52 protein-coding genes and 2 tRNA genes (1 of these 54 only partly in view) are annotated in these 51,187 nt (G+C 60.5%); 32 read left to right on the forward strand and 22 right to left on the reverse strand.

All coding sequences use genetic code 11. The features are described 5' to 3' along the window. From HX815_RS23120 to recX, 16 genes are all read left to right on the forward strand, one after another. A protein-coding gene (locus HX815_RS23120) for a phage tail assembly protein (RefSeq protein ID WP_102369827.1) crosses the window boundary here: on the forward strand, positions 1–32 show its end. 265 nt of this gene lie to the left of the window's left edge; the window shows 32 of its 297 coding nt (coding positions 266–297); its start codon lies beyond the left edge, outside the window; its stop codon occupies positions 30–32. A gap of 5 nt (positions 33–37) precedes the next feature. Then, the gene (locus HX815_RS31750) at positions 38–163 is read left to right on the forward strand and encodes a hypothetical protein (RefSeq protein WP_010170085.1); all 126 of its coding nucleotides are present in this window, start codon (positions 38–40) and stop codon (positions 161–163) included. Next, on the forward strand, positions 163–1,779 hold the full coding sequence (locus HX815_RS23125) for a hypothetical protein (protein ID WP_177028947.1): 1,617 nt from the start codon (positions 163–165) through the stop codon (positions 1,777–1,779). Before HX815_RS31750 ends, HX815_RS23125 begins: the two co-directional genes overlap by 1 nt. Beyond that, entirely contained in the window at positions 1,766–3,004 is a 1,239-nt protein-coding gene (locus tag HX815_RS23130; protein WP_177028948.1) for a DNA circularization protein, read from the forward strand. Before HX815_RS23125 ends, HX815_RS23130 begins: the two co-directional genes overlap by 14 nt. A gap of 3 nt (positions 3,005–3,007) precedes the next feature. Beyond that, complete coding sequence (locus HX815_RS23135; RefSeq protein WP_177028949.1) at positions 3,008–4,045, forward strand: phage baseplate assembly protein; 1,038 nt, start codon at positions 3,008–3,010, stop codon at positions 4,043–4,045. 16 nt (positions 4,046–4,061) lie between these two features. After that, positions 4,062–4,571, forward strand: coding sequence for a phage baseplate assembly protein V (locus HX815_RS23140; RefSeq protein WP_177028950.1), 510 nt, complete (start codon positions 4,062–4,064; stop codon positions 4,569–4,571). Further along, positions 4,571–4,969 (forward strand): phage GP46 family protein, encoded by a 399-nt coding sequence (locus HX815_RS23145; protein ID WP_087695304.1) that lies wholly within the window; start codon positions 4,571–4,573, stop codon positions 4,967–4,969. Before HX815_RS23140 ends, HX815_RS23145 begins: the two co-directional genes overlap by 1 nt. Then, the gene (locus HX815_RS23150; RefSeq protein ID WP_177028951.1) at positions 4,959–5,999 is read left to right on the forward strand and encodes a baseplate J/gp47 family protein; all 1,041 of its coding nucleotides are present in this window, start codon (positions 4,959–4,961) and stop codon (positions 5,997–5,999) included. Before HX815_RS23145 ends, HX815_RS23150 begins: the two co-directional genes overlap by 11 nt. After that, complete coding sequence (locus tag HX815_RS23155) at positions 5,987–6,586, forward strand: YmfQ family protein (RefSeq protein ID WP_087695306.1); 600 nt, start codon at positions 5,987–5,989, stop codon at positions 6,584–6,586. The genes HX815_RS23150 and HX815_RS23155 overlap by 13 nt, the downstream gene beginning before the upstream one ends. A gap of 11 nt (positions 6,587–6,597) precedes the next feature. Continuing rightward, on the forward strand, positions 6,598–7,923 hold the full coding sequence (locus HX815_RS23160) for a tail fiber protein (protein ID WP_087695307.1): 1,326 nt from the start codon (positions 6,598–6,600) through the stop codon (positions 7,921–7,923). A gap of 8 nt (positions 7,924–7,931) precedes the next feature. Further along, positions 7,932–8,531: a phage tail assembly chaperone gene (locus HX815_RS23165; protein WP_177019272.1), complete on the forward strand. Its 600-nt coding sequence runs from the start codon at positions 7,932–7,934 to the stop codon at positions 8,529–8,531. A gap of 30 nt (positions 8,532–8,561) precedes the next feature. Beyond that, positions 8,562–9,119: a glycoside hydrolase family 19 protein gene (locus HX815_RS23170; RefSeq protein ID WP_177028952.1), complete on the forward strand. Its 558-nt coding sequence runs from the start codon at positions 8,562–8,564 to the stop codon at positions 9,117–9,119. Next, a complete protein-coding gene (locus HX815_RS23175) occupies positions 9,107–9,598 on the forward strand; it encodes a lysis system i-spanin subunit Rz (RefSeq protein WP_177028953.1) in 492 nt (163 codons plus the stop codon). Before HX815_RS23170 ends, HX815_RS23175 begins: the two co-directional genes overlap by 13 nt. Positions 9,599–9,669: 71 nt before the next feature. Beyond that, positions 9,670–10,170: a CinA family protein gene (locus HX815_RS23180; protein WP_102370300.1), complete on the forward strand. Its 501-nt coding sequence runs from the start codon at positions 9,670–9,672 to the stop codon at positions 10,168–10,170. Between the two features lie 83 nt (positions 10,171–10,253). Next, positions 10,254–11,312 carry a recombinase RecA gene (recA, locus tag HX815_RS23185; protein ID WP_003208645.1) on the forward strand — a complete coding sequence of 353 codons (1,059 nt, stop codon included), beginning with the start codon at positions 10,254–10,256 and terminating at the stop codon, positions 11,310–11,312. Between the two features lie 8 nt (positions 11,313–11,320). Then, positions 11,321–11,788 carry a recombination regulator RecX gene (recX, locus tag HX815_RS23190; RefSeq protein ID WP_003208644.1) on the forward strand — a complete coding sequence of 156 codons (468 nt, stop codon included), beginning with the start codon at positions 11,321–11,323 and terminating at the stop codon, positions 11,786–11,788. 168 nt (positions 11,789–11,956) lie between these two features. On the opposite strand, the gene HX815_RS23195 is transcribed toward recX, so the two are convergent. Together HX815_RS23195 and HX815_RS23200 are read right to left on the reverse strand one after the other, a co-directional pair. Further along, positions 11,957–13,066, reverse strand: a complete 1,110-nt coding sequence (locus tag HX815_RS23195) for a TIGR00730 family Rossman fold protein (protein ID WP_087695311.1) — start codon at positions 13,064–13,066, stop codon at positions 11,957–11,959. Between the two features lie 375 nt (positions 13,067–13,441). After that, positions 13,442–13,882, reverse strand: coding sequence for a PA3611 family quorum-sensing-regulated virulence factor (locus HX815_RS23200; protein WP_003208640.1), 441 nt, complete (start codon positions 13,880–13,882; stop codon positions 13,442–13,444). 205 nt (positions 13,883–14,087) lie between these two features. Here HX815_RS23200 and HX815_RS23205 point away from each other — a divergent pair, with 205 nt between their 5' ends. The 3 genes from HX815_RS23205 to HX815_RS23215 all read left to right on the forward strand — a co-directional run bounded on the left by HX815_RS23205 (position 14,088) and on the right by HX815_RS23215 (position 16,141). After that, positions 14,088–14,798 (forward strand): tRNA-uridine aminocarboxypropyltransferase, encoded by a 711-nt coding sequence (locus tag HX815_RS23205; protein ID WP_003208638.1) that lies wholly within the window; start codon positions 14,088–14,090, stop codon positions 14,796–14,798. Positions 14,799–15,052: 254 nt separating this feature from the next. Continuing rightward, complete coding sequence (gene erdR / locus HX815_RS23210; RefSeq protein ID WP_003208636.1) at positions 15,053–15,703, forward strand: response regulator transcription factor ErdR; 651 nt, start codon at positions 15,053–15,055, stop codon at positions 15,701–15,703. 75 nt (positions 15,704–15,778) lie between these two features. Then, a complete protein-coding gene (locus HX815_RS23215) occupies positions 15,779–16,141 on the forward strand; it encodes a diacylglycerol kinase (RefSeq protein WP_003208635.1) in 363 nt (120 codons plus the stop codon). Here HX815_RS23215 and HX815_RS23220 read toward each other — a convergent pair. After that, on the reverse strand, positions 16,138–17,064 hold the full coding sequence (locus HX815_RS23220; protein WP_003208633.1) for a LysR family transcriptional regulator: 927 nt from the start codon (positions 17,062–17,064) through the stop codon (positions 16,138–16,140). The genes HX815_RS23215 and HX815_RS23220 overlap by 4 nt on opposite strands. Before the next feature lie 124 nt (positions 17,065–17,188). Between HX815_RS23220 and fpr the strand changes: the two genes are divergently transcribed. Further along, positions 17,189–17,968, forward strand: coding sequence for a ferredoxin-NADP reductase (fpr, locus tag HX815_RS23225; RefSeq protein ID WP_003189055.1), 780 nt, complete (start codon positions 17,189–17,191; stop codon positions 17,966–17,968). A gap of 118 nt (positions 17,969–18,086) precedes the next feature. Here fpr and tsaA read toward each other — a convergent pair whose 3' ends face one another. The 5 genes from tsaA to rimO all read right to left on the reverse strand — a co-directional run bounded on the left by tsaA (position 18,087) and on the right by rimO (position 22,025). Continuing rightward, positions 18,087–18,782, reverse strand: a complete 696-nt coding sequence (tsaA, locus tag HX815_RS23230) for a tRNA (N6-threonylcarbamoyladenosine(37)-N6)-methyltransferase TrmO (RefSeq protein ID WP_102604876.1) — start codon at positions 18,780–18,782, stop codon at positions 18,087–18,089. A gap of 4 nt (positions 18,783–18,786) precedes the next feature. After that, a complete protein-coding gene (locus HX815_RS23235) occupies positions 18,787–19,248 on the reverse strand; it encodes a DUF1456 family protein (protein ID WP_003208629.1) in 462 nt (153 codons plus the stop codon). A gap of 77 nt (positions 19,249–19,325) precedes the next feature. Beyond that, the gene (locus HX815_RS23240; protein ID WP_177028954.1) at positions 19,326–20,036 is read right to left on the reverse strand and encodes an rRNA pseudouridine synthase; all 711 of its coding nucleotides are present in this window, start codon (positions 20,034–20,036) and stop codon (positions 19,326–19,328) included. Positions 20,037–20,107: 71 nt separating this feature from the next. Then, positions 20,108–20,581 carry a GNAT family N-acetyltransferase gene (locus HX815_RS23245; protein ID WP_003208626.1) on the reverse strand — a complete coding sequence of 158 codons (474 nt, stop codon included), beginning with the start codon at positions 20,579–20,581 and terminating at the stop codon, positions 20,108–20,110. 103 nt (positions 20,582–20,684) lie between these two features. Further along, positions 20,685–22,025: a 30S ribosomal protein S12 methylthiotransferase RimO gene (gene rimO, locus HX815_RS23250; protein ID WP_003208624.1), complete on the reverse strand. Its 1,341-nt coding sequence runs from the start codon at positions 22,023–22,025 to the stop codon at positions 20,685–20,687. A gap of 301 nt (positions 22,026–22,326) precedes the next feature. On the opposite strand from rimO, the gene HX815_RS23255 reads away from it, so the two are divergent. Beyond that, entirely contained in the window at positions 22,327–24,228 is a 1,902-nt protein-coding gene (locus HX815_RS23255; protein ID WP_003208622.1) for a potassium transporter Kup, read from the forward strand. 54 nt (positions 24,229–24,282) lie between these two features. Here the strand turns inward: HX815_RS23255 and HX815_RS23260 are convergent, their stop codons facing one another. From HX815_RS23260 to HX815_RS23275, 4 genes are all read right to left on the reverse strand, one after another. Beyond that, positions 24,283–25,569: a virulence factor family protein gene (locus HX815_RS23260; RefSeq protein ID WP_177022730.1), complete on the reverse strand. Its 1,287-nt coding sequence runs from the start codon at positions 25,567–25,569 to the stop codon at positions 24,283–24,285. After that, complete coding sequence (gene mprF, locus HX815_RS23265; protein WP_003208619.1) at positions 25,569–28,211, reverse strand: bifunctional lysylphosphatidylglycerol flippase/synthetase MprF; 2,643 nt, start codon at positions 28,209–28,211, stop codon at positions 25,569–25,571. Before mprF ends, HX815_RS23260 begins: the two co-directional genes overlap by 1 nt. Positions 28,212–28,491: 280 nt before the next feature. Beyond that, positions 28,492–28,568, reverse strand: a tRNA-Met gene (locus tag HX815_RS23270). A gap of 206 nt (positions 28,569–28,774) precedes the next feature. Then, positions 28,775–28,851, reverse strand: a tRNA-Met gene (locus HX815_RS23275). Positions 28,852–29,142: 291 nt separating this feature from the next. Between HX815_RS23275 and dinB the strand changes: the two genes are divergently transcribed. Beyond that, positions 29,143–30,201, forward strand: a complete 1,059-nt coding sequence (dinB, locus tag HX815_RS23280; protein ID WP_134327257.1) for a DNA polymerase IV — start codon at positions 29,143–29,145, stop codon at positions 30,199–30,201. Between the two features lie 115 nt (positions 30,202–30,316). On the opposite strand, the gene HX815_RS23285 is transcribed toward dinB, so the two are convergent. The 4 genes from HX815_RS23285 to HX815_RS23300 all read right to left on the reverse strand — a co-directional run bounded on the left by HX815_RS23285 (position 30,317) and on the right by HX815_RS23300 (position 35,085). Continuing rightward, the gene (locus HX815_RS23285) at positions 30,317–31,270 is read right to left on the reverse strand and encodes a hypothetical protein (protein ID WP_003208616.1); all 954 of its coding nucleotides are present in this window, start codon (positions 31,268–31,270) and stop codon (positions 30,317–30,319) included. Between the two features lie 20 nt (positions 31,271–31,290). Continuing rightward, complete coding sequence (locus tag HX815_RS23290; RefSeq protein ID WP_003208614.1) at positions 31,291–33,006, reverse strand: proline--tRNA ligase; 1,716 nt, start codon at positions 33,004–33,006, stop codon at positions 31,291–31,293. Positions 33,007–33,185: 179 nt separating this feature from the next. Then, a complete protein-coding gene (locus HX815_RS23295) occupies positions 33,186–34,727 on the reverse strand; it encodes an AmpG family muropeptide MFS transporter (protein ID WP_003208613.1) in 1,542 nt (513 codons plus the stop codon). 43 nt (positions 34,728–34,770) lie between these two features. After that, positions 34,771–35,085 carry an MGMT family protein gene (locus tag HX815_RS23300; RefSeq protein WP_218166212.1) on the reverse strand — a complete coding sequence of 105 codons (315 nt, stop codon included), beginning with the start codon at positions 35,083–35,085 and terminating at the stop codon, positions 34,771–34,773. 202 nt (positions 35,086–35,287) lie between these two features. Between HX815_RS23300 and HX815_RS23305 the strand changes: the two genes are divergently transcribed. Continuing rightward, positions 35,288–36,295 (forward strand): DUF481 domain-containing protein, encoded by a 1,008-nt coding sequence (locus HX815_RS23305; protein WP_003208606.1) that lies wholly within the window; start codon positions 35,288–35,290, stop codon positions 36,293–36,295. On the opposite strand, the gene HX815_RS23310 is transcribed toward HX815_RS23305, so the two are convergent. Then, a complete protein-coding gene (locus HX815_RS23310; RefSeq protein ID WP_102369815.1) occupies positions 36,296–37,054 on the reverse strand; it encodes an SDR family oxidoreductase in 759 nt (252 codons plus the stop codon). A 75-nt stretch (positions 37,055–37,129) separates the two neighbouring features. Between HX815_RS23310 and HX815_RS23315 the strand changes: the two genes are divergently transcribed. From HX815_RS23315 to groL, 4 genes are all read left to right on the forward strand, one after another. Further along, on the forward strand, positions 37,130–37,861 hold the full coding sequence (locus HX815_RS23315) for a HugZ family protein (RefSeq protein WP_134327253.1): 732 nt from the start codon (positions 37,130–37,132) through the stop codon (positions 37,859–37,861). A gap of 66 nt (positions 37,862–37,927) precedes the next feature. Beyond that, on the forward strand, positions 37,928–38,404 hold the full coding sequence (locus tag HX815_RS23320; protein ID WP_003208601.1) for an FxsA family protein: 477 nt from the start codon (positions 37,928–37,930) through the stop codon (positions 38,402–38,404). Positions 38,405–38,653: 249 nt separating this feature from the next. After that, the gene (groES, locus tag HX815_RS23325; RefSeq protein WP_003208599.1) at positions 38,654–38,950 is read left to right on the forward strand and encodes a co-chaperone GroES; all 297 of its coding nucleotides are present in this window, start codon (positions 38,654–38,656) and stop codon (positions 38,948–38,950) included. Positions 38,951–39,000: 50 nt separating this feature from the next. Beyond that, positions 39,001–40,644 carry a chaperonin GroEL gene (groL, locus tag HX815_RS23330; RefSeq protein ID WP_003208597.1) on the forward strand — a complete coding sequence of 548 codons (1,644 nt, stop codon included), beginning with the start codon at positions 39,001–39,003 and terminating at the stop codon, positions 40,642–40,644. 131 nt (positions 40,645–40,775) lie between these two features. Here groL and HX815_RS23335 read toward each other — a convergent pair whose 3' ends face one another. From HX815_RS23335 to HX815_RS23355, 5 genes are all read right to left on the reverse strand, one after another. Further along, entirely contained in the window at positions 40,776–42,203 is a 1,428-nt protein-coding gene (locus HX815_RS23335; RefSeq protein WP_177028955.1) for a glycosyl hydrolase family 8, read from the reverse strand. Positions 42,204–42,288: 85 nt separating this feature from the next. Next, positions 42,289–43,584, reverse strand: coding sequence for a HAMP domain-containing sensor histidine kinase (locus tag HX815_RS23340; RefSeq protein WP_177028956.1), 1,296 nt, complete (start codon positions 43,582–43,584; stop codon positions 42,289–42,291). Beyond that, positions 43,574–44,272, reverse strand: a complete 699-nt coding sequence (locus HX815_RS23345; RefSeq protein WP_177028957.1) for a response regulator transcription factor — start codon at positions 44,270–44,272, stop codon at positions 43,574–43,576. Before HX815_RS23345 ends, HX815_RS23340 begins: the two co-directional genes overlap by 11 nt. Positions 44,273–44,345: 73 nt before the next feature. Beyond that, the gene (locus tag HX815_RS23350; protein ID WP_177028958.1) at positions 44,346–45,089 is read right to left on the reverse strand and encodes a phosphatase PAP2 family protein; all 744 of its coding nucleotides are present in this window, start codon (positions 45,087–45,089) and stop codon (positions 44,346–44,348) included. Positions 45,090–45,143: 54 nt separating this feature from the next. After that, the gene (locus HX815_RS23355; RefSeq protein WP_177028959.1) at positions 45,144–47,093 is read right to left on the reverse strand and encodes an LTA synthase family protein; all 1,950 of its coding nucleotides are present in this window, start codon (positions 47,091–47,093) and stop codon (positions 45,144–45,146) included. Between the two features lie 201 nt (positions 47,094–47,294). Here HX815_RS23355 and colR point away from each other — a divergent pair, with 201 nt between their 5' ends. From colR to HX815_RS23380, 5 genes are all read left to right on the forward strand, one after another. Next, entirely contained in the window at positions 47,295–47,978 is a 684-nt protein-coding gene (gene colR, locus HX815_RS23360; RefSeq protein ID WP_003208587.1) for a two-component system response regulator ColR, read from the forward strand. Then, a complete protein-coding gene (locus HX815_RS23365; RefSeq protein WP_008433601.1) occupies positions 47,968–49,248 on the forward strand; it encodes a HAMP domain-containing sensor histidine kinase in 1,281 nt (426 codons plus the stop codon). Before colR ends, HX815_RS23365 begins: the two co-directional genes overlap by 11 nt. Before the next feature lie 188 nt (positions 49,249–49,436). Continuing rightward, positions 49,437–50,117, forward strand: coding sequence for a class I SAM-dependent methyltransferase (locus HX815_RS23370; protein WP_177028960.1), 681 nt, complete (start codon positions 49,437–49,439; stop codon positions 50,115–50,117). 4 nt (positions 50,118–50,121) lie between these two features. Further along, a complete protein-coding gene (locus HX815_RS23375; protein WP_023659223.1) occupies positions 50,122–50,838 on the forward strand; it encodes a lipopolysaccharide kinase InaA family protein in 717 nt (238 codons plus the stop codon). Beyond that, on the forward strand, positions 50,838–51,068 hold the full coding sequence (locus HX815_RS23380) for a hypothetical protein (protein ID WP_008433604.1): 231 nt from the start codon (positions 50,838–50,840) through the stop codon (positions 51,066–51,068). Before HX815_RS23375 ends, HX815_RS23380 begins: the two co-directional genes overlap by 1 nt. Positions 51,069–51,187: the final 119 nt, after the last annotated feature.

The raw sequence follows: 51,187 nt of genomic DNA on the forward strand, positions 1-51,187 counted from the left end.
TGAGTGCGGCGCAGGCTCCGTCGCCGAGCTGATTGCGGTGGCCTATGACCTGGCCTGGTTCTGGAAGGTTGATCCCGAACAGATGCTGGCCAGGCCTTTGGATACGCTCCGGGAATCCCTGGAGCATGCGCAACGGATCAATGCGATGCAGCAGGTGCAGTGATGGCAGAAGCTCAGAAAGTAGAAAGTACCGCCGTGCGCCTGACCGGCATCGACCAGCTGTCGCCCAAGCTTGCTGCGCTGCAGGCCATGGTTGGGCGCTTCAGGCAGAACCTGGAACAGACCGGTCTCGGCAAGCTGGATATCGCCGGTTTGGTGAAGGGTGGTGGGCTGGCAGCACCGTTTGTCAGCGGCATTAAATCGGCTTTGGCGTTCAGGGCTGAGGTCGGCGAGGTCAATGCCGTCGTGGGGCAGGGCGTTACCGAAACGGCGGCGCAAGGGCTGAAGGATTTCAACGCGTCGCTGGACAAGGTGTCGGTGGCGTTTGGTACTGCGCTGTTGCCGGCCGTCACGGCGGTGGTGGTCGGGTTGGAGCCGTTGCTGACGACGTTGGCCCAGGTGCTCACCGAAAATCCGCAACTGGTGCAGGGCCTGGCTGCCGGCGCAGTAGCGTTTACCGCTATGCAGGCGGCCGTCACCGGCGTGTCTCAGGCACTGGGCTTGATGCAGCTGGTGCTCAGCGCCAATCCGATAGTTTTGGTGGCTGTAGGCATTGCCGTGGCGGCAGGCTTGATCGTTGCCAACTGGAAGCCGATTTCGGCATTTTTTGTCGGGCTCGGCGAACGGGTGATGGCGGCGATTGGAACCTTGGGCGAGTTTTTCCAGACGGTCTTTGCGTTTCGTCCGCTGGAACAGGTGATGCGCTTGTGGGGGCCGATCACAGGCTTTTTTTCCGGGTTGTGGACGTCGCTGAAGGTAATGGCGCAGCCCTTGGTCGGCTTTTTCACCACACTGTTTTCCTGGTCGCCAATGGGTTTGATCGTCAACAACTGGACGCCGTTGAGCGGCTTTTTTGCGGCCCTCTGGGACTTGCTCAAGGCACTGAGTGTGCCGGTGGTCGAGTTCATGAAAAGCCTGTTCAGTTGGTCACCCCAAGGGCAAATCATTGCCAACTGGGGCGTGATCAGTGAGATGTTTGCGGCGATCTGGAGTGACTTCAAACTCACCGCGCTGGCGGCTTTTACCATCGTCAGCAGTTACTTCGATTGGTCGCCCCTGGACAAGGTTGCTGCCGTCTGGGGTAGCGTCAGCGGTGCATTCGCCTCGATCTGGCGCGATATCAAGTTGCAGGCCCAGGACGCCTTTGTAGTGTTGAGTGGCCTGTTCGACGACTGGCATCCGATGGAGCAACTTGAAGCCATGTGGGCACCGGTGCTGAGTTGGTTCACGGCGCTATCGGAGAAGCTTGCGGTGATCACCGCACCGATTCGCAAGCTGTTCAACGGTGGGCTGGGTGAGGTGATCAACCAGGCGACCGGCAGTGTGCTGGAGTTGACCACCGAGCAACAGGAACGTAATGCCGAAAGCGCGCGTAACCCATCCTGGTTCCGCAAGGGTCCTGGCTTGGTATCACCGCTGGCGTCCAGCTCCAGTTCGCTGCTGCAACAAACCGCTGCCAACAACCGCACGCAGCTCAACGGCGATTTGCGGGTGAGCTTCGACAATGCACCGGCCGGCCTGCGGGTCGACCAGCCCAGAACCAACCAGCCCGGCCTGAGCGTCACCCCACGTGTCGGCTACCGTTCCCTGTCCCTTGGAGGCTCCAATGAGCTGGCGTGATCGTTTGTTGCCGGCGTCGTTTCGTGGCGTCGGGTTTTGGGTTGACCAGGCGAAAGTCCCGGTCGGCAAGAAGGGCCAGTTGCACGAATACCCTCAGCGCGACCTGCCTTTTTTTGAAGGGCTGGGCCAACAGTCCAGGGTGCATGAGCTGACGGCATTTGTAGTGGGCGAGGATTGCCTGGAGCAACGCGACAAGTTGCTCAAGGCCCTGGAGGAGGGGGCCGGCGAGCTGGTGCACCCGTGGCTTGGACGGTTGCAGGTCAAGGTCGGCGAATGCGAGATGACCCAAACCCGCCAGGACGGCGGGCTGGTGACCTTTGCCCTGAAGTTCTATCCCGACGAACCTTTGAAGTTTCCCACTACGGCGGTCAATACCCGCCAGCTGTTGCTGGTGTCGGCCGACAGTTTGCTGGGTTCGGCGGTGCTGCGCTTTGAGCAGGCCGTCGCACTGGTGAAGCAGGCGCGGGTGGGCATCCAGGCGTTGCGCAATGGCCTGGCAGAGGTTTACCAGGTAATTGAGCAGCAATTTGCCCCACTGATTCAGTTGTATGGCGACCTGAATGCCTTGGTCAAAGCCATCAAGGAAGTGCCCAAGGAATTGAGCACCGAGTTCAAGGGCTTGCTCGGCGATTTGAAAGAGTTGAAGGCATTTGCCCGCAACGGCTATCGCGGCATGCTGGCCAACCTCTCGCAGCAGGTGGAAGCGGCTCGCACTATCGACGTGCCGAAGCTGACCACCGGCAAGGACAGCGTGGCGGCGGTGCAAGCCACTGCCAACCTGGTACAGGATGCGTTGTGGGTGAAGATCGCCCATTGGCTGGCGGACGTACCGGTGGCGACAAAAGCGGTGACCCTCAGTACCACGCCATCCGTGGCGCAACAGGCGGCACAGCCGGTGCAGCGCCGCGAAGTGCCGGTGGCCGACGATGTGCTGGTGCTGCGTGACCTTCTGAACGAAGCCATGTGGCAAGCCGCATTGAAGGCCGACGCCGGGCACTATGTTGCGCTGAACGACCTGCGCCAACAGATGTTCGCGCATCTGACGGCAGTGGCTTCGTCCGGTGTCCGGCTGGTCAATCTGACGCCGATGCGCAGCATGCCCGCCTTGCTGTTGGCCTATCAGCGGTTCGGTGACGCGACGCGAGTGGGCGAGGTGGTGCAGCGCAATCGGGTGGCCCACCCGGGCTTCCTGCCACCGGCGGACCTGCAAGTGGTCAGGGAGTAACCCATGAACGAGTTGGACAATGCCGTCACCCTGACCGTGGACGGCCTGGATTATGGCGGCTGGAAAAGCGTGGAAATCAGCGCCGACCTGGAGCGTCAATTTCGCACCTTCACCCTCAACATCACCTGGCAATGGCCCGGGCAAACCCTGGCGGCGCCGATCAAGCCCGGCGCCCGTTGCCAGGTACGCATCGGTTGCGACCTGGTGCTCACCGGCTTTGTGTTCAAGGCGCCCATCAGTTACGACGGCCGACAGATCAGCCTGAGTATTCAGGGCGGCTCAGTGACCCAGGACCTGGTGGACTGCGCAGCGATAAACCAGCCCGGCCAGTGGCGCGGGCAAAGTGTGCTGAGCATCGTCCGGGCGCTGACGGCCACCTATGGCGTGGAGGTGCACAGCGAGATTGCCGAAACCGCGCGCCTGCATACCCACAGCATCGTGCCCGGGGAGACGGTATTTCAATCCATCGACCGCTTGCTGACGTTGTATCGGGTGTTCTCCACCGACGATGCGGATGGGCGCCTGGTATTGGCATCGCCCGGTAGTGCAGGGCGTGCGAATGACAGCCTGGAGCTGGGCCAGAACATCCTTTCGGCTAACGCACCGATGGACTTCAGCTCGGTATTTTCCGAGTACCGCGTCATCGGCCAGCACAAGGGCGATGATCAGAAAAGTGCAGCGGCGGTCAGTGAGGTTTCAGGGATTTCCCGGGATGAAAAAGCCACGCGAAAACGCGTCACGGTGATCAGCGAACCGACGCAGTTGACCCCCGAGCTGGCCCAGCAACGCGCCGACTGGGAACGCGCCACCCGTACCGGAAAAGCCCTGACCACCACCTACACCGTGCAAGGCTGGCGGCAGTCCAACGGCGATTTGTGGCGCCACAACCTGTTGGTGCGGGTGATCGATCCGGTGCTGGGCTTTGACCAGGACATGCTGATCTCCAAGGTCACCTGGTCGCTCTCCGACCAAGGTTCGATCACCACGCTACAGGTGGCGCCGCCGTCCACCTTTGATGCCAATCCGTTGCCATCCGCTTAACCACCAAGGAATTTCCATGAGCTTACTGACTCGCCTGCTGGCGCGCGGCACTGTCGTGCTCGCCCACTCGGCCACCAAGCTGCAATCGCTGCAAATGCGCCTGACGGCAGGCGAAGTGAACGACGACATGGAGCACTTCGAACCCTACGGTTTTACCAGCAACCCTCTGGCGGGTGCTGAAGGCATCGCCACCTTCCTGGGCGGTGACCGCTCCCATGCCATCGTGCTGGTGGTGGCCGACCGTCGCTATCGCTTGCAGTCCCTGGCGCCGGGTGAAGTGGCGATCTATACCGACGAAGGCGACAAAGTTCATTTCAAGCGCGGGCGGGTAATCGACATTGAAACCGGTACCTTGAATATCCGCGCCAGCCAGGCGGTGAACATTGATACGCCGACCCTGACGCAGAGCGGCAAGATCATCTCCCAGGGCGACCAGATTGCCGGCGGCATCAGCCAGATCCAGCACGTGCATGTGGGCGTCCAGCCCGGCAGCGGTCAGTCCGGTGCGCCGGCGGGAGGCCAGTGATGTTTGTCTCCGACAACCTGAAAAAGGCGCTGACCCGCTCGGTGCTGATCAGCCTGTTCACCTGGCGCCGTGCCGCGCCGGATGACCCTGTTGACGATGACGAGCGCTTCGGCTGGTGGGGCGACAGTTTTCCCAGCGTGGCCGACGACCGTATCGGCTCAAGGTTGTGGTTGCTGCGCCGGGTCAAGCTGACCCGCCAGACGCAACTGGACGCCGAATTCTATGCCCGCGAGGCCCTGCAATGGCTGATCGACGACGGGCATTGCAGCGCCATCGAAGTCCTCAGTGAGCGCCTCGACGCCCAGCGGCTCAACCTGCGCACGCAGCTGACCCTGGCCGATGGCGAGCGCCTGGACATCAACCCTGATAACAGTTGGCAGGTGATCTATGCCGTTTGAAACCCCTTCGCTGCCGGTGCTGATCAAACGCACCCAAAGCGACCTGGCCAGCGATTCGCTGCGCCAGTCCGATGCCCAGGTCCTGGCGCGCACACTGAGTGGTGCGGCGTTCGGCCTGTACGGTTATCTCGATTGGATCGCTGAGCAGATCCTGCCGGATACCGCCGATGAATCCACCCTGGAACGCATCGCTGCGCTGCGTTTGAACCAGGCACGCAAGGCGGCGGTAGCCGCCAGTGGCACCGTGAGTTTTACCGCAGCGGCGGGCGCGGTGCTGGATGTGGACACGGTGCTGCAAGCCAGTGATGGTCGCAGCTTCAAAGTCACCGCTGCCGGTACCACCCATGCAGGCCTCAACACCGCCACGGTGCAGGCGATTGATGCCGGCACGCTGGGCAACGCTGATGCCGGGCTGAGCCTGATCGCGGTCCAGCCGCTGCAAGGTATTGGCTCGACCTTTACCGTGCTGGCGCCGGGGCTGACCGGTGGTGTGGCGCGAGAAACCCTGGAGTCGCTGCGGGCGCGGGTGATTCGTTCCTATCGCGTTATCCCCCAGGGCGGTTCGGCACAGGATTACGAGACCTGGTCCCTCGAAATGCCCGGTATTACCCGCGCATGGTGTCGCGGCAATTACCTGGGGCCGGGCACGGTGGGGGTGTTCGTGATGCGTGACGACGACCCGCAGCCGATCCCTAATGCAGCGCAGTTGGCGCAGGTTCAAGCCCATATCGAACCGCTGCGGCCAGTGACCGCTGATGTGTATGTGTTGGCGCCGGTGATGAAACCAGTGGCTTATCAACTGCGCTTGACCCCCGACACCAGCGCCGTGCGCGCGGCCGTCGAGGCCCAACTGCGAGACTTGCACAATCGCGAGGCGGGGCTGGGCGACAGCTTGTTGCTGACCCACATCGCCGAAGCCATCAGCACCGCCACCGGTGAGACCGATCACAAACTGACAAGCCCGCTGGCGGACGTTACGGCGGCGACAAACCAGTTACTGGTGTTTGGAGGTATCACATGGCTGGGATAAGGACGGCTGGCCAGTACGAGGAGCAACTGATCGCCCTGTTGCCCAGCGGGCCGGCCTGGGACCTGGAGACCATGCCGCAGTTGCAGACGGTGCTCAAAGGCATCGCCGAAGAACTTACGCGCATCGACGCCCGCGCCTGCGACCTGCAAAACGAAATGGACCCCGTGACCGTCAGCGAACTGGTGCCGGAGTGGGAAAGGGTGATGCAACTGCCCGACCCTTGCCTGGGCTTGAGCCCGCTGTACGACGACCGTCGCCTGGCGGTGCGTCGACGTCTGTTGGCGGTGGGCAGCCAGCGCGCCGCGTACTACATCGAAATCGCCCGCAGCCAGGGTTATCCCGACGCCAGTGTCACTGAACATCGCGCCCCGCGCATGGGCCGCTCACGGTTTGGCGCGGCGCATTTTGGCACCTGGCAGGCGCACTTCATGTGGACGCTCAACACCGGCGGCCGCCAGCACTTGGGGCGGCGGTTTGGGGCGAGTTATTGGGGAGAGCGGTTTGGCGTCAACCCGGGCAATGCCCTGGAGTGCCTGATTCATCGCAGCGCACCTGCTCATACGCAGGTGCACATCAATTATGACTAGAGGATAGAAGCGTGGATTATCCAAAGAGTGTGCCCAGCGTTGGGCTGGTGAATGGCAAGTTTGTGGATGAAAACCCGGTGACCGGGACGCCGGGGAGTTTGATTCCGGCGGCTTGGGGGAATGGGGTTACGCAGGAGATTTTGAATGTGCTGGCGGCGGCGGGGATTGCGCCGGATGAGACGAAGACCGATCAGCTGGCGCAAGCGTTGAGTGTGTTGAGTGATTGGTTGAAGTTGAGGAATAAGCCGACGACGTTGGCGGGGTATGGGATTACGGATGCTCTGGTGGTAGGCCGTACGTCCCAGCAGCGCCCAAGTCTTTCTTCCAGCATATTGGGTGAGATCGGCAATGGACAGGGGGGCGCACTGGAAATTCGTGAAGCGCAAGAAGTTTCTGATTCCACACGAGATTTCAACTATGCACCACGAATCATGTTCCATTGGGGCAAGATAATTGCTCGAGCACTCGCGATGAACGCGGACGGTGAGTTGCTCTGGAGTTCGAAGAAAATTTGGTCTGAGATCAACTTCAACCCTTCAACCAAAGCGGATAAGGCTACGACCCTTGCGGGCTATGGTGTGACAGATGCGCTGAGCATTGGTCAATACGGACTGGGTGGCAATGTTGCACCTGCTGCCGCGATTGATACCGTTGGGCTACCCGGCGGGTTTTACTATTACAGTGCCGGGAATACCAGTTTCGCCAACTACGTCGGATTGGTGAATATCCCTTACGGCGACGGAAATTACGCGGGGCAGATTGGTTTTCAGCAGGGGAACACAGAACCGGATGTCTACATCCGAGGCTGCTCTCAGGCTAAGGTCTGGAGCCCAACACGAAGGCTCTGGCACTCTGGAAATCTCGACCCAGCGTCGATGGGGGTTCCGGTCGGGACGACGATTCAGTATTGCGGTGCCTCGGCACCGGCTGGGTTTTTGAAAGAGAACGGTGCTGCGGTTTCTCGTACAGCCTATTCAAAGCTGTTTGACGTGATAGGGACGACGTTTGGCGCTGGTGACGGAAGCACTACGTTTAACCTGCCGGACAGCCGTGGTGAGTTCATCCGTGGCTTTGACGATGGACGCGGCGTGGACCCGCAACGCGGGCTGGGGTCGTTGCAACTGGATGCGATGCAAGGCCATTGGCACGGCCCTCGTCCTGGCACCACCCTGAACGGGAGCCCAGGCAACTGGAACGGCGTGGGCGGTGGTTCCAACGCATCGTTCAACATTGGCAGCACCGGTGACCCCGTAACCAACGGCGTCAATGGTGTTCCACGCACCGCCAACGAAACGCGTCCGCGCAACACTTCCCGTCTTATGTGCATCAAGTACTGAGGTCAATCATGACTACTTCTGCCCCTGTTATTTATCAGGCACACCCGGTGACGGGCGAATACATCGGAACGGCTTTTGCTGACCCCGATCCACTTGTCGAGGGGGCCTGGCTTATTCCCTCCATGGCTTTCAGTGAAGCCCCGCCTGTAACTGAGCCCGGCTTTGCTGCGGTTCACGTTAAAGATGCTCAAGCTATCTGGAACCTGGTTCCGGACCTGCGCGGCCTTGTGTATCGAACGGATACCGGCGAGGAGATCCAATGGCAGCAGTTAGGTGAGTTGCCGTTGGAACTTACCTCGCTGAAACGCCCCGGGTCAGATCACGTTTGGGATGGCTCGTCCTGGCATCTCGATGAAAAGCTGAGGAACACGAACGAATGTGAATCCGAACGACTCTGGCGGGATTCGGAAATCGACAGTATCAAGTGGCTTCGCGAGCGCCATCGGGATGAGTCCGATCTGAAGCGAGATACCACGCTGACAGAAGGACAATTTGCGCAACTGCTGGCTTATTTCCAACTGCTGCGTGATTGGCCGCAGAACTCGAAGTTTCCAGCCTCCGAATTTCGGCCGGTTAAACCGGACTGGATGGTTGGCCTTGTACAATAGTGTGGTGCTCGTGAGTTCGGAGGTTTTTTCATGCCGATAACCCAGAATGATCTTGTGCAAATCATGCCCAACGCCCGCGCCCAAGCGGGCGTTTTCGTATCTGCGCTGAACACAGCCATGTCCAACCGCCAAATCAGCACACCCAAACGCATCGCCGCCTTCCTCGCCCAAATCGGCCACGAATCCGGCGAACTGCGCTACGTACGTGAATTGGGCAGCGATCAATACCTGAGCAAATACGACACCGGTACCTTGGCCGCCCGCCTGGGCAACTCCCCAGAAGCCGACGGCGATGGCCAGAAGTATCGCGGCCGCGGCCTGATCCAGATCACCGGCCGGCGCAACTACCTGGCGTGCAGTCAGGCACTGTTCGGCGATGAGCGTTTGTTGCACCAACCGGAGTTGCTGGAGACGCCGCAATGGGCGTGCGAATCTGCCGCGTGGTTCTGGCAGCGCAATGGCTTGAACGAGCTGGCTGACCAGGACCAGTTCACCACGATCACCCGGCGCATCAATGGTGGCCTCAACGGTCTGGAGAACCGTATGCAACTGTGGGCGCGGGCGAAGGCGGTGTCATGGGCTTCCTGACGTCGTATCGCCTGCTTGGGTTTTGCCTGTTGTTCGCAGTTTCGGCGGGTGTTGCCTGGCAGGTACAGGCTTGGCGATATGGCGCACAACTCGAGCACCTGCAGGCTCTGCATGCCGCAGCACTCAGCCAGCAACAACAGGCCGAACAGGACAAACGGCTGGCACTGGAGCAACAACTCAGCGCCAGCGACCAACAACACACCCGGGAGCTTTCCGATGCACAACGCGCTCAGGCTCACCTGCGGGATCGCCTGGCCACTGCTGATGTGCGGTTGTCAGTCCTTCTCGACGCCAGCGATTCAGTCAGCGGCTGTGCAATGCCAGCCACCGCCCCCTCCGGCAGCCTGGTTCATGGCGCCCCGCGAGCCCGACTTGACCCGGCGCATGCTCAACGAATTATCGGCATCACCGACGACGGTGATAACGCCATGATCGCCTTGCGCGCCTGCCAGGCGTATGTCCGGGCCGTCGCGCGTTAGTCTCTTGTAACTTGCATGGCCCATGGGCTCCTGTAGGGTAGGCAAACGCCCGTCCACTCCAGGAGATGACCGTGAAGGAAATTACTCAACTCGCCGCTGAACTTGGTCGACGCTTGCAGGTGCTCAATGCCCACGTCACAACGGCCGAGTCGTGCACCGGCGGCGGTATCGCCGAGGCGATCACGCGGATTCCCGGGAGTTCGGCCTGGTTCGAGGCGGGCTATGTCACGTATTCCAATCGCCAGAAGACCCGGCAGCTGAATGTGCCGGAAGCGCTGTTCCCCAAGGTCGGGGCCGTCAGTCGCGAAGTGGTGGAGGCGATGGTGCGGGGTGCCCAGGAGAAAAGCCTGGCGCGTTTTGCCGTAGCGGTCAGCGGTGTGGCCGGCCCCGATGGCGGTTCGCCGGACAAGCCGGTGGGCACCGTATGGCTGGCCTGGGGCGTGGGCGATGAGGTTACCGCCGAGCTTGAACACTTCCCTGGGAACCGTGACGAGGTTCGCCGACAAACGGTAAAGGCCGCGCTAGAGGGCTTGTTGCGACGAGCTGCAGCAGAAATAGAAAAACAGGGGTAGGCGATCACGGATCTTTGTGGAACAATACTGTCTACTTATACAGGTGTTGGCCGCCAGGCCTTATTGATTACGTGAGGACTTTAATGGACGACAACAAGAAGAAAGCCTTGGCTGCGGCCCTGGGTCAGATCGAACGTCAATTCGGCAAGGGTGCCGTAATGCGTATGGGCGATCACGACCGTCAGGCGATCCCGGCTATCTCCACTGGCTCTCTGGGTCTGGACATCGCGCTCGGCATTGGCGGCCTGCCAAAAGGCCGTATCGTTGAGATCTACGGTCCTGAATCTTCCGGTAAAACCACCCTGACCCTGTCGGTGATTGCCCAGGCACAAAAAATGGGCGCCACCTGCGCGTTCGTCGATGCCGAGCACGCCCTGGATCCTGAATACGCCGGCAAGCTGGGCGTCAACGTTGACGACCTGCTGGTTTCGCAACCGGACACCGGTGAGCAAGCGCTGGAAATCACCGACATGCTGGTGCGCTCCAACGCCATCGACGTGATCGTGGTCGACTCCGTGGCAGCCCTGGTACCCAAGGCTGAAATCGAAGGCGAAATGGGCGACATGCACGTGGGCCTTCAAGCCCGCTTGATGTCCCAGGCCCTGCGTAAAATCACCGGTAACATCAAGAACGCCAACTGCCTGGTGATCTTCATCAACCAGATCCGGATGAAGATCGGCGTGATGTTCGGCAGCCCGGAAACCACCACCGGTGGTAACGCGCTGAAGTTCTACGCTTCGGTCCGTCTGGACATCCGTCGTACTGGCGCGGTGAAGGAAGGTGACGAGGTTGTCGGTAGCGAAACCCGCGTTAAAGTCGTGAAGAACAAGGTGGCCCCGCCGTTCCGTCAGGCCGAGTTCCAGATTCTCTACGGCAAGGGTATCTACCTGAACGGCGAGATGATCGACCTGGGCGTGCTGCACGGTTTCGTCGAGAAATCCGGTGCCTGGTATGCCTACAACGGCAGCAAGATCGGCCAGGGCAAGGCCAACTCGGCCAAGTTCCTTGCGGATAACCCGGATGTTGCCGCTACGCTCGAGAAGCAGATCCGCGACAAGTTGCTGACCCCGGCACCTGACGTCAAGGCTGCCGCCAACCGCGAGCCGGTTGAAGAAGTAGAAGAAGTCGACACTGACATCTGAAGCAAACGATGAGCGTTGTCCTGGATACACCCGTCGCCGTAAGGCGCACTGCAATGGACCTGCTCGCACGTCGCGAGCATGGTCGAGTCGAGCTGACGCGTAAGCTGCGTCAGCGTGGCGCAGATCCCGAGATGATCGACGCAGCCCTTGACCGTTTGACGGAAGAAGGGCTGCTGTCGGAGTCCCGTTACCTCGAAAGTTTCGTCTCCTACCGAGCCCGATCCGGCTATGGCCCTGCACGAATTCGTGAAGAGCTGAGCCAGCGTGGCCTGCAGCGGGCTGATATCGAACTCGCGTTGCGTGAGTGCGGCATCAGTTGGCAGGCACAACTGGAAGAAACCTGGCGGCGCAAGTTTGCCGGTCATCTGCCCATTGATGCGCGTGAGCGGGCTAAGCAAGGTCGCTTCCTGAGTTATCGCGGGTTTTCGATGGAGATGATCAGTCGCCTGTTGAGCGGTCGGGATATGGATGACTGAAGGCTGCGCCTGGTAAATGGTTGCTCTGATCATTGCGGGGCTTGGTGTGGCGAGGGAGCTTGCTCCCGCTGGGCTGCGCAGCGGCCCTAACCTGCGCATCGTTCTACCTGACACAACCCAAAAGGCCCGCTATGAAAATAGCGGGCCTTTTTTCGTTTCAGTGTCACGTCACGCCGTCTCCGTCACCCGCTGCTGCGTTTTCCCCTGAGCCTGGGCCCAGTTTTCCGGCAAGTTGATGTAATCCACCAATTCCCGCAACCGTCCCTGATCACGCCCGTTGAAGTTGAACACCAGCCGCGTCAGATGGCTGAAGCTTGGCTCGTCATGCTCTTCGCCGGTGTACGCGATTTGTTGGAAGTCGTCACTGAGGCGAAGACTGGCAAATGCCTCCTGCAGATGGGCCAGTGCGCGGTCACTCAACGGATGATTCATGCGAATCACAAACTGGCGCTTCAGCCAGCGGGTGGAGTGGAAGTTGGCGTAGAACTGGTTGATTTCGTCCACCGCCTCTTCGGCGCTGTACACCAGGCGGACCAGCTTGAGGTCGGTGGGCAGGATGTAGCGATTGGCCTCAAGCTGGCTGCGGATAAAGTCCAGTGCGCCTTGCCAGAAGCTACCGCCCGGTGCATCCAGCAGCACCACCGGTACCAGCGGGCTTTTGCCGGTCTGGATCAGGGTCAGCACCTCCAGCGCTTCATCCAGGGTACCGAAACCGCCCGGGCACAGGATCAAGGCGTCGGCTTCCTTGACGAAGAACAGCTTGCGGGTAAAGAAGAAGTGGAAGGACAGCAGGTTCTCGGTGCCATCGATGGTCGGGTTGGCGTGCTGTTCAAAGGGCAGGGTGATGTTGAACCCCAGGCTGTGCTCCAGGCCGGCACCCTCGTGGGCCGCCGCCATGATGCCGCCGCCACCGCCGGTGATCACCATCAGGTCCGAACGGGCCAGGACCGCGCCCACTTCCCGGGCCAATGCGTACAGCGGGCTTTCCACCGGCGTGCGCGCCGAGCCGAACACCGTGACTTTGCGCCGCCCCTTGAACTGTTCGAGCACGCGGAAGGCGTGGTCCAGTTCCCGGATCGCCTGCAAGGTTATCTTGGCATTCCAGCGGCTGCGGTCGTCCTGGGCCATGCGCAACACGGTGAAGATCATGTCGCGATAAAGGGGGATATTTGGGCTGTTGGGCGCAATCAAGTGGAGTTGCGCGTCGACCTGCTGCGTGAGGTCGGTGCCGTTTTCTTCAAATTGACGGATCAGGAGTTCATTCGGTTCGTAAGGCATTCAACTTCTCCTTCTTCACAGAACCCTGGGTGCCGGCGAGAGATTCGTCGGGACCACGACACTGCATGTGTCGTTGCCTCTGATTAACGAGGTGGGCGAAACCGGTTCTGTATATTCCTTATGATTAAAAACCTTTGCATTGCACGCTCAGGAGGGCAACCCTCTTTTGCCCTGAAAATGTTACAGGACGGTGTGAAAACCCGATGTTCCAGGCGTTCAGGATGAATTGATCATGAGCCTATAAAGTCTTGGCTGGCAACCGCTTATTGATCACTTCTGAGGGAGTTTAGACGCTGCCGCGGACGGGCAATGGCGGATAGTGCAGAGGGGTATATTGCGCGCCGCTGGTCAGCGGCGCGCGACAGGAGTTATCGCTTACTTTTTCTTCTTCGCGGCAGCCGGTGCCGGGCAATCTGCTTCCTGGAACTTCACCGAGGCTACCGGGCGGTTGGTTTTGTTCTCGGTGATTTCATAGCGCATGATCGCGCCCTTGGCCATCAGCTCGCGGTAACCCTTGTTCAGGCACACACTTTGGCCGAGCTGGAAGTACACAGCCTTGGGGTTGGCGCGCATTTGCTCGGCGCGGTCGGGCAGTACGCTCAAATGGTCAATCAGCTGCAAGCCTTCAACGGTGTAGGCAACTTCCAGGGTCTTTTCGTCAATTTCCCGTGGCAGTTCTTTGTTGGTTTCCTCTGCGACGCTTTGCAGCTTCCTGTTCAGTTGAGCCTCCAGCAACGAGGCCGCTTGGGCACCCAGAGGCAACACCAGCGCGAGGGCGACGGACGGAACTACAAGGCGTGGCATAAGACGCAGCATGAAACTCTCCTGATTCGGTTACTGGTGCATAGACCAGCCACTGCGCTGTGCGTTCAGTGGCGCGGGATTATAGGTGACCGCTTGCCCCTAGGGCCAGCCTATTGCCGGGAAGTGCAGGTGGCCGGGGGCGGCTCTGGTAAACTGCGGTAACTTTTGCCTTCCGAGTTCTATCCGTGTCGATTTCCACTTCCCTGCGGCGCACCCGATGAGCCATGCCGTCTCCCGTTTGCGCACGCAGCGCCTGGCCCGTGCCGTAAAACCGTTTGTAGCGCGAGGCTCGCGGGCCGAACGCTGCCCCGGCTGCCGGGTGATTCCCGAGTACTGCCTGTGCGCCTGGCGGCCCAAGGTCCAGGCCAGATCCGGCATGTGCCTGCTGATGCACGACGTAGAGCCGATGAAACCCAGCAACACCGGCTGGCTGATTGCCGATGTGATCAACGACACGACTGCGTTCCCCTGGTCGCGCACTGAGGTTGAGCCGGAGTTGCTGACCCTGCTGGCCGACCCGCAATGGCAGCCATACATCGTCTTTCCCGGCGAATTCGTGGCCCCGGAGCGGGTGGTCCATCAGGTCAGGCTGGAGGAGGGCAAGCGCCCGCTGTTCATTTTGCTGGACGGCACCTGGAGCGAGGCGCGCAAGATGTTCCGCAAGAGCCCGTACCTGGAGCACTTGCCGGTGCTGAGCCTGGCGCCCGAGCAACTGTCGCGCTACAAGCTGCGTCGCTCCAAGCGTGATGACCACTTCTGCACCGCCGAAGTCGCCGCGCTGTGCCTGGAGCTGGCTGAAGATGCCGCAGCCAGTGAAGTCCTGGATGCCTATCTGGACGTATTCAGCACTCACTACCTGGCCGCCAAGTTTCAACTGGCGCTGGACCCGGCCGATGTCGTCCATACTCGCCTTGCACCTTATCTATAGGTGTCATGGCCAGCCGACCTTTGCATGATGGCCGCGCAAACGCGCAGCCCGCTAAAATAGCCACGGGCGTAGCGCTTGACCACCCAGGCTACGCTGGGCATGCTTGGCGCCGATTGGGGCGCTGTCACAGATTGGATACGTCGCTTTTTGACGTTGAGCGCGCCCTTTGGTGACTGCTGGCCTGGCAGCCACCTTGCGCGTTGGCGAGCACTGAACCCATCAGTGCCGCCCTAAAAAACAGGATCATTTAATAAATGGCCACATACGAAATCCTGATTGCCGATGACCACCCGCTGTTTCGCAGTGCGCTGCACCAGGCGGTCACGTTGGGCCTGGGGCCGGATGTACGCCTCGTCGAAGTCGCCAGCATTGCCGAGCTGGAAACCCGCCTTACCGAAAAGTCCGACTGGGACCTGGTCCTGCTGGACCTGAACATGCCGGGTGCCTACGGTTTTTCCGGGCTGGTGCTGCTGCGTGGGCAATACCCGCAGATACCGGTGGTGATGGTATCGGCCCAGGAAGAGGCGTCGGTGGTGGTGCGCTCCAAGGAGTTCGGTGCCAGTGGTTTCATTCCCAAGTCCAGCTCCATGGAAGACATCCAGAAAGCCGTGCGCACGGTGCTGGATGGCGATGTCTCCTGGCCGCCGCAGGCCTTTGAAGAGATCAACGTCTCCGACGAAGCCAAGGCCGCACGTGATGGCCTGGCCAGCCTCACGCCCCAGCAGTTCCGCGTATTGACCATGGTCTGCGAAGGTCTATTGAACAAACAGATTGCCTACGAGCTGAGCGTGTCGGAAGCGACCATCAAGGCTCACGTCACGGCGATCTTCCGCAAGCTCGGCGTACGTACGCGAACCCAGGCGGCGCTGCTCTTGCAACAACTTGAGTCAATTTCGCAGCATTAAGACGCTGTTCATTCACGTTTTTTTGACTTTGCTTGCTCTAGTTTCCCCACACCTTTTTGCTCAGTTGCCTACTCTATGTCGCCTTTCAAGGGTCAAACCGGTATCAAACGTATTTTCAACGCAGGCGGATATTCCCTGGATGGCCTGCGTGCGGCTTTCACCGGCGAGGCGGCGTTTCGTCAGCTGGTGTTGCTCAATGTCATCCTGATCCCGCTGAGTTTCTTCCTTAACGTCAGCCGGGTAGAGCGGGCGCTGCTGATCGCCGTGTGCCTGCTGGCATTGATCGTCGAGTTGCTCAACTCCGCCGTCGAAGCGGCGATCGACCGGATTTCCCTGGACCTGCACCCCTTGTCGAAAAATGCCAAGGACATGGGCAGCGCCGCGCAGTTCGTAGCGCTGACCATGATTACCCTGGTGTGGGCCGTGATCCTGATCTAGGCAATGGTCGGCAGTACAATCTCGTCGCTGCGCTGCACCCCGGCGGTGAACGACCGGCACAGCTCGAGGAATTCGCGCATGGCCGAGGTCTGGTACTTTTGCTTGTGCCAGATGAAATAGAACTGCCGGGCCAGGTCCAGGTCCGGGGTTTCCACCGGTACCAGGCTGCCACGCCGGAAGGCGTCGCGCAGCGCCAGCCGGGAAATGCAGCCAATCCCCAAGCCTGATTCCACCGCGCGTTTGATTGCCTCGGTGTGTTCCAGCTCCAGGCGGATATTCAGCGCGCTGCGGTGATGCCGCATGGCCTGGTCAAAGGTCAGGCGTGTTCCAGAGCCTTGTTCCCGCAGGATCCAGGCTTCATGGGTCAGCTCTTCCATGGTCGCCTGGCCGCGCTTGGCCAAGTGATGCTGGGGTGCGCAGAACACCACCAGTTCATCTTCCACCCAGGTTTGCACCTCGATGTCCGGGTGGCTGCAGTCGCCTTCGATTAGACCCAGATCAATTTCGTAGTGCGCCACCTGATGCACGATATGCGCAGTGTTCTGCACATGCAGCTTCACCTGGCTCTCGGGATGCTGCTGCATGAAGCTGCCGATCAGCAGCGTGGCCAGGTAGTTGCCGATGGTCAGCGTGGCCCCGACCGCCAGGGAGCCGAAGCCCGACTTGCCGTTGAGCAGGTCCTCAATCTCCTTGGCCTGGTCCAGCAGTGCTACCGCCTGGGGCAATAGCTGGTGACCGAGGGCGTTGAGGCTCAGGCGTTTGCCCGCGCGGTCGAACAATTGGCAGCTGGATTGCCGCTCCAGCTCGGTAATCGACGTGCTGGCGGCGGATTGAGATAAGGCCAGAAGGCCAGCAGCGCGCGAGACGCTTTCCTGCTGGGCGACGGCGACGAAGACTTGCAGTTGACGTAGAGTAAATCGCATATCGATATAACCGATAACCCTTATCTTAATAATCCAGTTAACAGATATTGTCGCCGCCATTAGAATGCTGTGCAATTGCGCATCCATCATTTGGCGCAGACCCATTTCCAGGAGTCCCCCGTACATGAGCAACATGAACCACGAGCGTGTCCTCAGTGTTCATCACTGGAACGACACTCTGTTCAGCTTCAAGTGCACCCGCGATCCGGGCCTGCGCTTCGAGAACGGTCAGTTCGTGATGATCGGCCTGCAACAGCCCAACGGCCGCCCGCTCATGCGCGCTTACTCGATTGCCAGCCCGAACTGGGAAGAGCATCTGGAGTTCTTCAGCATCAAGGTGCCTGATGGCCCGCTGACTTCCCAATTGCAGCACTTGAAGGAAGGCGACGAGATCATCATCAGCAAAAAACCGACGGGCACCCTGGTGCTTGACGATTTGAAGCCGGGCAAGCACCTGTACCTGCTCAGCACCGGCACTGGCCTGGCGCCGTTCATGAGCGTGATCCAGGACCCGGAAACCTACGAGCGTTTCGAAAAAGTGATCCTGTGCCACGGCGTGCGTTACGTCAACGAAGTCGCCTACCGCGAATTCATCACCGAGCACCTACCGCAGAACGAGTTCTTCGGCGAGGCCCTGCGTGACAAGTTGATCTACTACCCGACCGTGACCCGTGAGCCGTTCGAAAACGAGGGCCGCCTGACCGACCTGATGCGCAGCGGCAAGCTGTTCAGTGACATCGGCCTGCCGCCGATCAATCCTGAAGACGACCGCGCCATGCTGTGCGGCAGCCCAAGCATGCTGGATGAAACCAGCGAAGTGCTCAACAGCTTCGGTTTGAAGGTTTCCCCGCGTATGCGTGAGCCGGGCGACTACCTGATCGAGCGTGCGTTCGTCGAGAAATAAGCGCGACGCAAAAAAATGTGGGAGCGGGCTTGCTCGCGAAAGCGGTGTAACAGTCACCAGATGTATTGACTGATCCACCGCTTTCGCGAGCAAGCCCGCTCCCACATTTGTTTCCGGTTTACCCGGCCGACACGACTTCCAGCACACAAATCATCCCGGCTTCGGGATAGTGCCAGCGCACATCAACATCCCAGAACTGCGCCCCGTATTCCCGCTCCGGCCCCGGCGTCTGGTACGCCGGCCGTGGATCCTGCGCCAGGCACTGCTCGATCAACGCCACCAATGGCTCGCCAAGGCGCTGAGCGTGGCCTTCTGCCTGTTGCAGCGCAGTCTTCAGCCACTGCACGGGAATCAGCTGTGGCGCAGCGCTGGCGATGTTGTTGGTCGCAGTGTCAACTATGTCTGCGTACGGCACGTACGGCTTGATGTCGAGAATCGGTGTGCCATCCAGCAGGTCGATCCCGGATATCCACAGGCGTCCATCTTCCACCTTGTCCAGCTTGACCACTGACTGGCCGATGCCGTTGGGCCGGTGCGTCGCGCGGGTGGCGAACACGCCCATGGACGTGTTGCCACCCAGGCGAGGCGGGCGCACTTTCAGGCGGGGCTTGTCTTCCAGCGCCTGGTGGAACAGGAACAGCAGCCACACATGGCTGACCTGTTCCAAACCCTGCACCGCCTCACCCTGGTCGAATGGCGCCACCAACTCCAGCACGCCCCGGGCGGCAGGCGCCAGTTGTGGCTGGCGCGGGATGGCGAACTTCTCCTTGAAGCAGGAGCGGACAAAACCGATGGGCGAGACGCTGTAGTTCACGGGCTTAGGCGCGAACGCGCAGGGTCAGGCCCTTGAGGAAGTTGCGCAACAGCTGGTCACCACAGGTGCGGTAGTTGGTGTGGCCGAACTTGCGGAACAGTGCGCTCAGCTCAGGCTTGGACACCGGGAACTCGGAGGCCTTGAGGATTGCGTGCATGTCGTCTTCCTTCAGTTCGAAGGCCACGCGCAGTTTCTTCAGGACGATGTTGTTGGTCACCGGCAGTTCGATCGGCTGCGGTGGACGGCTCTCGTCCTTGCCGCGCTTGAAGATCACCAGGCCATCGAGGAAATGCGCCATGACTTCGTCCGGGCAGAACACGAAGCCTTCTTCCTCGTCTTTCTTGAGGTAGGTCAGCAGGTCGTCCTTGGTGACTTCCATGCCGCCGAGCTTGATGATCTCGACCATCTTGTTGTCGCTGATGTCGAGCATGTAGCGCACGCTGCGCAGTACGTCGTTGTGAATCATGGTGGGCAATCCTGGTCATTCAACTGTGGACACCGCCCAGGCAGGCGGTATCGAGAGATTCGGCGGCGAAAAAAGTCTTAGAACTTTTCTTTGCCGGACAGATAGCGCCATTGGCCTACCGGCACTTTGCCGATGGAGACTCCGCCAATGCGGATGCGTCGAATGGCGACGACTTTCAGGCCGACGGCTTCGCAGAACAAGGAAATCACACCCGGTTGCGGGTTTTTCAGCGCAAAGCGCAGGCGGTTCTCGTTCTGCCAGCTGGCTTTCACCGCCGGCAATTCCTTACCTTTGTAGGTCAGGCCATGGTTGAGGCGGTTCAGGCCGTGGGCGGCCATGTCGCCGGACACCTCCACCACGTATTCCTGTTCGATCTTGTTCGCGTCAGCGGTCAGCTTGCGCAAAATCTTCCAGTCCTGGGTGAACACCAGCAGGCCGCTGGCCTTGGCTTGCAGGTCACTGCTGGCGGTCAGGCGCAGGAAGTGGCCCTTGAGCGGGCGCTTGCTGAAGCGGTGTTCTTCCGACAGGGTCTCGGCGTTGATCGACGCCATGGCTGTCTCGGCATCCACGCCGGCGGGGGCGTGGAACAGGATGGTCACCGGCTCCGGCGCTGTGGCCTTGGCCTCAGGGTCAAGCTCGACCTTCTGGGTGGTGACCTTGAACTGCGGCTCGTCGATCACTTCGCCGTCCACCGTGACCCAGCCGCCTTCGATGAACAGCTCAGCCTCCCGACGGGAGCAACCGACCAGTTCGATGAGGCGTTTGGAGAGGCGTAGGGGTTCAGTCATGACAAGGGCCGAAACAAAAGGGGGCGGCTATTGTACCTGTGTGGCGCCGGTTAATCCCGGCTCCATTTCATTTAGCCGCGACGCGCCTGTGGCTGGGCCTGGCGCAAACGCATGTGCAGCAACGGATAAGGCTGGCCCATGCCGTCATGGTCCGTGCGTCCGATCACCTCAAAGCCTTGCTTGAAGTAAAAGCCCAGGGCCTGCGGGTTCTGTTCGTTGACGTCCAGTTGATCGGCATTCATCGACTCGATGGCATAGCGCAGCAATTGCCGGCCCAGGCCCTGGCCACGGTGCTCGGGGTCGATAAACAGCATCTCGACCTTGCCCGCGGCCACCCCGGCAAACCCGGTGATGCGCTGGCGCGAGTCCTTGGTGCAGATCAGCATCACCGCGTCGAGGTAGCGGGTCAGCACCAGGTTTTTCAGCAACTCGATGTAACTGTCCGGCAGGAAGTCATGGGTGGCCCGCACCGAAGCCTCCCAGATGCGGGTCAGTTCCTGATAGTCGCTGGATTTGGGTGTATGGATAACCGAATGCTGACGCATGCCCGCTGCCCCTTGCCGATGATTGGCGCCGATGGGCAAAACGATAGACCTAAAAAAGCCCCGCATCTTGTCCAGAGGCAGGGCTTTTTCAATTCTTTACACCTTATGCGCGTTTTTCAGCCCACAGGTCGTACTCGTCGGCGTCGGTCACGGTGCACCAGACCTTGTCGCCCGGCTTCAGGCCGCTGGCATCGTCGATGAACACGTTACCGTCGATTTCCGGTGCATCGAAGAAGCAGCGGCCTACAGCGCCTTGCTCGTCGACTTCGTCGATCAGTACTTCGATCTCACGGCCGATGCGCAGTTGCAGGCGCGCCGAGCTGATGGCCTGCTGGTGCGCCATGAAGCGCTCCCAACGGTCCTGCTTGACGTCGTCCGGCACGATGGCAGCGTCCAGCAGGTTGGCCGGAGCACCTTCCACCGGCGAGTACTGGAAGCAGCCGACGCGGTCCAGCTGGGCCTCGGTCAGCCAGTCCAGCAGGTACTGGAAGTCTTCTTCGGTTTCGCCGGGGAAGCCGACGATGAAGGTGGAGCGGATGATCAGGTCCGGGCAGATCTCGCGCCAGTTCTTGATGCGCGCCAGGGTCTTGTCTTCGAAGGCCGGGCGTTTCATGGCCTTGAGGATTTTCGGGCTGGCGTGCTGGAATGGGATGTCCAGGTACGGCAGGATCTTGCCGGCGGCCATCAGCGGGATCAACTCGTCAACGTGCGGGTACGGGTAAACGTAGTGCAGGCGCACCCATACGCCGAGGCTGCTCAGGGCTTCGCAGAGTTCGGTCATGCGGGTTTTCACCGGCGCGCCGTTCCAGAAGCCAGTGCGGTATTTGACGTCGACGCCGTAGGCGCTGGTGTCCTGGGAGATCACCAGCAGCTCTTTCACGCCGGATTTGACCAGGCGCTGGGCCTCGTCCAGCACGTCGCCTACCGGGCGGCTCACCAGTTTGCCGCGCATCGACGGGATGATGCAGAAGCTGCAGCTGTGGTTGCAGCCTTCGGAAATCTTCAGGTAGGCGTAGTGGCGCGGCGTCAGCTTGATGCCTTGCGGCGGCACCAGGTCGATCAACGGGTTGTGGTCCTGGCGCGGCGGCACTACGTCGTGCACGGCGTTGACCACTTGCTCGTACTGCTGCGGGCCGGTCACGGCCAGCACGCTCGGGTGCACGTTGCGGATGGCGCCTTCTTCCACACCCATGCAGCCGGTGACGATCACCTTGCCGTTTTCCTTGATGGCTTCGCCGATCACTTCCAGGGACTCGGCCTTGGCTGAGTCGATGAAGCCGCAGGTGTTGACCACCACCACGTCCGCGTCCTGGTAGGTGGACACGACGTCATAGCCTTCCATGCGCAGTTGCGTAAGGATGCGTTCGGAGTCGACCAGAGCCTTTGGGCAACCCAGGGATACAAAGCCGACCTTGGGGTTGGCTTTTGCGATGGTGGTGGACATGTCTAACCTCGGTATTGAATGACGCCGCCCGTCGTGCACGAAAGGTGGCGGATGGGCACTTGGTGTGCCTCTGATCAAAAAGTGCGCAATTCTAGCGACGGGAATCGCTCTTGACCAGCTTTATGCAGGGAAATACGACGAGTGCTGCGCTATGCTTCGCGCCGTTGCACCTGAGTGAATTTCCTCGGTCAATAAATCGTCTGTAACGAGAAGTAAAACAGCGCATGCTGTGGACAGCATAGGCGCCCGCAGCAGGCGCGCTGTTTATAAAAGACCGCAGGTCAAAGGGCAGGAGTGGTTGATGGGTCAGGCAAGTAGTCAGGCAGCAGGTGCCGAGCAGTCCAACGCAAAGCCGATCGGCATGCTGGTGGCGGCAGTGGGGGTGGTTTACGGCGATATCGGCACCAGCCCGCTCTACACCCTTAAAGAGGTGTTTGCTGGCGGTTATGGGGTTCAGGTCAATCACGACGGGGTCTTCGGGATCCTGGCGCTGATTTTCTGGTCGCTGGTCTGGGTCGTTTCGATCAAGTACGTGCTGTTTATCCTGCGCGCGGATAACCAGGGCGAGGGCGGCATCATGGCCCTGACGGCTTTGGCCCGGCGGGCGGCGGCACCTTACCCCAAGTTGCGTTCGGTGCTGGTGATTCTCGGCCTGATCGGTGCGGCGCTGTTTTACGGCGACAGCATGATCACCCCGGCGATCTCGGTATTGTCGGCGGTCGAAGGCCTGGAACTGGCGTTTGATGGCCTTGAGCGCTGGGTGGTGCCGCTTTCGCTGGTGGTGCTGGTGGGGCTGTTCCTGATCCAGAAACATGGCACGGACCGCATCGGCAAGCTGTTCGGCCCGGTGATGGTGCTGTGGTTCCTGGTGTTGGCCGGCCTGGGCATCCATGGAATCATCCAGCACCCTGAGGTGCTCAACGCCCTCAACCCTGTGTGGGGCGTGCGCTTCTTCATCGTTCACCCTGGCATGGGCGTGGCGATTCTCGGTGCGGTGGTACTGGCATTGACCGGCGCCGAAGCGCTGTACGCCGACATGGGCCACTTCGGACGCAAGCCGATTGCCCGTGCCTGGTTCGCCCTGGTGCTGCCGGCGTTGGTGCTCAACTACTTTGGCCAGGGCGCGCTGCTGCTGGAAAATCCAGAGGCAGCCCGCAACCCGTTCTACCTGCTGGCACCGGAGTGGGCTCTGGTCCCGCTGGTGGCGTTGTCCACTTTAGCCACCGTGATTGCTTCCCAGGCGGTGATCTCCGGGGCGTTCTCCCTGACCCGTCAGGCGATCCAGCTCGGTTACATCCCGCGCATGCATATCCAGCACACTTCCAGCGCCGAGCAAGGCCAGATCTACATCGGCGCGGTGAACTGGTCACTGATGGTGGGCGTGATCCTGCTGGTGCTGGGCTTCGAATCCTCCAACGCCCTGGCTTCGGCCTACGGTGTGGCGGTGACGGGCACCATGTTGATCACCAGCATTCTGGTGTCGGCGGTGATGCTGTTGCTGTGGAAATGGCCGCCGGTACTGGCTATCCCGGTGTTGATCGGTTTCCTGTTGGTGGATGGGCTGTTCTTTGCCGCCAACGTGCCCAAGATCGTGCAGGGTGGTGCGTTTCCGGTATTGGCGGGGATTGTGTTGTTTATCCTCATGACCACCTGGAAGCGCGGCAAGGAGCTGCTGGTGGACCGGCTGGACGAAGGTGGGCTGCCGCTGCCGATCTTTATCAGCAGTATCCGTGTGCAGCCGCCGCATCGCGTGCAAGGCACGGCGGTGTTCCTGACCGCACGCCCGGATGCCGTGCCCCACGCCTTGCTGCATAACTTGCTGCATAACCAGGTGCTGCATGAGCAGGTGGTGCTGTTGACGGTGGTCTACGAAGACATCCCGCGTGTACCGGCCCAGCGTCGTTTCGAGGTCGATTCCTATGGCGAGGGCTTCTTCCGGGTGATCCTGCACTTTGGTTTCGTCGATGAACCGGACGTGCCCGAAGCGCTGAAGCTGTGCCATCTGGATGACCTGGACTTCAGCCCGATGCGCACCACCTACTTCCTCAGCCGCGAAACCGTGATCGCGTCCCGCATCAAGGGCATGGCGCGTTGGCGCGAAGGGTTGTTCGCGTTCATGCTGAAGAACGCCAACGGCAACCTGCGCTTCTTCAAGTTGCCGGTTAACCGGGTGATCGAACTCGGCACTCAAGTAGAAATGTAAGCCCAACAAAAAGCCCCCGGTGCCTTGCGGCAGCGGGGGCTTTTTTGTGGGCGCTTATTCGGCCGGGGTCTTGCCCTGGCGCTTCTCGATGATGTCTACCAGACGCTTGGCCAGCGCCGGGTAGTTCTCGTCGAAGTGATGGCCGCCAGGCAGCTTCACGGCTTCGCCGACAGCGGTCTTGTCGGTGCAGCCACTCTCGTCGACTTCTTCGGCACCGTAGATGCACACCACCTTGTCGGCCGGCAGCTTGGCCATTTCCGGGCCGGTCGCAGCTTCCTTGCCGGCGTTGCCCAGCCAGCCTTCCACTTCGATCTCGAAGCTGCCGGTGCGGGCGAAGGCCAGCAGGATGATCGCGTCTACACGCTGCTGCTCGCTTTCCGGCAGGCGGTTGTAGATGGCCGGCAGGACATCGGCGCCGAACGAGTAGCCGGTCAGCACGAAGCGCTTGGTACCCCATTTCTGCCGGTAGTGCTGCATCAGCTCGGCGAGGTCCTTGGCGCTTTGTTCCGGGGTCTTGTGCTGCCAGTAGTAGCGCAGGGTATCGATGCCGACCACCGGGTAGCCGATCTTGGCCATTTCACCGGCCACGTCGCGGTCCAGGTCACGCCAGCCGCCGTCACCGGAGAGGAACAGGGTGACGGTGTCCTTGGCCTGGCCAGCCGGCACTTCGACCACCGGGATCGCCAGGCCGCCGTTGTCCGAGCCCACCAGTTGCTTGCGCAGCTCGTTGTTCAGCACTTGCGGGTAGTGAACGTCGTAGTCGCTGATGCTGGTGGTGGCACGCGGTGTGTCGCGTACGAAACTGGCAGCATCATCGTCAGGGTTATCGTTCCAGGCCACCAGCCAGCTACCGTGGGCCGAAGTCTTCGGCAGCGGGTCGTTGCAGCCTGGCTGCGCCAGCGCGAAGCCGACGGAGATGGCATTGGCCTTGTCGTCGTTCTGTGCGGCCAGCCAGCGCCAGGCGAGGGATGCGCCAGGGCCGATGCCGCTGACCAGGGTCGCCGGGCCGGCGAGCTGGCCGAGGGCGGTTTGCAGGGCTTGTTCCTGCAGCTTGCAGTCATCCTTGGGCAGGATTACCTGGACGATCTGCGCTGCGCCGCCCTGGCTCAGGGCGATCAGTTGGCTGTCGGTCAGGGTTTCGTCGGCCAGCACGGCCACGGCCACGCGGGCCTTGGGCGCGGTACCCGGGGTAACGCGGGTCAGGACCGTGCCGTCAGCCTGTGGCAGTTGTTCCAGAGTCGGTTGCGGTGCAGGGCGGTTCCAGTACCAGTAGCCGCCACCGAGGATCAGTGCCAGTACCACCAAGAATGCCAATACATACCGCCAGGAGCGTCGAATCATCAGCGTTTCACCAATCCAGTCAAGCCGCCCGCAATCAGGGCGGCGGTGTCGGCCAGTGCCACCAGCGGATCAAGTCCTGCGGGCACGGCCATATAACGGGGTTCCCAGTCAGGCTGGAACTTGTCTTTGAAGCGGCGCAAGCCTTGGAAGTTATACAGTTGCTCGCCACGGCGGAACACCATCGAGCCCAGGCGTTGGGTCAGCGGGGCGCCACGTCGTGGTTGCAGGCCCGACAACGGCACCATGCCGAGGCTGAAGCGGGCGTAGCCATGGTTCTTATAATGTTGAATCAGGCCGACCATCATGAATTCCATGGTCAGTTTCGGCGCGTCCGGGTGCGCACGCATCAGGTCGAGACTGGCCAGGTCGTGGCTGTAGGTCTCAAGCAGGTTCGCAAACGCTACCGGGCGCCCTTCGAAGCGAATGATCGCAATACGAAAGTGCTTGAGGTAGTCGTCGCTGAATCGTCCAAGGGAAAAGCCTTTTTCCCGCACGTTCTTGCCGGTCAGCCATGCGTCGGAGATGACTTTCAACTCCTCCATCGGGGCCTGGCCGGGTTCGTGGATCTCCAGGGACAAGCCATCACGGGTCCCGCGGTTCCAGGTGTAGCGCAGGTCCTTCATCTCTTTGCCCTTGGCTTCCAGGTCAAAGCGTTTGAGGTCGACCCGGGCTTCTTCACCCAGTTTGATCGCGGTGAGGCCGATGTCCATGTAGTACGGCAGGTTCTCCGCGCGCACCTGGTAGAACACCGGGCGGGCGTGGTGAATGTCGCACAGGTCGCGGAACTGCCAGATCATCTCGGCCCGTTGCAGGGTCGGGCCAATCGGATCGTACAAGGCCACCAGGCTGCGACCGCGACGAGCGTACATCAGGAACGCTTCGTCGTTGGGATGAAACAGCAGGGCCTTGTCGCCGGTCAGCGCCAGGCCGCCGTCGGGTTGTGCAGAGTTCATCAGGATCTTGGTGGCGCGCTCCAGTTCATCCGGTGTCGGCAAGTGGATGATCGGGCGCGCGGTACGCAGCAGCCAGGTCAGCGACACCACCACCAGCACCACGGCCGCGCCCAGCAGCGAACGCAGGCCCCGCGGGGCGTTGGCGTCGAGGGTGAACTGCCACCACAACTGATGGCTGTAGGGCACGTCCTGGTAGGCGAACAACAGCAGCCAGATCGACGCACCGAGTACGCACACGCTGGCCACCAGGTACAGCGGCGAGAACGGCAGTTCGGTCAGGCGGCTGGCGCGGTAGAACGAGCGCCGGAAGATCGCCAGCAGCACTGCCGTCATGGTCATCAGGCTGGCTTCTTCCCAGTCGAAACCCTTGAGCAGGGAGAGCAGGGCGCCGGTCAGCAGCAGCACCATGGTCAGCATCCACGCCGCGGACAACCGTCGACGCAGGCCCTGGGCCAACAGAAGGCAGAGCACGCCGATCAGGCTGGCACCAAAGTGCGAAGCGTCAATCAGGCGATGAGGAATCAGGAAGCCGATGTTTTCCAGGCGTGAGTCGATTTCCGGGGTTGCGCCGGAAAACAGCAGGACCACGCCTGACAAAAAAACCAGTACGGCCAGGATCGGTGCAGCAAGGCCCGAGGCCGCGCGCAGGCTTTGTTGCGTATGGAACAGGCGCTGGGCTTCATTGACCAGCAGGAACACACAAGCGATCAACAGCGGCAGCACCACATAGATCATCCGGTACAGCAGCAGTGCGGCCGCCAGTGGCGCGGCACCGAGCTTGTCGGCGAAGGCAGCCAGCAGGATTGCTTCGAACACCCCGACGCCACCGGGTACATGGCTGAGCACACCGGCGGCCAGGGCCAGCAGGTACACCAGCAGGAACGGGCCAAAGGGCGGCGCTTCCGGCAGCAGCATATACAGCACGGTAGCGGCCGCAGCCACGTCGAGGGCAGTGATGATCAGTTGCAGGAAGGTCAGGCGACGGCCCGGCAGGCGCAAGGTGCGACGCCCAGCCTTGACCAGCAGGTTGTCCGGATACGGTTGTTCCGGCAGGCGGCGGCGGTAGATGCCGATGCACAGTGCGGCTGTTAACAGCAACACAGCGCCGGCGATACCGCCGAGCAGGCTGGCGGGTAGATGCAGGGCATTGGACGCGGCAGGCAGGTTGCTCAGGGTGGCCAGCGCAGCGAGCGGCGGCAGGGCGCAACCCAGGGCCAGGCTGGCAAACACGGTCATGCGTGCCACTTCCGAAGCGCCGATGCCATACCGTGCATATAAACGGTAGCGTACCGAGCCGCCCGAGAGCATCGACAGACCAATCGCGTTACCGATGGCGAATGCGGTAAAGCCGCCGTAGGCCAGAGTCTTGGCAGGCAGCTTCACGCCGGCATAACGGGCACCGGAAAATTCATAGCCCAACAAAATGATAAAGCCGGCGACAGCAGCACCGAACGCACCCAGCAGTGCAGGCTTGGGTACTTCAAGGATTGAATCGTGGAGCGCGTACAGATCCAGTTCAAGCAACAGGTGGCGACAGGCGATAAGGGCGATTGCGAACAGCAACAAGGTGACGGCCAGCCCGATGGGTTGGCGGTATTTGCTCAACAGATCCAGCCAGCGCAAACGGGTGGGAGTGATCGGTTGTGTCGCTGTGACAGAGTCTTGTGGTTCAGACGAGTTGGCGCGCATCAATCACCTCGTGGATTGTGCGCGACAGGATGGAGGTATCCAGCCAAGTTACCAATCCCTATGGACAAAATAATTACAAATATTAACGCGTATCGCGAAGTGCGGCGACAGCGCCCATTGGTCGTAGAAGGACAGTGCTTGAAGACTTAGCATAGCTTGCAATGAGATGGACTCTACAAACCGTGTACGGTTTCATGAAAGATGCCATGCCATTGTTTCAAAAGGACTTTTTCGTCAGATACAAAAAAGGCCACTCTTTCGAGCAGCCTTTTTTGATGTTTGGTTGCGGGAGCCGGATTTGAACCGACGACCTTCGGGTTATGAGCCCGACGAGCTACCAGACTGCTCCATCCCGCGTCTGTGTGGCGGCATTCTACAGAGCAACGGCGGGGTGTCAACCGTTAATCGAACGATGGGTCAAATAAGTGCAATTTAGCGTCGGATTGTCACGCGGGTGCGGTAAGTGCGCGATTGGGAAAGGTTTTTTGTCAGACAATCGAAACGAGGGCTAAAACAGACAGGCACAAAAAAGGCCACTCTTTCGAGTAGCCTTTTTTGATGTTTGGTTGCGGGAGCCGGATTTGAACCGACGACCTTCGGGTTATGAGCCCGACGAGCTACCAGACTGCTCCATCCCGCGTCTGTGTGTCGGCATTCTACAGAGGAACGCGAGTGTGTCAACCGCTGATTCAAAGAAAAGCGCTTGTGGTTCAATCGGTTAGCTCTCCAAGGTGGCCCCTTGATAGGCCGCGGGGCCAGTCTGGCCGAGGCTTTCAGCTCTATTGGGGGGTGTGTTTCGATTGAGAAAATGAATTCACCTACGAATTTTCCTACCGCTTAAGCGGAAGATTCAAACTACTGGTGCTATATACAGGTGTGAGTGAGATACTGCCGGCCTGTCCGTTTTCTGCCCAGAACCACTGCCTTATATATGACGCAGCGCAAAATCATCCACGTCGACTGTGATTGCTTCTACGCCGCCATCGAGATGCGCGACGACCCGACCCTGGCGCAAAAGCCCCTGGCTGTCGGTGGCTCGGCAGACCGTCGCGGGGTGATCGCCACCTGCAACTATGAAGCACGGGCCTATGGTGTGCGTTCGGCCATGTCGTCCCGCCATGCCCTGAAGCTGTGCCCGGACCTGACCATCGTCAAGCCGCGCATGGATGCTTATAAAGAAGCATCAAAGGAAATCCAGGCGATCTTTCGCGACTACACCGACCTGATCGAACCGTTGTCCCTGGACGAAGCCTACCTGGACGTCTCCGACAGCCCGCATTTTGGCGGCAGTGCCACGCGCATTGCCCAGGACATTCGCCGGCGGGTCTCCAACCAGTTGCACATCACCGTTTCCGCGGGCGTGGCGCCGAACAAGTTTCTCGCCAAGATCGCCAGCGACTGGAAAAAGCCCAACGGACTGTTTGTGATCACCCCCGACCAGGTGGAAGACTTTGTCTCTGCGCTGCCGGTGAAAAAGCTCCACGGCGTGGGCAAGGTGACGGCCGACAAGCTGGCGCGGCTGGGGATCGAGGACTGCCTGCAACTGCGGGAGTGGAACAAGCTGGCGCTGGTGCGAGAGTTTGGCAGTTTTGGCGAGCGGCTTTGGAGCCTGGCGCGTGGGATTGATGACCGGGTGGTGCAGAACGACAGCCGCCGGCAATCCATCAGCGTGGAAAATACCTACGATGTCGACCTGCCGGACTTGCCCAGTTGCCTGGAAAAACTGCCGGAGCTGATGGACACCCTGGCCGGGCGCATGGCGCGCATCGACAGCAGTTATCGGGCGGGCAAGCCGTTCGTCAAAGTGAAGTTTCACGACTTTACCCAGACGACCCTGGAGCAGGCGGGGGCGGGGCGGGACCTGGAGAGCTACCGGCAGTTGCTGACCCAGGCGTTCAATCGCGGCGACAAGCCGGTGCGATTGCTGGGAATAGGCGTGCGTTTGCTGGATTTGAGCAACGGCAACGAGCAGCTCCAATTTCCCTGGTAGAAACCGAAAACCAAATGTGGGAGCGGGCTTGCTCGCGAATGCGGTGTGTCAGTTGATGCATGTGCTGGCTGACACGCCGCATTCGCGAGCAAGCCCGCTCCCACATTTAAAGGCTTCAGCGTGCTCCGGGATCCGCCACCAGGCGTCCGGCATCCTTGGTCAAGGCCTGCAGGAATTCCTGCTGCAACTCCGGATCATTGCGGGTCAGTTCGATCAGGCTCTGTTCCAGCTCGCTGGCTTCTTCTTCCAGGCCCAGCTCCGACAGGCGCTTGACCCGGTGCACCCACTCGTTGACCTCGTCGTCTTCCAGGTCGTCATAGATCAAACCGTGAGCTTCGAGCAATTTGCCCCGCAGGGTGCCGCTGATGGCCAGGGATGAGTCCGAGTGCACGTCATCCTGGGCATCTTCAACACTGATCTTCAGGGTGCTGATGCGGTTCAGGTCCTGCTCGGCAAACGGGCTGTCCAACAGGTTCAGGCGCAGCACGCCATCGCGGTCGGTGGTCAGCTCATGGGTTTGCTTGCCGGCAGTCACCTGTACCGGGCGCTCGCTCCAGGGCAGGCTCGAATACTCCACGCGCTTGTCGCGCTGGACTTCATCGATACCCGCCAGGTTCTGTTGCGCACGGCCGTTGGATTGCACGTTCATGAACGGGTTGAGCCCGTCCACGCCATAGCTGAGCCAATCCCGGGTCATGCTGGCAGGCAGGTTGCCCAGGGCAAACACGTTCGCCACGTTGGCGCCGACGCCCGCAACCAGCGCGACCGCGCCCAGGGGCATCTCATAGAGTTTGCGCCAGGGCTGGTAGGGCGTGTAGCGGTCGTAGCGACGGGTAACTTCGAACTCGGTGACCTCAAAGGTCTTTTGCTCGTGAATGCGCACCCGGCGTTGCGGCAGCTCCAGCACCTTCGGCTCGCCCACGTCGATCTGCAGGCTGTGATCGAGCAATTTGCGCTCGATGCGTTCCTCGTGCTCGCTGCGTTGCGACATTTGGTTGGCGCAGCCGCTGACCAGCAGGGCGCCACATAACGTGGCGCCCCCCAGGGCTATGGTGTTTCGCTTGAACATGACGACTCTTGATCTGGTTTTCAGCGACGAATACGCGCCTGAAGGAAAGACAGCACGTCAGCCACCGGCAACGGTTGGGCCTCGGCTTCGGTCCGGCTCTTGTATTCCAGATTGCCATCGGCCAGGCCGCGGTCACTGACCACGATCCGGTGCGGGATGCCAATCAATTCCATGTCGGCGAACTTGATGCCTGGGCTGGTTTTCTTGTCCCGATCATCCAGCAGCACTTCAAAACCGGCAGCCGTGAGTTCGGCATACAGTTTGTCGGTGGCTTCGCGTACTTGCTCGGTTTCGTAGCGCAGCGGTACCAGGGCAACCTGGAATGGCGCCAGGGCGTCGCTCCAGATGATGCCTTTCTCGTCGTTGTTCTGCTCGATGGCAGCCGCAACCACGCGGGATACGCCAATGCCGTAGCAGCCCATTTCCAGGGTGATCGGCTTGCCGTTCTCGCCCAGCACTTCGCACTTCATCGCCTTGCTGTACTTGTTGCCCAGCTGGAAGATGTGCCCGACTTCGATGCCGCGCTTGATTTCCAGGGTGCCCTTGCCGTCCGGGCTCGGGTCGCCTGCAACCACGTTGCGCAGGTCGGCCACGGTCGGAACCGGCAGGTCGCGTTCCCAGTTCACGCCGAAGTAGTGCTTGTCATCGATGTTCGCACCGATGCCGAAGTCGCTCATCAGCTCTACCGAACGGTCGATGATGATCGGCAGTGGCAGGTTCAGCGGGCCGAGGGAGCCAGCGCCGGCGCCAATGGCATCACGCAGTTCTGAGTCGGTGGCCATGACCAGCGGGCTGGCAACGCCTGGCTGCTGGGCGGCCTTGATTTCGTTGAGCTCGTGGTCGCCACGGATTACCAGGGCGATCAGCTTGCCTTCTTCCTCGGCGCGCACGATCAGGGTCTTGATGGTCTTTTCAATCGGCAGATTGAATTTCTCCACCAGGGCCGCGATGGTCTTGGTCTCGGGTGTGTCCACCAGGCGCAGCTCTTCGCTTGGCGCAGGGCGGGAAGTTTCCCGTGGCACGGCTTCGGCTTTCTCGATGTTTGCCGCGTAGTCGGAACCGTTGCTGAACACGATGTCGTCTTCACCGGACTCGGCCAGCACGTGGAACTCGTGGGAGCCGGCACCGCCGATGGAGCCGTTGTCCGCTTCAACCGGGCGGAATTTCAGGCCCAGGCGCGTGAACACGTTGCAGTAGGCGGTGTGCATGCGGTCGTAGGTGACCTGCAGGGACGCCTGGTCAGCGTGGAACGAATAGGCGTCCTTCATGATGAATTCGCGGCCGCGCATCAAACCGAAGCGTGGGCGGATTTCGTCACGGAACTTGGTCTGGATCTGATACAGGTTGAGGGGCAGCTGCTTGTAGCTGCTCAACTCGTTGCGCATCAGGTCGGTGATCACTTCTTCGTGGGTCGGGCCGGCGCAGAAGTCCCGACCATGACGATCCTTGAAGCGCAGCAATTCAGGGCCGTACTCTTCCCAGCGCCCGGATTCCTGCCACAGCTCAGCCGGTTGGGTGCTCGGCATCAACACTTCCAGAGAGCCGGCAGCGTTCATTTCTTCACGAACGATGGCTTCGACCTTGCGCATCACCTTCAAGCCCATGGGCAGCCAGGTGTACAGGCCCGAGGCCAGTTTGCGGATCATGCCGGCGCGCAGCATCAGCTGATGGCTGATCACGACCGCGTCGGAAGGCGTTTCTTTCTGTGTGGCGAGCAAATATTGACTGGTGCGCATGGTAGGCCGTTGTCGGTTGCTTGGACTTGAAATGACTTGGGATTGTACGGGCGCTTGCTGCCGACGTACAGGCATCTGGTTGCTGGAGCAGGGCTTCTGTGGGAGCTGGCATGCCTGCGATGCAGGCAACACGGTGTGTCAGTTACACCGCGGTGATGCAATCGCAGGCAAGCCAGCTCCTACAGTGATTTGTTTTCCTCGGGAGGATTCAAGCGAATCCGCCGGCTTTCCTGAAACCAGTGCAAGGCGATCAGGACCAGCGTCGGCACACCCAGCAGGCAGGTGATCATGAAGAAGTTGTGGTAACCGAACTTCTCGACCATCACCCCCGAATACCCGCCGATCAAGCGCGGCAGCAGCAGCATGATCGAGCTGAGCAGGGCGTATTGGGTGGCGGAGAACTTCAGGTTGGTCAGGCTCGACAGGTACGCGACAAACGCCGAGGTCGCCATGCCGGAACTGAAGTTGTCCAGGGAGATGGTGAAAATCAGCATCTGCAGGTCCGGGCCCATGTCGGCGAGCATCACGAACAGCAGGTTGGTGCCGGCCGATGCAATGCCGCCGATGAACAGGATCGGCAGAATCCCGAAGCGCACGATCAACAGGCCACCCATGCCGGCACCCAGCAGGGTCATGATCAGGCCGAAGACTTTGCTGACACCGGCGATCTGGTCCTTGGTAAAGCCCTGGTCGATATAGAACACGTTGGCCATTACGCCCATTACCGTGTCCGACATGCGGTAGGTGGCAATCAGCCCCAACAGCAGGAAGGCCTGCCAGCGGTAGCGCAGGATAAAATCGTTGACCGGCGTGAGCACCGGCGCCAGGCCCCGGCGGCCCATGGTCGACAGGCACAGCGTGGTCAGGATGATGTAGAGGATGGCCCGCAGGAACGCGCGATCTTCCAGCAGCAGGTCCAGCAGGCTGACCCCATGGAACAGCACGCTGGCGAAGTCAGTGTTGTACAGCTGGGTGAACATCGCCGGCACCGACACCAGCAGCACGATCAACACGAACACCGAGACCAGCTGGTGAGCAAAGCTGTAGCGCCCGGCCTGCAATTGGGTACGCAGCGGCACATTGGGTTCGCGCATGAACAGCGTGGTCAGCAGCGCAGGCACCATCAGTGCACCAAACAGCACGTACGTACCGGCCCATGCCGAATGCTTGTAGTTGAACCCGGTGGAACCGAAGCCTTCGGCAAAAAACAGCGCACCTGCGGTGGCAAGCAGCGCGGCCACGCGATAACCGGACATATAGCTGGCGGCAAGCGCGGCCTGCTGGCTGTCGCTGGCGATTTCCAGGCGGTAGGCGTCTACGGCGATATCTTGCGTGGCGGAAGCGAAGGCCACGATCACGGCGATGGCGATCAGCCAGGACAGATGCTTTTGCGGATCACAGAAACCCATGCCGATCAATCCGAGGATCACCAGCGTCTGGGACAGTACCAGCCAGGAGCGACGACGTCCGAGCTTGCCGAGCAGTGGCAGGCGCCATTGGTCGAGCAGGGGCGACCAGACCCACTTGAAGGCATAGGCCAGGCCGATCAGGCTCGCATAACCGATGGTTTCGCGGGCCACGCCGGCCTCGCGCAACCATACCGAGAGCGTCGAGAACACCAACATGTAAGGCAAGCCGGCAGCAAAGCCGAGCAGCAACAGCACTAACGTCGAGGGGCTGGCATAGGCGGCGAGCGCGGCGCGCCAGGTTTTACGGGGCATGGGCTGGAGTCTGCCTCAGAATTACGCAAATAAAGCGCGCACTCTAACCGCTGTGCTCTACCGGGCGCCAGCCATGACGCTGAATATCAACACGATTGTTCAGGATGCTGACGCCTTCGCCGCGCAAACGCGCACGTTGCTCGTCACCCGAGGCACTGCCCACCGGCAGACTTATCCGACCACCGGCACCCAGCACGCGATGCCAGGGCAGTTTGGTGTCCTCGGGCAGTTGGCTCAGGGTGCGACCCACCCAACGTGCGGCGCGACCCAAACCGGCGAGGTGTGCCAGCTCCCCGTAGCTGATCACGCAGCCTTCGGGCACTTGGGCGAGGGTCAGGTACAGCACGGTGCGGCGCATTTCAGCGGGGCTTTGCGGAGCGTCGGTCAGTTCGTTCACGGTGGCATATCCGATGAAAATATCCGTCTATTTGTAAGAAATTTCTGAAAAATGGGGGGCTGAGAGCGGAACTCGATACGAATACCTGAGTCAGTCCTTGCTAAGAAGTTATCCACCCCGATAATGCCCGTTTTTTCGTCAAACTCGAGCCCCATATCCGCTTATGTTGTCCAGAACCCTGCTGTGCCTCGCTGTCTTCAGCGCCTCCACCCCGTTGCTCGCCGACACCGTCTGGTTGAAGAACGGTGACCGCCTGACCGGCAAGATCAAGGTTTTCGACGGTGGCAAGCTGCTGATCCAGACCGACTATGCCGGCGCGATCCCGGTGGACTGGAAGCAGGTCAAGACCCTGGAGAGCGATCAGGAATTGCTGGTCAAGCAGGATGCCTACAGCGGTGAGAAGGCCAAGTCCCTGCAGCCGGCCGACGATGGCAAGGTCATCCTGGCCAACGGCGAGGCGCCCAAGACTGTCGAGCTGGCGAGCATCCAGCAGATCATCAAGCCCAAGCCGGTGATCGAGGACCTGGTGTGGAAGGGCAATGTCGATATGGCGCTGGACTACAAGCGCGCGGAAAAAGACACCAACGACTACGACATCGACTTCAAGACCACTGCCCGCCATGGCCAGTGGCGCCATACCGCCGAGGGCGAATACAACCGCGAATTCCAGGACGACGTGACCACCACCGACAACTGGGCGCTGGAGTACGACCTGGACCGGTTTATTACCGAACACTGGTTCTGGCAGGGCCGCTTGACCTACAAGCGCGACAAGGTCGAGGACCTGTCCCGCCAGCGCACCGTGGGTACCGGCCCGGGCTACCAATTCTGGGACGACGAACTGGGCGCGTTCTCCCTCGGTTCGCTGGTCAACCGCACCGACTATGAATACCAGGACGGCGGCAAGGACAATTTCTATTCGCTGGCCATGAAGTGGAACTACAACCGCTACCTGGTGGGCAAGACCGTTGAATTCTTCACCAATGGCGAAGTGGGCAAGCCGCTGGCCGGGCCGTCCGAGTACTCCCTGGATGCGGAAATGGGCTTGCGCTACAAAGTCACCGAGTGGGCCTCCCTCAACCTCAAGGCCGAGCGCGACATTATTAGTGGCGACTCGGAAAGCGCGTTGAGCAAGACCCGCTACACCGCAGGGTTCGGCGTCGCCTGGTAATTAAAGGCGTAACCCGCCGTCCATTTCCAGAATCCGCCCGGTGTAGTAGTCGTTCTCGAAGATATACGCCGCTGAATGGGCAATCTCCTCAGGCCGCCCCATGCGCTTGAGGGGAATGCCGGCGGTCATCTTCTCCAAGGCCTCGGGCTTCATGCCCAGGGTCATCTCGGTCTCGATAAACCCCGGTGCGATGCCCGCCACGCGGATGCCGTAGCGCGCCAACTCCTTGGCCCAGGTCACAGTGGCGGCCGCTACACCGGCCTTGGCGGCGGAGTAGTTGGTCTGCCCGACATTGCCGGCCCGCGAGATCGACGAGATATTGATAATGGTGCCCTGGTTCTTCAGCTCCACCATTTTTGCCGCCACCTCACGGGTGCACAGGAACACCCCGGTAAGGTTGACATCGATCACCGCCTGCCACTGGGCCAGGCTCATCTTGGTCATCTCGCCGTCCTTGACCTTGAGCAGCAAGCCATCACGCAAGATTCCGGCGTTGTTGATCAAGCCGTTGATGGCACCGAAGTCTTCGGCGATCCGTGCCACGGTGTGGGTCACCTGCTCTTCATTCGCCACGTTGCACAGATAGGCGCGGGCCTTCACTCCATGGGCCTGGCAGGCGGCCACCGCCTGGTCGAGTTTTTCCTGATTGAGGTCCACCAGCGCCAGGTTGGCACCTTTGGCGGCAAAATACTCGGCCATGGAGCGGCCCAAACCCTGGCAACCGCCGGTGATAATGATTACTTTGTCGTTGAGATGCATTCGCAAGTCCTGTGGGCAGAATTAAGCGGCTATCCAAGTTTGTTTTTTGACGAAATTTATCGAAGGAGTCATAAGTTGAGCGCGCACGTTGCCAAGAATGCCCGAGAACTACTGCTCAAGGAATACCGTGGGGCACTCGCCACCTTGTCCAAGGCCATGCCCGGTTTCCCTTTTGGCTCGGTGGTGCCGTATTGCCTGGACGCCGAGGGTTGGCCGCTGATCCTGATCAGCCGTATCGCCCAGCACACCCACAACCTGCAGAAAGACCCCAAGTGCTCGTTGCTGGTCGGTGAGCGTGAGGCGGACGACGTGCAAGCGGTAGGGCGCCTGACCTACCTCGCCGAGGCCGAAAAGCTCGAAGACGGCGCTGCGATTGAAGCCGCCGCCGAGCGTTATTACCGCTATTTCCCGGACTCGGCGAACTACCACAAGGCCCATGATTTTGACTTCTGGGTGCTCAAGCCGGTGCGCCATCGTTATATCGGCGGGTTCGGCGCGATCCACTGGGTCGACCAACTGACCCTGGCCAATCCGTTTGCCGGCAAGGCCGAGCTGAGCATGGTCGAGCACATGAACAGCGACCACACCAAGGCGATTGCCCACTATGTCGAACTGGCCGGCCTGCCGACCTCCGAGCCTGCGCAACTGGCCGGTATCGACAGCGAAGGCATGCACTTGCGCATTGGCCAGGCCCTCTACTGGCTGCCCTTTGCCGAGCCTTGCAACACGCCGACACAAGTACGCGAAGCCTTGGTTTTCCTGGCTCACGCCGAGGTCTGGCCGAAAAAAGCAGCCGCTGAAGCTTGAATTCACGAAACGGCGACGTCATCTAAGGTGGAGTAGCAAGGCATTCTTGCGTTGAGGAACCATTTGATGCGCCCTTTTTTGTTGCTCTTTTTGTTGTTTCCGGTGCTTGAGCTGTTCGTATTCGTACAAGTCAGCGGGGCAATCGGGTTTTTCCCGGCGCTGCTGCTGATCATTCTCGGCTCGATGCTCGGCGTACTGGTGCTGCGCGTCGCCGGCCTGGCCACGGCGCTGCGTGCCCGTGAAAGCCTGAATCGCGGCGAGCTGCCGGCCCAGACCATGCTCGAAGGCCTGATGATGGCATTGGCCGGTGGCCTGCTGATCCTGCCGGGCTTTATCAGCGATGTGGTTGGCCTGGTGATGTTGCTGCCATTCACTCGCAAAGTGCTGGCGGGCAAGATGCGCCAGCGTGCCGAAGAGGCTGCCATTCGCCAGCGCGCCTTTGCCGATGACCTGCAACCCCGTGGTGGCCCGGCCCCGCGCCAGCCCCTGGGGCGCGAAGGTGACGTGATCGAAGGTGAGTTCGAACACCGCGACCCCAAGTAATCTCCTCACTGGCACGGCACCCGCGGGTGCCGTGCGGCTTTTGAAGACGCCCCCCGACACAAAAATTTTCATCTCGGTACCCTTGTAATAAGCTTATGCGCCCTTATGTAACGGTCACCGCAAGGTTTCTGGTGGCGACACCAGACAGACTTCCGCGTTTCGCGCCGCGAACCGCGACCGGCACCGCCGGAATTTAACTAGCCGGAATTGACACCGGCCGATGAAAAACACAATTAGGAGAGATCGACAATGAGCAAGCTTCGTCCTCTGCATGACCGCGTCGTCATCCGTCGCAGTGAAGAAGAAAAGAAAACCGCTGGCGGTATCGTGCTGCCAGGTTCGGCTGCTGAGAAAGCCAACCACGGTGTGATTCTCGCTGCTGGCCCAGGCAAGACCCTGGAAAACGGTGAAGTACGTGCGCTGGCTGTGAAAGTGGGTGACAAGGTTGTTTTCGGCCCTTACTCCGGCAGCAACACTGTGAAAATCGACGGCGAAGACCTGCTGGTAATGGCTGAGAACGAGATTCTCGCTGTTCTGGAAGGCTGATTTCCCCGCTCATCTTCCCGTTACTACAAAGTATTTAAGGAATATCGATCATGGCTGCTAAAGAAGTTAAATTCGGCGATTCCGCCCGTAAGAAAATGCTCGCCGGTGTGAACGTCCTGGCTGACGCAGTAAAAGCGACCCTGGGCCCTAAAGGCCGTAACGTGATCATCGAGAAGAGCTTCGGCGCTCCGACCATCACCAAGGACGGCGTTTCCGTCGCCAAAGAAATCGAGCTGAAAGATCGCTTCGAAAACATGGGCGCGCAGCTGGTCAAAGACGTTGCCTCCCGTGCCAACGATGACGCAGGCGACGGCACCACCACCGCGACCGTCCTGGCTCAGTCGATCGTCAACGAAGGCCTGAAAGCCGTCGCTGCCGGCATGAACCCGATGGACCTGAAACGCGGCATCGACAAGGCGACCATCGCCATTGTCAAAGAGCTGAAGTCCCTGTCCAAGCCATGCGCTGACACCAAGGCAATCGCTCAGGTCGGCACTATCTCGGCCAACTCCGACAGCTCCATCGGCGACATCATTGCCGAAGCCATGGAAAAAGTCGGTAAAGAAGGCGTGATCACCGTTGAAGAAGGCTCGGGCCTGGAAAACGAACTGTCGGTTGTTGAAGGCATGCAGTTCGACCGTGGCTACCTGTCCCCGTACTTCGTCAACAAGCCAGACACCATGACCGCCGAGCTCGACGGCCCGCTGATCCTGCTGGTTGACAAGAAGATCTCCAACATCCGTGAACTGCTGCCAGTTCTGGAAGCTGTTGCCAAGGCCGGCCGCCCACTGCTGATCGTTTCCGAAGACGTTGAAGGCGAAGCCCTGGCGACTCTGGTTGTGAACAACATGCGCGGTATCGTGAAAGTGGTTGCTGTCAAGGCACCTGGTTTCGGCGATCGTCGCAAGGCAATGCTGCAGGACATCGCTGTTTTGACTGGCGGTACCGTTATCTCCGAAGAGATCGGCCTGAGCCTGGAAAGCGCTACCCTGGAACACCTGGGTAATGCCAAGCGCGTCACCGTGACCAAGGAAAACACCACCGTGATCGACGGTGCTGGTGTTGAAGCTGACATCCAGGCACGTGTTACCCAGATCCGCGCTCAAGTGGCTGATACCACTTCCGACTACGACCGTGAAAAACTGCAAGAGCGTCTGGCCAAGCTGTCCGGCGGCGTTGCAGTGATCAAGGTTGGCGCGGGTTCCGAAGTTGAAATGAAAGAGAAGAAAGCCCGCGTTGAAGACGCCCTGCACGCTACCCGTGCAGCCGTTGAAGAAGGCGTGGTACCTGGCGGTGGCGTGGCGCTGGTTCGTGCCCTGCAGGCTATCTCCGAGCTCAAAGGCGACAACGCTGACCAAGACGTCGGTATCGCTCTGCTGCGTCGTGCTGTTGAAGCACCTCTGCGCCAGATCGTTGCCAACTCCGGCGACGAGCCAAGCGTAGTGGTCGACAAGGTCAAGCAGGGTTCGGGTAACTTCGGTTACAACGCTGCTACCGGCGAATACGGCGACATGATCGAAATGGGCATCCTGGACCCGGCTAAAGTGACTCGTTCGGCTCTGCAAGCGGCTTCGTCGATTGCCAGCTTGATGATCACCACTGAAGCAATGATCGCCGAGATCAAAGAAGATGCTCCAGCTGGCGGCGGTATGCCAGACATGGGCGGTATGGGCGGCATGGGCGGCATGATGTAAGCCAGCCTTACCCCGATACTGAAAAACCCCGCCTGCAGCGATGCAGGCGGGGTTTTTTTATGCTGATCGTTCCCACGCTCTGCGTGGGAATGCCGCCAGGGACGCTCCGCGTCTCTCTTTACGCGCACGCCTCAGCTGACGCCGCGACGCCCCAGCAGTTTCTTGAACATGAAGCCGCGAGCCAGCATCAGGTGCGAGGCGGGCGGCAAAGATGCCACGGGTCCCGGTGCCGCAGAGCCGGATGACGGATGGACAGGCACGTGTGCGGTTTTTTTGAGGGGCGCCGGTTGGGGCCGCTCCCAATGGCCGGACATGACCACCATGCCCAGCAGTTTGAGGGTATTGCCGTAATAGTCATGGTCACGGATGGACCGGCGTTGCAGGTTGTCCCAAAGGTTATTGAGCCACAGCTGATTGTCGGGGTTGATCATTGCGCTGACCCCGAGTGCCGCCACAAAGGCCGGCTCATTGTGCGCTTCCTCGATCGCACTGCCGTCGATTCGGTAGCCACTGTTGAAGTTGCCCGGCTCATCGTGGGTGGTGGCGCGTGCCCAGCGGTTGAAGGTGGTCAAGGTGTACAGCGCACGCGGGTCACCGTACATCAGGTAATCCAGGCCGATGCGCCACGGGTAGCGGGCCGCGTTCCACGAATAGCTGCCGTCGTATGGGCCTTCCACCAGATCGGGCCGCGCCGGGGTGATCGAGGTGTCCAGGTGGCTGATGAAGTCCGGCACCAGCCCGCTGTTGGCGCTGTACCGTTGGGTAAAGTCACTGATGATCGAATAGGTCTTGTCGCGCACCGCCTGCCAGCGCTTGTCCCCGGTCATGGTGAAAAAGCTGTAGAGGTGCGACTGCATGAAGTCCGAGCTGCGGGTGGTGTACTCAAGCTCTGCGTCACCGTCGGTACCGGCCCAGTCGCCGAGCATCAGGTGCTGAGTCCTGGGGTGCACCTCGTGTTTCATGATCGCCGCCATCACCGTGTTGGCCTCGCTGCGATAGTCAATGGTGCCCTCGCTGCCCCATTTCTGATCGGCCAGCAGCAGGGCGTAGGCGATGTCCAGGTCGCCATCGGTGGCACTGACGTCGCCACGGAAAGGATCGGTGGAGTCGCCGCATCCCTCGGTCTGGTTCCAGGCCATCAAGCCGGGATCGGACGCTGCCGGGTGATCCTGGAAGTAGCGCACCATGCCGTCGAAAGTCCGTTGGGCCTGGTCATCGTAGTCGGCCATCATCACAGTAAGCAGCATGCCGTAGCCATGGGCCTCGGACACCGTGATGGTGTTGGGCGCGGCGCCACCACCCACGGATTTGTGGTCGGCGTTGACCTTGATGAAATACCGGCCGCTGCCGCATTCCCCCGACAGGTAAACCGCCTTCCAGTCCTTGTAGAACGTGACCAGTTGTTGATCCATGGTCGCCTGGGGCTGGCGATTGGGCAGGATGGTGCCGGGGTAGTAGGGCGCGTGGACATTCTGGGCCGCAACGCCGCCTGACCATGAACCGGCGGCCATGCACAGTGATAACAGCAGCGTGGGCAGATGCCGTCTAGGGTGACGCATGAGCTGACTCTCCAACCTGATCCAAAGGGCAAGGTCGCGAGGTTAGCGGCAGCGTGGATGTTCCACTGTCACAGGCTGTAACAGCCTAACCCGGGCGCAGCGCCAGGGTCAGGGTCAGGCGTGCGCCGCCCAACGGGCTGCGGGTGATCGACAGTTCCCCACGGTGCCAATGGGTGGCGCGCTTGGCCAGCGCCAGGCCCAGGCCAAACCCGCTGGGCTCGTCGCCGCCCATGGCCAGGCGCACGAAGGGTTCGAAGATCTTTTCGCGGTTTTCCGGCAGTACGCCCGGGCCGTCATCATCCACATGCAGCACCAGGTGCTGGCCCTGGCACGCAGCGCTGACGTTCACCCGTTCGCGGGCGTAGTTAATGGCGTTGCTTAACAGGTTGCGCACGATCAGATGCAGCAAGGCGCGGTCGCCGATCAGTTCCAGGTCGGCCGGGTCGGTGTCCAGGGTCAGCAAGCGATGGTGCCCGTCCAGCAGGGCAAACTCCTGCTGCAGCCAGGCATGGAGATTGATTGGCTCATGCTGCAGGTCGCTGGGTGCATCGGCCAGCCGGGCAAAGGCGAGGCTGGCGCGAACCAGCGACTCCAGCTCTTCGATATCGGTGTGCAGGCGCTCTTGCAGGCGGGTGCGGGTGTCGAGGTCGGCGCTTTTACTCAGCAGTGCCAGGGCAAAACGCATCCGCGCCAGGGGTGTGCGCAGTTCGTGGGACACCGCCTGGGAAACCTCCCGGTGGCGTTCGCCCATCGAGCTGATATCCAGCGCATGCCGTTGCAAGGTCAGCAGCAGCGGCGCCCACTCCTGGCTCATCGCGGGCAGCAGCGTGTTGGGCGAGCGGGCGAGGGTAGCAATGCAGGCATCAAGGGCATCGAGGTCATGGATGTATTTGCGCCGGGCACGCAGGGCAATCCAGAGAAACAGCAGTACCGGCAGGCCGGCGACACAGGCGGTCACCCAGTACACCGGATATTGCAGCAGGTCCTTCACTTCGGCGGTTCCCCACAAGGGGCCGAATTGAATCACCGTGTCATCGTCCAGCGGGAAGTAGGTGACGTCCTCATCACTGTTCTGCGCCGGCTGATGGTGGTCGAGCATCACAATAGCTTCAGGCGGCAGCTCGATATCATCCTTTTTCACCAGGCTCACCGGGTACTGAAAGCGTGCTTGCAGTGACTCGATGCGCGCCTCCCTTTGTTCGGCGGGCAAGGCCTTGAGTTGCTCGGCAACCAGATAACCCGGCCCGGCCATCAGGCGCAGGAAACTGTAGTCGCCGATAAACACCGCAGCGTTCGTGCACAACCACAACAAGTAAAAAGTGAGGGCGGCCCAGCTGGTGCAGGCCGCGATGGCCATCCACGGGCGAACTTTAGACAGCATGCTGGCTCCCCGTCGGGATTTCGACGAACAGGTATCCCTGCGCCGTGATGGTCTGGATGGTCACGGGGCACTCAAGGCTCATCAGTTTTTTGCGCAAGCGCGACACCCGCATATCAATCGATCGGTTCAGCCCGTCGTACTCCAGGCCGCGCAGGCGCTGGAGCAGCTTTTCCCGCGTGAGCAATACGCCGCAATGGCGGGCAAAGATGGCGAGCAACTCGAATTCGGCCACCGAAAACTGCAAGGGCGCTTCGCCAAGCCAGGCGAAGTGGTTGTTCAGGTCCAGCCGAAAAGCGCCCCACTGGTAGTAACTGCGGGGGGCCTGGGGATGGCGGCGCAGCAGCGAGCGGATCCTTGCCAGCAACAGTTGCGGGTCGATCGGCTTGACCACGTAGTCGTCGGCCCCGGTGGCAAACCCCACCAATTGTTCGGCGTTCTCGTCCAGCGCCGTCATCATCAGGATCAGCCCGGGGTAGTGGTCGCGAATCTGTCGGCACAGGGTAAAACCGTCGATGCCCGGCAGCATCACATCGAGGATCAACAGTGCCGGCTGTTCATCCTGGATACGCTGGGCGGCGCGGTCGCCACGGTGTTCCACTGCAACGCTAAAGCCTTCGGCGCGCAGGAACTCGGCCGTCAGTGCCGCCAGGGGCAGGTCGTCTTCGATCAGCAACAGGGTATCGGACATGGCTCAGCAGGATCGTTGCCAAAAAGTGCGCAGAGTGTTGCGCCCTTGCCCCCGGCTAGGCAAGGGCTGTTCATCACGGCGTCACGGGCTGCTTGCGGAAGGCGGGCTGCGGTGTTTTCACCGGCCGGTACAGCAGGAAGTAATAGGCGCCCAAACAAATCAGCCAGCTGAAAATTGCCGTCCACACGTTGTGGGAAAGAAAGTGCGCCCCTTGCATCGTGCGGCTCACCGAAAGCACCGTGCCCAGGCCCAGCGCAAACAGGAACGCCGAGCGCGCCATCCGCGGTCGGCGATCCCTCACGGCAAAAAACAACGCAAACAGCGCAAACCCGGTCGCCGCATGTCCGCCCGGCCAGCAACGGCCAGGCTTGTCGGTCGGCGGCCTGGGGCTCAGCAGTTCGCTGTACGTCTCCTGGCCGCCAAACTCCTTGACGCTCCACGGGCATTGCACCCCGGTCACCGTCTTCAACGGTGAAACGAACGAGGTGGCCAGTGCCAGCGACAGCACCAGGCAGCCCAGTTCCCGGCGATAGGGTTTGAGCCGCTCAAAGACAAAGGCCCCGGCAAACCCGGCGATTGCCAGCACCGAAAATACGATCACCATCTGCTTGGCGCGATCGTGAAGAATGTCCTCCAGAAAAAAACTGTGCCGGCCCACGAAGCCGCCTTCGGACGCGTCGTAAAACAGCCTGGCGATGTCCATGTCCAGCGACGTCAGCTCCAGCAGCAACATGGCCACCGCCAGAACGGCAGGCACACCGAGGCACAGCCAGAAGTTGAGGGGTTGGGATAGCGGACGAACAGCGATTGCTTGCATGGTGAACTCAGACTCTAAAAAAAGCCCCGGTCAGACCTGGCCGGGGCATTTTGGTTAGCGTGTACTCACTTGGGGAACCTCGTCCTTGGGCACCCTCCAGCTCAGCAACTGTTGCTTGTAGCCATAACTGGCGCCCTGGTAGTAGGTGATGGCCCGCTGGATCAACGGGTCATCGCTGCCAACGCGGATTTCGTGGCTGTCGCCCAGGGCCTGGTCATGCCGACGCAAGCCTTGGCGCGGGCTGAGAATCGCCAGGTCCTTGCCGTCGAACAACCCCAGGTACTGGTAATTGCCGACCACTACCCGTGGCGGCAGCGGGTTGTCTTGCAGCAGGTTGCGGCCAAAGAACGTCGACTCGTAGCTCAGGTTCAGCAAGCCCAGCAGGGTCGGGGCGAGGTCGATCTGGCTGGCCAGCTTCGCGTTCTCGCCGGCGTCTACCAGCTTGGGTGCGTAGATGAACAGCGGGATCTGGTAGTTGACCATCGGCAGGTCTTCCTTGCCGGCGCTGCCCGCCGTGTGGTCGGCGACGAAAATAAAGATCGTGTTGTCGAACCAGGGTTTCTGGCGCGCCGCCTCCAGGAACTGGCCGATGGCATGGTCGGTGTACTTCACCGCGCCGTCGCGACCGTCACCGGATTTGATATCAATGCGGCCAGCCGGGTAGGTATACGGACGGTGGTTGGAGGTGGTCATCAGTTGCAGCAGGAATGGTTGCTGCTTGGCGTAGTCGGCGTCCGCCAGTTTCAGCGTCTGTTTATAGAGGTCTTCGTCGGCCATGCCCCAGGCGTTTTTAAAGCTGATTTCGGATTCGGGCACGCTGCTCTGGTCGACCACGCGGTAACCGTTGCCGCTGAAAAACGCGTTCATGTTGTCGAAGTAGCCCCGGCCGCCGTAGACAAACACGCTGTCGTAGCCGATGGCGTTGAGCTGCTGGCCGAGGCTGCCGAAACCGCTTTCCCGGCCGATACGCTTGACGATGGAACGCCCGGGCGTCGGCGGGATGGCCAGGGTGATGGCTTCCAGGCCGCGGTCGGTGCGAGTGCCGGTGGCGTAGAAGTTATTGAAGTACAGGCTCTGTTTGCGCAGCGCATCGAGGTTGGGCGTGAGGTTATTCGGGTCGCCGTTGCTGCCCATGTACTTGGCACTGAAGCTTTCGATGGTCACCAGCACGATGTTGGGTTTGCGCAGCGTGCCCGGGTTGGTAATGGCGCGACGGATATCCAGCGGATCCGTGCCGATAAACCGTGCGTTGGGCTCGCTGAGTTCGGCGCGCAAGTGCTTGGCGACTACATCCGCCGGCAGGCTCTTGTAGAACTGGGTGTAGTCCAGTTCGTTGTTACGGAAGGCGGCGAAGAACTGATAGGGGCCGTTGCTGGCCAATTCGTTGTTGTAGGCGTTACCGCCCTGGCTGCGCGGGCTGTCCTGGTTGATCAGTTGCAGGCTCAGGCCGGCCACCAGCAACAGGCCAAGGGCACTGAGCAGACGCTTGCGCATAGCAGGCAACGGCGCGTCCATGGCCGCGTTGAACGGTTTACGCAAGACCACGCTCAAGACGATCGCCATCACGGCCAGCAGGCTCAGCAGCTTGCCGATCGGGTACGACTCCAGCAGGTTGTTCAGCACTTCCTTGGAGTAGACCAGGTAATCCACGGCAATAAAGTTGAAGCGCACGCCGAACTCGTCCCAGAACAGCCATTCGGCCACGCTGGTGAAAAGCATGGCGAACAGGCTGACGGTGAGTACCGCCTGCAGGAACCAGCGATGGCCGCGACGGCGCCACAAGCCTGGCGGGCACAGCAGCAAATACAGGCCCAGGGGAAGGGCGGCATAGGCGAGGAAGCCGAGGTCATACAGCAGCCCTACGCCGAATACCGGCAGCAGGTTGCCGCTCACCTCATCCAGATGGGTTACCAGCAGCACGCTGCGGGTCAGTAGAAAAACCACCAGCCAGGCACCGGTCACCAACAGCAAATAGCGCATTGGCGCCGTTTTTGGAAAACCCATGTCAACGTTCCTTATTTTCGATGGGCGCGATCTTCGCGCTGACACTGTAGTCAGCTTGTGAACCTATAGTGAAAAACTCGTTAAGTTCCCCAATCGGTTGAAAACAGTAATCGGCGCGGCCTTCAGGCCTAGCCGTGAGCCATACTTGGCCTTAAGCTGCGCGAGCCAACACGGCCGTTACCGCGTACGGAGACACTGCCCATGCGAATTTTATTGGTTGAAGACAACCGCGATATTCTGGCCAACCTGGCCGATTACCTGGGGCTGAAGGGCTACACCGTAGACTGTGCGCAGGACGGTTTGTCGGGCCTGCACCTGGCTGCCACCGAACATTACGACCTGATCGTGCTCGACATCATGCTGCCTGGCATTGATGGCTACACCCTGTGCAAACGCCTGCGTGAAGACGCGCGCCGCGACACGCCGGTGATCATGCTCACTGCGCGCGACCAACTGGATGACCGGCTGCAGGGCTTCAAGTCCGGCGCTGATGACTATCTGCTCAAGCCGTTTGCGCTGTCGGAGCTGGCCGCGCGTATCGAAGCGGTGCTGCGTCGTGCCCAGGGTGGCGGGCGCCGTGCCTTGCAAGTGGGTGACCTGAACTACGACCTCGACACCCTGGAAGTCACCCGCGAAGGGCGCCTGCTCAAGCTCAACCCGGTCGGCCTGAAGCTGTTGGCGGTGCTGATGCAGAAAAGCCCGCATGTATTGCGCCGTGAGATTCTCGAAGAAGCCCTGTGGGGCGATGACTGCCCGGACAGCGACAGCCTGCGCAGCCATGTCCATCAACTGCGTCAGGTGATTGATAAACCCTTCGCCAAGCCGTTGCTGCAAACGGTGCACGGTGTGGGTTATCGCCTGGCCGAGGGTCGTGATGGAGTTTAAGCAAAGCCTTGCCCAGCGGATCATCATCGCCTTCGCCTTGATGAGCGCGCTGGTGGCGGGGGCCTTCGCCATGGGTATCGTCGCTACGGTGCACCTGGTGGAAGAAAAACTCATATCGGCAGGCCTGGGCGGTGACTTGCAACGGCTGCTGCTGATGGACAGCGTCGAGGACTGGAGCCATCGCCCCGAGCCCGACCAGTTGTTCTACTTCAGCGGCGGCCCTGGCGATTTTGAACTGCCCAAGGACTTGCGCCACCTCGACGCCGGTTTTCACGAGGTGTTCCGCGAACAGCTTTCCTACCACGCAATGGTCGAAATCGTTGACGGTCGCCGTTATGTCCTGCTGCAAGACCAGAGCGATTTTGAAGAACGCGAGCGCGTGCTGTTTGCTGTCGTGCTGGTGGGGTTTGTACTCAGCCTGGCGCTGGCGGTATTTCTCGGTTGGGTACTGGCGCGCAAGGTAATGGCGCCGGTCGTACGCCTGGCCCGCCAGGTGCGGCACCGCGACCAGTTACTCGGCCTGGCACCACCGCTGGCGCCGGATTACGCCGCGGATGAAGTCGGCGAATTGGCCGTGGCGTTCGACGCCACCCTGGGCCGTTTGCGCCAGGCATTGTCCCGGGAGCAACTGTTTACCAGTGACGTGAGCCACGAATTGCGCACCCCGCTGATGGTGCTCGCCAGCTCCTGCGAACTGTTGCTGGAGAACCCCGCGATTGACCAGCGCGGCCGCAAGCAGGTCGAGCGCATTGCGCGGGCCTGTGAAGAAATGCGCGAACTGGTGCAGACCTTCCTGATGCTGGCCCGTGCCCAGCGCGAGGAGGCCGGCATGTCGCCCCAGGCCAACTTGGCCCAGGTGGCCGAGGACTTGCTGGGGATCTGGCGTGAGCCGATCGAGCGCAAAGGCCTTGAGCTGATCTATCAACCGGGCAATCCACTGGATACCCGCTACAACGCGACCTTCCTGCACGCGGTCATGGGCAACCTGTTGCGTAATGCCCTGCACTACACCGAGCATGGCTTGATCCGCCTTACCCTGGAACCGAGCGGTTTTGTGGTGGAAGACACTGGCGTGGGCATTCCCGAGGACAAGCGCGAAGCGATGTTCGAACCGTTTGTGCGTGGCAGTGAAAAGCGCGGTGAAGGCCTTGGCCTGGGTTTGTCCTTGGTTCAGCGCATCTGCGAGAACCAGGGTTGGAGCGTCAGCCTCAGCACCATGGAGCCCAACGGCTGCCGCTTTCACGTCGAATTGAGTCAGGTCAAAGCCTGATGGCTGCCCTGCCGCTAAGCTGCGGCAGACTTCCTGATTTTCGCCGAAGATGGCATCATGCCACGACTTGTGTCTGCAAAGTTTTGTAATGTATACGATTCGACAGGACAAGTTTTTCACAACGTGTTGACCTGTTGATCACAGGATTCTTTTTAAGGTTGTAGGCATCAGTAACTGGAGACCCGGTGATGCCTACCCCGATCAAGCTCGAATTTTCCGAAAAGTACGACGATCAGCACGCGCAGAATTATTTACTCAAACACCAGGACAATCTGGCTCGCCGGTTGTCCCACAAACGCGACGAGCAATTGGCCCGTGGTGCGCTGGCCATGGCCGGTGAGCCTGGCCTGGTGCTGGACCTGCCATGTGGTGCCGGGCGTTTCTGGCCGTTGCTGGCAGAAAAGCCCAACCGCGTGATCATCGGCGCCGACAACTCCGCGTCGATGTTGAAGATTGCCACCGTCGCCCAACCGGCGGATGTGGTGAAACGGGTACGCCCCTTGCAAACGTCTGCCTTTGATATCGATTTGCCAGATAACGCGGTCGACAGTATTTTCTGCATGCGCTTGATGCACCACATTGGTGACCCCGAGCACAGGCTGGCAATACTGCGCGAATTTCAGCGTGTTACCCGTGACAGCGTGATTATCTCGCTGTGGGTGGACGGCAACTTCAAGGCGTGGAAACGCAAGCGTACCGAAGTGCGCCGTCGCAACAAAGGTGAGCAGGAAGGTTACCAAAATCGGTTCGTGTTACCGGCTGCTACTGTTGAGGCAGAGTTTGAGCAGGCCGGTTTCCGTGTTCAGGAATCTCTGGACTTCATACCGCTCTACGCCATGTGGCGAGTGTATGTATTGCGCAAGAGGTAACAGGATGGCTGTCGAGTGTTTACCAGGTAGTGAAGTAGCTCCCGAAGAGCGATTTGATTATTTCTGGCGCCAGCAGGGCGAGTGGGTCGAAGAGCCCAATCGTCGTCGCGGCGGTGAAAGTGGTGTGCAACGGGTAACGGGGACCAATGGGCGTTTGCTCTATAGCAAGCGCCAGACGGGCCATATCTACCGCAGTTGGCTCCATCCGTTTGGGCGCCCCACTGTGTTGCGTGAGCGTGACGCCCTGAAGGGCCTGCGCTTGCTGGATGTACGCGTGCCGGAGTTGGTGTTCTGCGAGGCCCGTCGCGATCCTGAGCACCAATGGAAGGCGTTGTTGGTGACGGCGTCGCTGGACGGTTTCGACGAGATTGAAAACTGGTACGCCGCCGGTGGTCGTGAGCAGTATGGCGAGTTGGTGCATGAGCGTTTGCTCAAGGAACTGGCTGGTACGTTGGCGCGGATGCACAAGGGGCGTTGGCAGCATGGTTGCCTGTATATCAAGCATATCTTTGTGCGGGTGACGGGTGAGGGTGACGCGGCGAAGGTTGAGGTGGCGTTGCTGGATTTCGAGAAGTGCCGGCAGCGCTTGACCGCTTTGCGGGCGGCCCGGCATGACATGTTGCAGTTGCGCCGCCATTCGTCGTGGAATGCTACGGACTGGCAAAAACTGAGCTACTTTTACGAGACGGCGTTTGGCAGCGCTATCAAGGGTTTAACGTAATGAAGCTAGAAATTGCACGAGGTTTGTTTCTGTTGGGGGCGTTGGGCATAGCTGCCCTGGCCCTGGCTGCCTGGGAGCAGCCCCGGACACAAGTTCTCAGTGCGGTGCAGGGTGTCGGGCAGCAATGCCCGATGCCGCGGATCGCCAAGGTCGGTGTCGCGGCCAAGCCTGATCATGAGTTGTTGTTGTTCATGTTTGGGATGTCCCAAGGGATGAGGCCACAGAGTTGAAGAGATTGAAGCCCAAATAAAAGGCCTCGCTAGTTCGAGGCCTTTTATTTGGGCTTGGGTTTTGGGTTGGTTGGTTGGTTGGTTGGTTGGTTGATCGAGTACATATCCGTTGCTGCGGT

It is taken from the genome of Pseudomonas sp. E6002, assembly GCF_013385565.1.
Classification (GTDB): Bacteria; Pseudomonadota; Gammaproteobacteria; order Pseudomonadales; family Pseudomonadaceae; genus Aquipseudomonas.

What these genes read in the sequence shown, in the direction of transcription:
- HX815_RS23125 (WP_177028947.1), top strand. Translation starts at nt 163, where the DNA reads ATGGCAGAAGCTCAGAAAGTAGAAAGTACCGCCGTGCGCCTGACCGGC.
- HX815_RS23130 (WP_177028948.1), top strand. Translation starts at nt 1,766, where the DNA reads ATGAGCTGGCGTGATCGTTTGTTGCCGGCGTCGTTTCGTGGCGTCGGG.
- HX815_RS23135 (WP_177028949.1), top strand. Translation starts at nt 3,008, where the DNA reads ATGAACGAGTTGGACAATGCCGTCACCCTGACCGTGGACGGCCTGGAT.
- HX815_RS23140 (WP_177028950.1), top strand. Translation starts at nt 4,062, where the DNA reads ATGAGCTTACTGACTCGCCTGCTGGCGCGCGGCACTGTCGTGCTCGCC.
- HX815_RS23145 (WP_087695304.1), top strand. Translation starts at nt 4,571, where the DNA reads ATGTTTGTCTCCGACAACCTGAAAAAGGCGCTGACCCGCTCGGTGCTG.
- HX815_RS23150 (WP_177028951.1), top strand. Translation starts at nt 4,959, where the DNA reads ATGCCGTTTGAAACCCCTTCGCTGCCGGTGCTGATCAAACGCACCCAA.
- HX815_RS23155 (WP_087695306.1), top strand. Translation starts at nt 5,987, where the DNA reads ATGGCTGGGATAAGGACGGCTGGCCAGTACGAGGAGCAACTGATCGCC.
- HX815_RS23165 (WP_177019272.1), top strand. Translation starts at nt 7,932, where the DNA reads ATGACTACTTCTGCCCCTGTTATTTATCAGGCACACCCGGTGACGGGC.
- HX815_RS23170 (WP_177028952.1), top strand. Translation starts at nt 8,562, where the DNA reads ATGCCGATAACCCAGAATGATCTTGTGCAAATCATGCCCAACGCCCGC.
- HX815_RS23175 (WP_177028953.1), top strand. Translation starts at nt 9,107, where the DNA reads ATGGGCTTCCTGACGTCGTATCGCCTGCTTGGGTTTTGCCTGTTGTTC.
- recA (WP_003208645.1), top strand. Translation starts at nt 10,254, where the DNA reads ATGGACGACAACAAGAAGAAAGCCTTGGCTGCGGCCCTGGGTCAGATC.
- recX (WP_003208644.1), top strand. Translation starts at nt 11,321, where the DNA reads ATGAGCGTTGTCCTGGATACACCCGTCGCCGTAAGGCGCACTGCAATG.
- HX815_RS23195 (WP_087695311.1), bottom strand. Translation starts at nt 13,066, where the DNA reads ATGCCTTACGAACCGAATGAACTCCTGATCCGTCAATTTGAAGAAAAC.
- HX815_RS23200 (WP_003208640.1), bottom strand. Translation starts at nt 13,882, where the DNA reads ATGCTGCGTCTTATGCCACGCCTTGTAGTTCCGTCCGTCGCCCTCGCG.
- HX815_RS23205 (WP_003208638.1), top strand. Translation starts at nt 14,088, where the DNA reads ATGAGCCATGCCGTCTCCCGTTTGCGCACGCAGCGCCTGGCCCGTGCC.
- erdR (WP_003208636.1), top strand. Translation starts at nt 15,053, where the DNA reads ATGGCCACATACGAAATCCTGATTGCCGATGACCACCCGCTGTTTCGC.
- HX815_RS23215 (WP_003208635.1), top strand. Translation starts at nt 15,779, where the DNA reads ATGTCGCCTTTCAAGGGTCAAACCGGTATCAAACGTATTTTCAACGCA.
- HX815_RS23220 (WP_003208633.1), bottom strand. Translation starts at nt 17,064, where the DNA reads ATGCGATTTACTCTACGTCAACTGCAAGTCTTCGTCGCCGTCGCCCAG.
- fpr (WP_003189055.1), top strand. Translation starts at nt 17,189, where the DNA reads ATGAGCAACATGAACCACGAGCGTGTCCTCAGTGTTCATCACTGGAAC.
- HX815_RS23235 (WP_003208629.1), bottom strand. Translation starts at nt 19,248, where the DNA reads ATGATTCACAACGACGTACTGCGCAGCGTGCGCTACATGCTCGACATC.
- HX815_RS23240 (WP_177028954.1), bottom strand. Translation starts at nt 20,036, where the DNA reads ATGACTGAACCCCTACGCCTCTCCAAACGCCTCATCGAACTGGTCGGT.
- HX815_RS23245 (WP_003208626.1), bottom strand. Translation starts at nt 20,581, where the DNA reads ATGCGTCAGCATTCGGTTATCCATACACCCAAATCCAGCGACTATCAG.
- rimO (WP_003208624.1), bottom strand. Translation starts at nt 22,025, where the DNA reads ATGTCCACCACCATCGCAAAAGCCAACCCCAAGGTCGGCTTTGTATCC.
- HX815_RS23255 (WP_003208622.1), top strand. Translation starts at nt 22,327, where the DNA reads ATGGGTCAGGCAAGTAGTCAGGCAGCAGGTGCCGAGCAGTCCAACGCA.
- HX815_RS23260 (WP_177022730.1), bottom strand. Translation starts at nt 25,569, where the DNA reads ATGATTCGACGCTCCTGGCGGTATGTATTGGCATTCTTGGTGGTACTG.
- mprF (WP_003208619.1), bottom strand. Translation starts at nt 28,211, where the DNA reads ATGCGCGCCAACTCGTCTGAACCACAAGACTCTGTCACAGCGACACAA.
- dinB (WP_134327257.1), top strand. Translation starts at nt 29,143, where the DNA reads ATGACGCAGCGCAAAATCATCCACGTCGACTGTGATTGCTTCTACGCC.
- HX815_RS23285 (WP_003208616.1), bottom strand. Translation starts at nt 31,270, where the DNA reads ATGTTCAAGCGAAACACCATAGCCCTGGGGGGCGCCACGTTATGTGGC.
- HX815_RS23290 (WP_003208614.1), bottom strand. Translation starts at nt 33,006, where the DNA reads ATGCGCACCAGTCAATATTTGCTCGCCACACAGAAAGAAACGCCTTCC.
- HX815_RS23295 (WP_003208613.1), bottom strand. Translation starts at nt 34,727, where the DNA reads ATGCCCCGTAAAACCTGGCGCGCCGCGCTCGCCGCCTATGCCAGCCCC.
- HX815_RS23300 (WP_218166212.1), bottom strand. Translation starts at nt 35,085, where the DNA reads ATGCGCCGCACCGTGCTGTACCTGACCCTCGCCCAAGTGCCCGAAGGC.
- HX815_RS23305 (WP_003208606.1), top strand. Translation starts at nt 35,288, where the DNA reads ATGTTGTCCAGAACCCTGCTGTGCCTCGCTGTCTTCAGCGCCTCCACC.
- HX815_RS23310 (WP_102369815.1), bottom strand. Translation starts at nt 37,054, where the DNA reads ATGCATCTCAACGACAAAGTAATCATTATCACCGGCGGTTGCCAGGGT.
- HX815_RS23320 (WP_003208601.1), top strand. Translation starts at nt 37,928, where the DNA reads ATGCGCCCTTTTTTGTTGCTCTTTTTGTTGTTTCCGGTGCTTGAGCTG.
- groES (WP_003208599.1), top strand. Translation starts at nt 38,654, where the DNA reads ATGAGCAAGCTTCGTCCTCTGCATGACCGCGTCGTCATCCGTCGCAGT.
- groL (WP_003208597.1), top strand. Translation starts at nt 39,001, where the DNA reads ATGGCTGCTAAAGAAGTTAAATTCGGCGATTCCGCCCGTAAGAAAATG.
- HX815_RS23335 (WP_177028955.1), bottom strand. Translation starts at nt 42,203, where the DNA reads ATGCGTCACCCTAGACGGCATCTGCCCACGCTGCTGTTATCACTGTGC.
- HX815_RS23340 (WP_177028956.1), bottom strand. Translation starts at nt 43,584, where the DNA reads ATGCTGTCTAAAGTTCGCCCGTGGATGGCCATCGCGGCCTGCACCAGC.
- HX815_RS23345 (WP_177028957.1), bottom strand. Translation starts at nt 44,272, where the DNA reads ATGTCCGATACCCTGTTGCTGATCGAAGACGACCTGCCCCTGGCGGCA.
- HX815_RS23350 (WP_177028958.1), bottom strand. Translation starts at nt 45,089, where the DNA reads ATGCAAGCAATCGCTGTTCGTCCGCTATCCCAACCCCTCAACTTCTGG.
- HX815_RS23355 (WP_177028959.1), bottom strand. Translation starts at nt 47,093, where the DNA reads ATGGGTTTTCCAAAAACGGCGCCAATGCGCTATTTGCTGTTGGTGACC.
- colR (WP_003208587.1), top strand. Translation starts at nt 47,295, where the DNA reads ATGCGAATTTTATTGGTTGAAGACAACCGCGATATTCTGGCCAACCTG.
- HX815_RS23365 (WP_008433601.1), top strand. Translation starts at nt 47,968, where the DNA reads ATGGAGTTTAAGCAAAGCCTTGCCCAGCGGATCATCATCGCCTTCGCC.
- HX815_RS23370 (WP_177028960.1), top strand. Translation starts at nt 49,437, where the DNA reads ATGCCTACCCCGATCAAGCTCGAATTTTCCGAAAAGTACGACGATCAG.
- HX815_RS23375 (WP_023659223.1), top strand. Translation starts at nt 50,122, where the DNA reads ATGGCTGTCGAGTGTTTACCAGGTAGTGAAGTAGCTCCCGAAGAGCGA.
- HX815_RS23380 (WP_008433604.1), top strand. Translation starts at nt 50,838, where the DNA reads ATGAAGCTAGAAATTGCACGAGGTTTGTTTCTGTTGGGGGCGTTGGGC.